Origin of the sequence: Collimonas sp. OK412 (assembly GCF_900112135.1) — a bacterium.
In the GTDB taxonomy this organism is placed as follows: Bacteria; Pseudomonadota; Gammaproteobacteria; order Burkholderiales; family Burkholderiaceae_D; genus Collimonas; species Collimonas rhizosphaerae.
This window is the reverse complement of the sequence record NZ_FOLC01000004.1, coordinates 1-54,073: the sequence shown is the minus strand read 5'-3', so window position 1 is coordinate 54,073 and position 54,073 is coordinate 1. Positions and strand designations below refer to the sequence as shown.

Below are 54,073 nucleotides of genomic sequence, written 5' to 3'. Positions count from 1 at the left end.
GTAGGATATCAATCGGCAGTCTTGCGTCTTCAGGTAGGCAGTCTGGTCAGCGCTGATCTGGCCGCCGAGTTCGATCAGCACATCCAGGTTGTCCTTGGCCTGCTCGAAGCTGACCGTCGGCCAGCGCGCCTGGTCCCACGGCAGCGCCGCGGTGATGGCAACCGCGGTGGTATTCACCAGATGCACCGATGCGACGCTCGGGCACTGCTTTAAGGTTTCAGCCAGGTACACGGCATTCTGCTTGATGCCGTTGTTCCATAGCGATTCGTTTTCCTGGTGCAAACCGATGGTGATGCCGATACGCAAGGTGCCTGTGTTCATGTCTTGGATTCAAATTAAGGGTGTATCGTGTTTGTCATTTGCGCGCCGGCGCCGCCATTTTGGTCTGCTCGGTCCAGTTGTATTGCACATAGCGCCGGATGATCAGGCAGCCCGGCGGCGAATCCACCAGAGAGACCGAACCGCCTGGCTCGGCCGGCGACACATATACCGTGAAAGTCGGCAGCAAAGGTGTGGCGCTGTAGCCTTTCAATTCGGTATCGGCAATGCTCTTGCATGAATACGGGGCGATGGAAATGCGCTCCGCGGCCACCGAACATGCGCCGCCATCCTGCGGCACCGCAGTAATCGATACCGCCGCCGATGCGCCGGCATATTCGATCCCGGTCAGGGAAAAGAACGGCCCGCGATCCGGGTGGGCGCGGTCCCAGTCCACCAGCACATCATGGGCGCTGGTGCCGTTGATAGCCAGCGCCGACAAGCGCGTGACGGCTGGCTGGCATTGCTTGACGCCGACGCTGCGCGCTGCTTCCGCCAGCAAGTTCTTCGGCGCTGCGGCAGCGGCTTTGGCGCCAGGCAGGTCGGATTTCATTTGCCCGTGTGCGGCCGGCATCGTCAATATAAGAGCGGTACAGAACAATGCCGCCCATGGCCGCCGGCATGTCCTTGATGGACTGGTTGAATCACTTGGTTCGCCTGCTTTCAAAATAGGTGGTGCATGCATCATCAGCTAGATCCGTTTGTAAAAAGCGGGACGCCAGGTCCGGCATCCGTGGTAGCGGGCGTTGTTGCCTCAGGCGCCGGCATGACAGCAGGCACCGTATCGGGGGCGACCTGCGGCACAGGCTCGCCGGGCTCGGCGGCGGGAATCGCCGGCGCTGAAATCGGCGGCACGGCGGCCGGCTCCGCGACAGGCGGTCCGGGATCTGGCGCCGTTGCGGCAGGCACCGGCGCCGGCTCGACATCGGGCGCGCCGGGCGCCGGCGTTGCCGGGACAGGTTCCGTGGCGGGGGTAAGCGGCTTCATGGGGGGCAACTCTGGCACCGTTACCGCAGGGGCCATGGCGGGGATGGCCGGCGTCGGCGCCGGCGCTGCGGGAGCGGCGACAGGCCCTGCAGCAGGAGCAACCGTCGGCGCCGACGCAGGCGCCACAGGGGTACCCGCCTTGGCCGCTGCGGCGGCTTGCTCACGCTTCATCAAGGCCACCACGGCCTTTTCACATTCTTCTTCACTATCGCATGGGATCACGAAGGTTTTACCCTCCCACCAGCCGCGCAGCACGTAAATGCCATTCTCCGCTTTCCTGCCTTTACCGTCGTTCAGCATCTCCTGGTACTGCGGGTGGGCAGGGGGAAAAGTCATGACTCCATAGCCCAGCTGACGGCCGCGATGCCATATCCCGCTATAAGTGGTGCCATCGGCAAAGCTGGCCTTGCCCTCGCCTTCCGGCAGCGAATCGATGAACATGCCGTCAAAGCGGTTGCCCGGCTCTTCAACACCGGTGGTATGGCCGCGCATTTTTCCTTGCTCCATGGCGCCTGTCAGCTCTGCCACCTGCTTGTTGTTGCTCATCCAGCGCACCGTTCCCGGTCCCTGCGCCAGGCCGTTCTCGCAGCCCCCGCTCCAGCGCGCTGTAATGCCCTCGGCGAGCGGCTCCGGGCTCCATACTTTACAGCCATTGCTGGTATCGGCAATCCAGTGCCTGGGTGTTTCAGCCACATTACTGCCCACCGGATTGTTCAGGTTGGCTGCGCTGACAGCGGCGGGAACATTGGCGGCCTCGACCGGCTTCGTCATGGATAGCAATGCGCCAAATAAAAAAACGGTGTTCAGGCCAGCCCGCATCCGCCTCGATGGGGATCGATAGCCGCTTGCCTCGCTGCAGGCAAATCCATCACGCCAATCACTTGGTTCTTCCGAATCCCTGATTATCATCGTGTTCATTGGTGGCTATCGATGGTTGAGAAGCGTTGAACAACTCTCCTTGATACAGTTTCCCCCCAGCCCAAAAGCAAACCGGTATCAAAATAATATTGTATTGTTCATATCTTACGACAAATGCAGCCTGGAATATCTCTTGCCCAGCTTCTCCGTCAATAAAAACTTACAGCGTTATCGATACCCCGCCCTGGGAACTGATCATGGCCGACAAGGCAGCAAAGAACTCTGAGCCGTCACGTGTGTTAATCCAGGCATCTCCCTTTTGCCGGTAGTGGAAGCCGCCGGATTTGGCCGCAATCCACAATTCCTGCATCGGCGCCTGGCTGTTGACGATAATCTTGCTGCCGTTGTCGACAAATTCAATCTCCAGCACATTGCCGCTGCGGCTGCACTCCACATCCAGGCCGGTATGGTCGGCGGCCTGCTCCAGCGCCGTCTCGATCTTGCCCAAGGCAGCCTCTGCCGCAGCCAGGAATTCTGATTCTGTCATGCTACACTCCAATCCATTTCGTTAAACTGTGATTCTAATCCGTGAAGCCCATTTTTGATTTGCCGCGTATTCCCATGATCGTCGCCATGGTCGCCGCTACACTCAGCCTGGCTGCGTGCGGCCAGAAAGGCCCGCTGTTCATGCCGGCCAAGCTGCCGCCGCCTATCGTCAGGACAGCGCCGGCCAAGCCAAATGTTGCTCCGGCGACATCTGATGAAACCATGACTCCGGCACGGCCGGAAGCCGTGGACATGCCAACAACACCCGCCACCACCAAATAAGCTGCCCTTATGTCGTATTTTTCATACAAGAATGGCGTCCTGCACGCTGAAAACGTTGCGCTAAACGCTATTTCGCAGCAATTTGGCAGCCCTACCTATGTCTACTCCAAGGCCGCGCTGACAGCCAATTTTTCAGCTTACGCGAACGCCTGCAAACAACACAGCCGTGAAGCGGACGGCGCACTGATCTGCTATTCGGTCAAATCCAATTCCAACCTGGCGGTGCTGCAATTGCTGAACCAGCTCGGCTCTGGTTTCGACATCGTCTCGGGAGGCGAATTATTGCGCGTAATCGCTGCCGGCGGCGATCCGTCCAAGGTGATTTTTTCCGGCGTCGGCAAATCGCGCGAGGAAATGCGCCTGGCCCTGTCGCACGACATCCTCTGCTTCAACGTGGAATCGATTCCGGAGCTGCACCGCCTGAACGAAGTCGCCGGCGCCATGGGTAAACGCGCGGCCATCTCGCTGCGCGTCAACCCCGACGTCGATGCCAAGACCCACCCTTACATCTCGACCGGCCTCAAGGAAAACAAATTCGGCGTAGCGTATGACGACGCCCTGTCCTGCTACCGTACTGCCGCCGCGCTGCCGCATATCGATGTGGCGGGAATCGATTGCCATATCGGTTCGCAGCTGCTGGACGACGCGCCGATGCTGGAAGCGCTGGACAAGCTGATCGAGCTGGTCGACCAGCTGGCCAGCGAAGGCATTCATTTGCACCACCTGGATATCGGCGGCGGCATCGGCATCACCTATGACGATGAACAGCCGGTCGTGATCGGCGACTACCTGGCCCGCCTGTTTGCCCGCATCAATGCCTGGCGCGAAGAAAAATACCAGGGCGCGCCGATCAAAGTGATGTTTGAACCGGGCCGTTCGATCGTCGGCAATGCCGGCATCCTGCTGACCGAAGTCCAGTACCTGAAGCATTCCGAAGCCAAGAATTTTGCGGTGGTGGATGCTGCCATGAACGACTTGATGCGGCCGGCATTGTACGAGGCCTGGCACGGCGTGCAGACCGTCGGCCAGCGCAGCACGGAAGCCCAGGTATACGATGTGGTCGGGCCGGTATGCGAGTCGGGCGACTGGCTGGCGCGATCCCGTTCGCTGGCAATCGAAGCAGGCGACCTGCTGGCGCTGATGTCGGCCGGCGCTTACGGCATGACGATGTCGTCCAACTACAATACCCGCGGCCGGGCGGCTGAAGTGATGGTGGATGGCGCCCAGGTACACCTGATCCGCCAGCGCGAAAATCCGGCCGACCTGTTTGCCCTGGAATCGCTCATATCGCCTTAAGCCAAGAGCACAGGAAGACCATGCGACAGTTCATGCTCAGCGCCATATCTTCCTGTTTCCTGATCCAGGCCGCGCACGCCGCCCATCCGCTGGTGACCGACGATACCAGCACCCAGGACAGCGGCAACCACCAGGTCGAATTGAACACTGATTGGCTGCGCCAGGACGCCATCCATAGCCACGTGGTGAATTTCACCTACACCTACGGCTTGCTGAAGAATCTCGACGTGTATGCCAATCCGCCGGCGACGCTATCGAGTCCATCCGGCATCAACGACGTCGCGCTAGGCGTCAAATGGCGCCTGTTCGAGGATGGCGATTTCAGCCTTGGCCTTAAACCGGAACTGACGCTGCCCAGCGGCGATCCGAACCGAGGACTGGGCCACGGCCGCGGCAGCATGTCGTTGACGCTGATCGGCAGCTACCAGATCGATTCCTGGGCATTCAGCGGCAACCTGGCGGCCTATTACAACCGCTATCGCTTGCTGGCCGACCAGCAAGCCAACCGCAGCGTGGTCTGGCGCGCTTCTGCTTCTGCGCTATATGCGGTGAATCCGAAGTGGAGCCTGGCATTCGACACCGGCATCGTCAGCAATACAGAACGCGCCAGCGACAGCAGCGGCGACCGCCACAGCAGCAGCAATCCCGGTTTCATCCTGACCGGCGTGATCTATTCACCCAATCCCAACCTTGACCTGGACGCCGGCATCAAATTCGGCCTCGGCTGCGGCGCCTGCGCAGCGCAAACCCAGCGTCAGCTCGGCGTCGGCGTGACCTGGCGCTTCTGAAGCGCGGCCCGCTGGCTGCTGCGGTTACGCAAGGCGAAGTACACGCGCACCAGCAGCAACGCGGCAACGATAGTCCCGAACACGATCGGCTTTTCAAAATTGTGCTTGCCGGCGCGCATCCACCAGAAATGCAGGATGCCCAGCATCGAAACCCCATACAGGCTGCGATGCAGCCATTGCCAGCGCTTGCCTCCAAGGCGGCGGATCATGCCGTTGGTGCTGGTCAGCGCAAGCGGTATCAGCAGGACGAAAGCAATGAAGCCGACGGTAATGAACGGGCGTTTGACGACATCCTTGAGCATCTCGCCGACATCGAAGAAATGATCGAACCAGAGGAACGTCGTGAAATGCAGGCAGGCATAAAAGAAGGCGAACAAACCCAGCATGCGCCGCAATTTGACGAGCCAGTTCCAGCTGGTGAATCGCCGCAGCGGCGTCACCGCCAAGGTGATGCAAATAAAATAGAGAGTCCAGTCGCCGCTGCTGCGCGTGATGAATTCGATGGGGTTGGCGCCCAGGCGATCGGTAAAACCGAACAGCAGCAGCCGCGCCGCGGGCAGCAACGCCAGTGCGAACAGGAAAGCTTTCAGGAATTTGAATTGCCCGGGTGCCGGATTGAACATGCTGCGCATTCTCGACCTAGAAGAATTTCTTCAAATCCATGCCGGCATACAGCGGGGCAACCTCGTTGTAGCCGTTGAACATCAGGGTCTTGCGCTTCTTGGTAAAGAAACCGTCTTCGCCGATGCGGCGCTCGGTGGCTTGCGACCAGCGCGGATGATCGACGTCCGGATTGACGTTGGAATAGAAACCGTATTCGCGCGCGGCGGCGATATTCCATGCCGTGCGCGGCTGCTCCTTCAGGAAACGGATCTTGACGATCGACTTCGCCGACTTGAAGCCGTACTTCCAGGGCAGCACCATGCGCACCGGCGCGCCATTCTGGTTCGGCAGCACCTGGCCGTACATGCCGAAACCCAGCAAGGCCAGCGGATGCATGGCTTCATCCATGCGCAAGCCTTCGATATACGGCCATTCCAGCACCGGCGCACGCAAGCCCGGCATCTGGCGGTTGTCGGCCAGCGTCGTGAATTCAACATACTTGGCGTTGCCGGTCGGCTCCACTTTCTTGATCAACGCAGACAGGGAATAGCCGATCCATGGAATCACCATCGACCAGCCCTCGACGCAGCGCAGGCGGTAGATGCGTTCTTCCAGCGGCGCCAGTTTCAGCAGGCTGTCGATATCCAGGGTCAGCGGCTTCTTGACCTCGCCCTCGATGGCAATGGTCCATGGCCGCGTTTTCAATGTCCCGGCATTTTCGGCGGGATCGGTTTTTTCGGTGCCGAACTCGTAGAAATTGTTATAGGTGGTGGCGTCCTTGAATGGCGTCGCCTTGTCCATCACCACATACGCAGGATTGGCCTTTGCCGCCAGTTTCTGGGCGCCGCTGGCCTGGGCCCAGGCGTCGCCCGTCGACAACTCCAGCAAACCGCCCGCGCCTGCCGCGCCTACGGCAAGTTGCCGCATGAAGCCGCGGCGTGATTCAAATACTTCGCGTGGCGTGATTTCTGAAGAAAACGGGAGATCGATTCCGTTGGGGCGACGATAAAGCGGCATGTACATCTCCGGCAAATTTGTTGAGGCTAACGATGTTTAGTCAGGCCAGCCGACGATTCCTTACAAGGGCAAGCCGAAAATCTGCCGGCACGATTTACCCGGCGATATTGATATGCTCGTGCAACTCCGCCAGCCGGGAAATCACTTTGGCCTGTTTCGGCAGTTCCGCTTCGACCTGCTCCGCCTGCAAGGCGAACACCTGCATGCCGGCGGCAACGCCCGCTTGCACGCCCGGCAGGCTATCCTCGACCACCGCGCAGCGGGCAGGCTCGGCGCCCATGGTCCTGGCGGCATGCAGGAACAGGTCCGGCGCAGGCTTCCAGGATCCGACTTCGTAGGCGCTGAAGATGCGCCCTTCGAAATAGGGCCACAGGCCGGTGACGCTAAGCGACACCTTGATCTGGTGCAAAGGGCCGTTGGAGGCCATGCAAAACGGCACTTTCAGCGATTGCACCAGTTCCAGCGCGCCTTCGATCGGCTGCAGGCGCTGCTGCAGCACCGGCGCGATGCGGTCGCGCAAGACCTTGGTGAAATCAGCCGGCAGCGAACGGCCGAACATCTGCTCCAGCTCGGCCACGCAATCCGCCATCCGCCCGCCTTTGAAGCGCGCCAGGGCAACTTCGGCCGACAGCTGCATGCCCAGCTCGTCCAGGTAATCCACCATCACATCGGTGGCCACCGTTTCACTGTCGACCAGCGTACCGTCACAATCAAAAATCACTAAATCTACAGCCATGTTTTCCGACTTCGCCATCTGATCACAATTCCCCGTACGAATGCAGGCCGGACAGGAACATGTTCACGCCGAGGAAAGCAAAAGTCGTCACCAGCAAGCCGATCAGCGCCCACCATGCCGCAACCTGGCCGCGCAATCCCTTCATCAGGCGCATGTGCAGCCAGGCCGCATAGTTGAGCCAGACGATCAGCGCCCAGGTTTCCTTCGGGTCCCACGACCAGTAGCCGCCCCAGGCTTCTGCCGCCCACAGGGCGCCGAGAATGGTGGCGATGGTAAAGAAGGTGAAGCCGACCGCGATCGCCTTGTACATCACATCGTCCAGCACTTCCAGCGCCGGCAGGCGGTCCGCCAGGTAGCCATGCGATTTCAGCAGGTACGCCACCGCCACCATCGCCGACAAGGCAAAAGTGCCGTAGCCGATGAAGTTGGCCGGCACATGGATTTTCATCCACCAGCTCTGCAGCGCCGGCACCAGCGGCTGGATTTCCGCGGCGTCGCGCGACACCATGTACCACAGCAGGAAACCTACCGCGGCCGAGATCACCAGCAGCACGAAGGCGCCCAGCTGGCGGGTGCGGTAGTGCTGTTCGTAATAGAGGTAAAACAGGGCGGTGATCAGGCTGAACAGCACGAACACTTCATACAGGTTGGAAATCGGGATATGGCCGATATCGGCGCCGATCAGGTAGGACTCGTACCAGCGCACCAGCATGCCGGTAAAACCCATCACCACCGCAGCCCAGCACAGCTTGGAACCGATCGATGCGCCAAAGCCGGAGCGCGTGATCAGGCCGCCCCAGAAAAACAGGGTCGACAGGAAAAACAGCGTGCTCATCCACAGGATCGCCGACTGGCTGGAGAGCATGTATTTCAGGAAAAATTTCTGGTTGGCCATGTCCAGCACGCCGCCATACATGGCGATGGCCGACAGCGACAACACCGCCAGCAAAGCCATCAGCCAGCGCACCGATTTCCAGTGCCAGCCGAGCCAGGCGAACGTTGGCGCGGCCAGCAGCAGCACGCCTTTTTCGTAGTAGTCCATATGGCTGCCGTAGCGGTTCAGGGCGAACAGCGAAGCCGCCACCAGCGCGACGGCAAACAGCCAGTCGACCACCGACAGCCGCTTGATAAAACTGCCGGGAGGGGAATACGTTTGCGTCAATTCCATCATTTTCTCCATGTCGTCCCGCCGTGGCGCCGGAGGCGCAACGGGACTTTACTCTATGCCTGCCTATGCTTCCGACTGCTTTAATTGTGTTTTCAACACTTCAAATTCTTTTTCAAAATCCAGTGTCTTGCGCTGCGAACTCATCGCCATCAATGCATGCGACTGCCCTGCCGCATCCTGGTCCGGACGGATCCACACCCACAGCCTGCGTTCACGCACATACAGCATCGAGAACACGCCCAGCACCAGCAGCAGGCAGCCCAGGTATACCACCTTCTTGCCCGGCGAGCGGGTGACCTGGAACACCGATGCCTTGATCTCGTCAAAACCGGTCATTTGCAGATATACAGGCGCATTATAGAAGCTTGCATCCGACAGCGCATTGGTGGCCAGCTGCAGGAAGCGCGCATGCTTTTCATCGGCCGGCAGTTCTTTCAACCCGTCTTTCTCCCGCGCAACTTGCCACAGGTCCCACATGCTGCCGTTGAGGATCTTCATGAAGATGTCAGCGGCCTTTTCCTGTTCCTGCGGCGGCACCTGTTCCAGGAACCTGGATATCGCCAGGTAGCCGGCCTGTCCGCCGGCCTGCTTGTCGCTGCCGGCGAACAAGGATAAGCCGCGCATGGCCGACTGCTCCAGCTGCATGCGCAGGGTGGCGATGCCCTCGCGGCTTTCGGGAATCGCGCGCTGCGCGTAACGATGCGCCGCCGCCTGGCGCAATTCGGGATTCAGCAGCGCCGCCCGCATGCGCATCCACTCTTGCACGGTATCCTCGTCATCGGCGGGAATCCGCAAATAGCGGAACGGCTCGTCCGGCGCGTCGCGCACCCCGGCCAGGAACACGTAGGCATCGTCGACCTTGATCGGCTGCATGTAATTGCTGAACTCGCGCGCCTGGCCGGTCTTGTCGCGCAGCTTGTATTGCACGCTCGGGCCGACATTCCTCAAATCCTTCTTGTTGGCGCTTTTCGCCGCATTGCCGAGGTGGCTGCTCAAATCGTCGCTCAGGCGCTGGTTGAGGCTCTTGGATTTGGTCACGGCGCGCAAATCGTCACCCGACTGCGCCATATTTTCCACGTTAAACGGGCGGAAACCAGACCATTCAATCGTATAGTCGGTATTACCGTTATTGGCTAAGGGCGTGCTGCCGTTGACCTCGCCGCTCACCGGGAAGGTGGCCCGGCTGCTGCCGGCCATCGGGTACGCAGTCAATTTGAGCTTGCTGCCGCCGTCCTCGAAACTCGACTGGTAGACCGCGATGCCCTTGTAGATCAAGGGCTGGTTGACCTTGATGGTGGCTGGGAAAGTATGGCCGTCGGCGTTATCCCGGATCACGACTTCGCTGGCGAACAGCTTGGGCATGCCGGTGCTGTAGAAATCGATGATGAATTTCTTGAGCTGGATCGTGAACGGCAGATCCTGGATCATCACGCCGTCTTTCTGCGGGATGATGGCGGTGCTGCTGGCGGAACCTTCGGGAATCAGCGTATTGCCGCGGAAGGTAGGATTGCCCAGCCCCAGGCGATGTTCTTCCGGGATCTGGGCGATGATGCCGCTGCCGTTGAACGGCGTTTTACCGTATAGCCATTGCTGGGCGCGTATCGGCAGGTCGGAGTCCAGCAAACCGCCGATGCAGATGATCACGATCGCGCTATGGGCAAAGATGTAGCCCCATTTGTTGGCGGCGCCTTGCTTGGCGCTGATCAGGGTGGCGTTGTCTTTGGCCACCAGCTTGGTCTTGTAGCCCTTGGCGGCAATCCGCGCCGCCAGCTGCCCGGCCAGCACGGCCGGCGCCGTGGCCGAAGTCCATTCGGACTTGTGATGGAAATTGCGCAGTGATTGTTCCCGCACGTTTTCACGCCAGCTGCGCACGTCCTTCAACATCTTCGGCGCATTGCGCACGATGCACAGGGAAGTCGAAATCACCAGGAAAGTCATGATCAGCAGGAACCACCAGGACGAATACACCGCGTACAAACCCAGCTTGCCGAACACTTCAAACCAGAACGGGCCGAACTGGTTGACGTAGTTCGGCATCGGCTCGTTCTGCTTGAGCACCGTGCCGATCACCGAGGCGATCGCGATGATCGTCAGCAAGCTGATGGCAAACCGCATCGACGACAACAATTCCACCGCGTCAGCCAGCCAGCGCTGGCTGGTCTTCAGCTGGATTCCCGCAGTAGTTATCTCGTCAACCTTGATTTCGTTACCAGTGCTCATAGCCAATTTGTCTCTTTGAAAAGAAAAAGGGGCGGCCTAGGCCACCCCTGAATTCACAAACCATTGTTATTGTTTTATCTCAATCCAGCGATGTAGTCTGCGACAGCCTTGATTTCATCATCCGACATGCGCTTGGCTATCGTCGCCATCATCGGGCCGTTCTTGCGGGTGCCATTGCGGAAGTTGGTCAGCTCGGTCACAGTGTAGTCCTGGTGCTGGCCGCCGACGCGCGGGAACTGGGCCGGGATGCCGGCGCCGTTCGGGCTGTGGCAGCCGGCGCAGGCCGGAACGCTCTTTTCGGCGATCCCGCCGCGATAAATCTTCTTGCCCAGTTCCAGCGTATCCTTGTCCTTGGCGGCGCCCGGCTTGGCCGGCTGCGCATCCAGGTAGGCTGCGATGTTTTTCATTTCATCGTCGGTCAGCACTTTGGCCAGCGGCGACATGATCGGATTGTTCCGGTCCGCGCCCTGGAAATTCGTCAATTGCTTGTGGATGTATGCCGCATGCTGGCCGCCCAGCTTCGGGTTGGTGCTGATGGTCGAGGCCCCCGCTGCGCCATGGCAAGAGACGCAGGCGGTGATGTTGCGCGCTGCGTCGCCATTGGTATACAGTGCTTCGCCCTTGGCTGGATCCGCTTTGGCAGGCCCTGCTTTTGGCGCATCCGCTGCATGGGCAACGGAGGAAAGCGCGAGCACTGCAACGAAGAAAGATGTCACTACTGGAAAAAACGCACGGTTCATTCAAACACCCTGAGACTTGATTTTAGAATTCGGTGGCGACGAAGCTGGCCGACTAAGCTACATCAACCGATCGCCTGGCTCCCAAAGGCTATCAGCTGCGTATAAGGTAATGCTAAGCGGAACAGCAGTACATAACCCCTTATTGTACAATAGCTTTCCGGCATTTTTGCCTCCCCTTACCGCATTTTCTGCTCAATCCATGTCCCTACTTTGGCAAGCCCGCTTCTTTACTACGGTCAATCATCTTCGAGACTTGCCAACTTTGCAAGTCCCCGAGATCGCTTTCGCCGGCCGTTCCAATGCCGGCAAATCGACCGCCATCAATCTTTTGTGCAATCAGAAGAAGCTGGCCTTTGCATCTAAAACACCTGGCCGTACCCAGCACATCAACTATTTTTCGATAGGCGGCGCCCACGTCGCACAGCATCGCAAGGATGAAACCAGGATCGACGAGATCCGCGCCTTGCTGGTCGACCTGCCCGGTTACGGTTATGCGGAAGTGTCCGGTTCGGCCAAGCTGCACTGGCAGCAATTGCTCGGCGACTATGTGCGCCGCCGCCAGCAGCTGGCGGCGCTGGTGCTGATCGTCGACTCGCGCCGGCCGTTCACTGAACTCGATGTGCAGATGGTGGAATGGTTTGCGCCTACCGGCAAGCCGATTCATTGCATCTTGAGCAAATCCGACAAGCTCAACCGCAACGATGCGACCAACGCGTTGCGCCAAGCCCGCACTTTCCTGGCCAGCTACGTCGATGAAAACAACCAGCAATTGCCGTTTACCGCACAGCTGTTTTCAGCGCTGAACCGCAACGGGCTGGAAGAAGCCAATGATCGTATCCTGGAATTGGCCGGCCTGACTGGCGCCGCCGGCGAAGTGCCTGACGCAGCCGCAGCTGGCGACGGCGAAGAAGAAGTTTAGTCACTGCGCTAAACATAAAAAAGCCCTGGAGAAAGGGGAATATCTCCAGGGCGCAATGCCTTATCACCAAAAGCGATACGGCCCCGCTCAGGGAGGGAAGCGGGAGGCGAATGATGCACCTATTGCTAGGAGAAGGACTGGCCCGAAAAAGTTCACGACTTTTTTATTTTTCGGCGAAAATATTAGCGGAGCAAATCGCAAGGTTGCTTCCCACCCACCCGATATCTCAGAAACCGACATGCCATATTCTCAGAAAACCGCCCAGTTTCCAGCCATCCGCATGCGCCGCATGCGCAAAGATGCTTTTTCGCGCGCGATGATGCGAGAGAACACCATCACTACCGCCGATCTGATTTACCCGGTCTTCATACTGGATGGCAAGAACCAGCGCGAAAAAATCAATTCGATGCCGGGAGTTGAGCGTCTGTCAATTGATCAACTGCTAAATGTGGCGGAAGAATGCGTAGCGTTGGGAATTCCAGTCATCGCCTTATTCCCGGTCATCAATCCATCACTGAAAACCCCGGACGGCATCGAGGCCACCAATCCGCAAGGTTTGATTCCACGTGCGGTGCGTGAGCTGAAACAGCGTTTTCCTGAGCTTGGCATCCTGACCGACGTGGCCCTCGATCCCTACACCAGCCATGGCCAGGACGGCGTGCTGAATGCGGACGGTTACGTGCTCAACGACGAAACCTGCGCCATCCTGGTCAAGCAGGCGCTGACCCAGGCTGAAGCCGGGGTGGACATCGTGGCGCCGTCCGACATGATGGACGGCCGCATCGGCGCCATCCGCCATGCCTTGGAAACCCACCATCACATCCACACCCGCATCATGGCTTATTCGGCCAAGTACGCCTCGGCGTTTTACGGGCCGTTCCGTGATGCGGTCGGTTCTTCCGCCACGCTCGGCAAGAGCAACAAGAATACCTACCAGATGGACCCGGCCAACAGCAACGAGGCTTTGCATGAAGTCGCGCTGGACCTGGCCGAAGGCGCCGACATGGTGATGGTCAAGCCAGGCATGCCTTACCTGGATATCGTGCGCCGTGTGAAAGACGAATTCAAGGTGCCGACCTTTGCCTACCAGGTCAGCGGCGAGTACGCGATGATCAAGGCTGCCGCCCAAAACGGCTGGCTCGACCATGACAAGACCATGATGGAAGCAATGATGGCGTTCAAGCGCGCCGGCGCCGACGGCGTGCTGACGTATTTTGCGCTGGATATCGCCCGTCACTTGAAAAAAGGCTAAGCGCCCGCTGCAGAAAAAGAGCCGTGCCGGATCGGCAAAAACGGCCTCGCCTCCAACGAACACACCGCCGACGTTACCCTTGGCAACGTCGGCGAACATGCCCCAAAAGTCGGCATATCAGCTTGAAACCCCTTCTTTTTGCATCCAGGCCACAGTAATTAAAAGTTCATGCATTTAGGTTTGACTGCATAGACGATAATAATTATCATTCACCTCTCTATTCCCGGTCAGCCATTCTTCTCAAACCCGACTACGTCGCGCTGCGAGCAAGACCAGCCAGCACCAGCACTCCCCCACCCGCAAAGAAATATAATAATGACCTCGCTCAAGAGTCCTCACCATCTTATCGTCCGCCGCTGTTCCGCAGCGGTTGCATTGGCTTTCCTGAGCCTGCCTGGGCTGGCCCAAACCGCTGCCGCTCCGATCACCGCCGACGATGCCAGCACTTCGACGCTGGAATCGATCCAGGTCAGCGCCGATTGGCTCGGCAGCGGCCTGCAAAACAGCGTGAAACGTTTTCCGGGGGCGCGCACCGTGGTCAAGAAAGAAGAAATCGAAAATAGCGGCGCGTCCAACATCGGCGATGTGATGCGCCGCATCCCGGGCGTGCAGTCGACCGACAATTCCGGCACCGCCGGCAGCGCGATCTCGCTCAATATCGGCGTGCGCGGACTGACCGGACGTTATTCGCCACGCTCTACCGTGCTGCTGGACGGCATCCCGATGGCGGTGGCGCCATATGGCCAGCCGCAGCTGTCGTTTGCGCCGGTCAGCCTGAACAACATCGAAGCAATCGACGTCGTGCGCGGCGGCGGCGCGGTGCGCTACGGTCCGCAAAACGTCGGCGGCATCATCAATTTCAAGACACGCTCGATTCCGGCCGAGCCTGGTTTCAACGGCGACGCCAGCGTGCGCTACAACGGCTATAGCGGCGGCGAAACGAACAAGCAATACAGTGCATTCATCGGCAGCCAGCTCGGTACTGACCTCGACCCCGGCCTCGGCCTGGCGCTGCTGTACTCCGGCTCCGACGGCTCCAGCTGGCGCGCCGGCAGCCGGGAAACGGTCAACGACTTTGCGCTGAAATTCCGTTACCAGCTGACTCCGGGCTCGGAACTCTACGGCAAGGTATCGTATTACGACGTCAACTCGCGTACGCCCGGCGGCCTGACCGTGGCGCAATATAATGCCGATCCTTTCCAGAACACGCGCCCTACCGATTTCTGGAGCGGCACGCGCAAAGGCATCGATGCCGGCTACCTCAACACGCTGTCGGCCACCCAGGAATTCGAAGTCCGCACTTACTACAACGAAAGCTTCCGCCAGAGCGTATTGATCTCGGGCGCCAACCTGGTCCACCAGCCGCGCAATTACGAGGTGCTGGGCATCGAACCGCGCTACACGCAGCGTTTCGATCTGGGCCAGACCACCAACGATGTCTCGGTCGGCTACCGTTATATCCGCGAGCGCGGCGACGACAACAGCTTCAATGAGTCCATCGCCAGCGGATTGCTGGCGCCGCAGACCACCTTCAACAACGCCACCGATGCCCATGCCGCCTATATCGACGACAAGATTTCGTTTGGCGCATGGCGCGTCACGCCGGGCGTGCGTTTCGAGCATATCAACTCTACCCGCGACGACCTGAAGGCGCGCAGCACCTACCAGACCACCAACAACAAGGCCTTGCCGTCGCTCAATATCGCCTACCTGCTGACGCCGGACCTGACCTTGTTCACCAACTACACTACCTCGTTCGGGCCGGTGCAGAACCTGCAGCTGAATTCGCAGTCCGCGGCCAATCCGCTGATCCCGGAACTGGCGAAAACGGTGGAAGCCGGCGCCCGCTGGAAAAGCCGCCGGCTGTCGGCCGAGGTGACGCTATTTGACATGCGCTTCGATAACCAGATCCAGCAGGTTGCAGGGACAGTGCCGGCAACCTTCATGAATATCGGCAAAACCAGGCACCAGGGTATTGAAACCGCAGTTGACTATACCTTCGACAAGGACGGCAAATTGGCGGGCTTGAACCTGTTCGCCAACTACAGCTACACCCGCGCGCTGCAGGAATCGGGACCGACCCGCGGCCTGGACGTGCCGTTCTATTCGCGCAATACCGATACCGTCGGCTTGCGCTACCAGCATGGTCCGTGGGGCCTCAACCTGTCGAGCACGCATCAAGGCAAGCAGTTCGCCGACAATGCCAATACCATCGCCGAAAGCGCGGACGGCAGCAACGGCGAGATTCCCGGTTTCCGCACCTGGAATACCCAGGTCGACTGGAAGGTGCCGGGCGCCAAAGGCTTCGACATCCTGGCCGGCGTCAACAACCTGGCCGACAAACGTTATTACACCCGCAACGTCGACGGCAATGCCGGACGCATGGTCGGCGCGCCGCGCATGGTTTACGTGCAAGGACGCTATACGTTCTAAACAGTTGCCATACAGCGGCTTTTGCCGCACGCAGCGAAAAAATGGAAGCCCGGTCCCGGCTTCCATTTTTGTTCGAGGAAACCCTCCTCCTGTATTGCCCGGGCTTTCGGTTACCATGCAAAGCAACAACATCGATCGCGGCAAGCGACAGGAGACAAAGATGCAAGAGAAAGTGATTACCCTGGCCACGCCGGTATTCTTTTTATTGATATTCATCGAGCTGGCCGTCGGCCTGCTGCGTCGGCGCAATACCTACCGCCTCAACGATGCGATCAACAGCATCAGCCTGGGTGTCCTGAGCCAGGTTTCCGGCGTGTTCATGCAAGTGCTGCGCATCGGCATCTATGCCTGGCTGGCCAGCCACATCGGTCTGTTCAAGCTGCCGGCCGACAGCCTGTGGGTATGGCTGTCCGGCTTGCTGCTCTACGACCTGTGCTACTACTGGCTGCATCGCTGCGGCCATGAAGTCAACATCTTGTGGGCAGCCCACGTGGTGCACCATCAAAGCGAAGACTACAATCTGTCGACCGCGCTGCGCCAGACCAGCAGCGGCCCGTTCCTGAGCTGGATCTTTTATGTGCCGATGGCGCTGCTGGGCTATCCGGTCGAAGTGTTTGCCGCCGTGGCGCTGATCGACCTGCTTTACCAGTTCTGGGTGCATACGCAGCAGATAGGCAAACTAGGATGGCTGGACCGGGTGCTGGTGACGCCTTCCAACCACCGCGTGCACCATGGCGTCAATGATATCTACCTGGACAAGAATTACGGCGGCATCCTGATCCTGTGGGATCGCCTGTTCGGCACCTTCATCGAAGAGCGCGACCAGGATCCCGTGGTGTATGGCACCCGCAGTCCCCTGCGCAGCTGGAACCCGATCTGGGCCAATTTCGAAGTCTACAAAGTCTTGTGGCTGGATGCCTGGCGCGCGCAACGGCTGGGCGACAAGCTGCGGGTCTGGCTGAAGGCGCCGGGCTGGCGTCCGGAAGATGTTGCGGCAAAATGGCCGGCCACGCCTTTCGATATCGCCCGGCCGCCGTATCATCCGCAGCTTAGTCTTGCCGCACAAGTCTACTGCCTGGTGCAATTCACCATCGTGCTGCTGGTCACCACGCATTTCCTGGCGGCGCAGGCCATCATGTCGTGGCCGCCGGGGCTGGCTTACGCTGCCTGGCTGGTGGCAGGGTTATGGATAGTCGGCGGCCTGATGGAGATGCGGCCGCACTACATCGCGCTGGAAGCATTGCGCCTGGTTGCAACCGGCGCCGGGGTAGTGATCGGCAAGGCCTGGTTTGGTGCGGTATCCTTGTCACCGCTGGTCCAAGGCGGCATCATCGCCGTATCGCTGCTCTCGACGATCGCCCTCTGGCTTATATTTAAACGCTTCTCGACAATGCATGGACATCTTTCTCATCAGTGACAACCAGGTCAGCCAAAGCAAGGAAATACCAGATGCCGTACCGGTCAAAGGTTTCCTGTGGATCGACGCCACCCACGAAGAAGTAGGCGCCGATCCTGAAGCCTGGCGCAACGCCATCGCGCTTGCCACCGGCGTGCAGATCTACGATCCGCACATGACGGATACGCTCAATCCGAACCACCCTTCGTATTTCGATTCGACCCAGGATTACGGCATGGTGGTGTTTCGCAAGCTCATGCTGAATGGCAACGGCAATCTTCGCACGACTGAAAACGGCGTCCCGATCGCCGTCGACAAGATTGCTGCGCCGCCAGCCGCGGCTGCCGACAGCGAAGCCGGCAAGCGCCGGATTCCCGCAGCCTTGAGCAAGCTGGCGACGCAGCCGGTGACCTTCCTGATCATGGACCATGCGCTGGTTACCGTTCACGAACGCGCCAGCCGCACCATCGATGCGGCGCGTGCGCGTTTGCTCGACCTTTGCAACAAGACTGAAAAGACGCCGCACTCGACGCGTCCGCCAACCTCTCCGGAAGATCTGCTGCTGCGCCTGATCAACGCCATGGTCGACCAATACCTGGACCTGCGCCAGCCGCTGACCACGCAACTGGATCGCTGGCAGCGCGCGCTGCTCGATCCGCGCCGGCCGTTCAAGGACTGGATGGCGCTGCTGGATGCGCGGATCGAATTGCGCAAGCTGGAAAACCTGTGTGAAGAGCAGCACGACGCCATGCAGGAATTGCGCGATTATTTCGTCGACATCGATGACGGCGTCGAAATCAGCCGCGCCAAGGACTTGCTGCTGGTGCGCATCAACGATGTGATGGAACACATTACGCGAGTGCTGAACCACGCGCGGCGGCTGGAGTCGTCGATCGAATCGGCGGTGCAGATCCATTTTTCCGCGGTCGCCCACCGTACCAATGAAATCATGCGCACGCTGACCGTCATCACCGCATTGTTCATGCCGCTGACCCTGATCACAGGGATCTTTGGCATGAATTTCGAAGTCATGCCTCTGCTCAAAAATGCATTCGGCTTCTGGCTGACAATGGGCAGCATGGCGCTGATTATCGTCGTCATGCTGGTATTCTTCCAGCGCCGCCGCTACCTGGAGAGCCAGGCGCTGGACCGGCGCTGAGAAGCCGCCTCCCGCAATAAAAAGCCCCGTTCTCGACGGGGCTTTTTTTCGGCATCTGGACCGGCGGCAGGATCAGTCGCGGTTCGGCTGCGGAGTCAAGCGCAGATAAGGGCGGATCGCCTTGTAACCCTTAGGGAATTTCTGCTTCAGTACCTCGGGGTCCTGCAGCGATGGCACGATCACGACATCCTCCCCATCTTTCCAGTTTCCTGGCGTGGCGACCGAATAATTATCGGTCAGCTGCAGGGAGTCGATGACGCGCAGGATCTCGTCGAAATTGCGGCCGGTGCTGGCTGGATAGGTAATGGTCAGGCGCACTTTCTTGGCCGGATCGATCACGAACAGCGAACGCACAGTCGCCGTTGCGCTGGCATTCGGATGGATCAGGTCATACAGTTCCGACACCTTGCGGTCGGCATCGGCGATGATCGGGAAACCAACCACGGTGTTCTGCGTTTCGTTGATGTCCTTGATCCATTCCTGATGCTTGTCGGCAGGATCCACAGACAGCGCGATCACTTTCACGCCGCGCTGTTCAAACTGCGATTTCAATTTGGAAGTCAGGCCGAGTTCAGTGGTGCAGACCGGCGTAAAGTCAGCCGGATGGGAAAACAGCACCACCCACGAATCGCCGGCCCAGTCATAGAAATTGATCTTGCCGAGCGATGAGTCCTGCTCAAAATCGGGGGCGACGTCGCCAAGGCGTAAAGTCATTTCAGTCTCCTTTGGATTGCATGGGGAATTGCGAAAACATCGAACTAAAACTATACCCTGTCGCAGCCACAGCTTAAAGAATTTTATCTACTATCTACATAACCGCAGGTTGGATACAAATGAGTAGGCATAGCGATCAGCTATCCAGCACCGATAATGATTGCAGGAACTTATCGGCGTTCTGGTAACCGATGACGCGTCCGCGAGGGACTTCCTGTCCCTGTCCGTCAAACAATATGATGCCTGGCGGTCCAAACAGATTAAAGCGCTTGAGCATGGCCTTGTCGTCCGCGTTGTTGGCCGTGACGTCGATTTGCAGCAAAATCATTTCGCCGAAGCGCGCTTGCACGCGCGGGTCGGTGAACGTGAGTTTTTCCATTTCCTTGCACGACACGCACCAGTCCGCATAAAAATCCAGCAATGCCGGCTTGCCGTTGGTCTGTGCCAGGGCAGCATCCAGTTCGGCCACTGATTTGACTCGGACAAATTGCGTATGCGCGCTTTGCTGCGCTCCACCCAGGTGCGCCAACGGCGCCAGCACATCGCGCCCGCCGCTGATGCCGCCGACCAGCTGCACCACGCCGCACACCATGAACACCACGCCGAATGCCTTGGCGAACCAGGCCGACGATTTACCCCACAGCAGGTATGCGCCGTAGCCTATGCCCAGCGCGGCCCAGCCCAGAATCTGCGCCAGCGCCGGCATCACCGGCGCCACCATCCATAACGCCACTGCCAGCATCAGCACGCCAAAGAAACGCTTTACCGATTCCATCCAGGCGCCGGCGCGCGGTAGCAGGGAACCGGCGGAAATGCCGACCAGCACCAGCGGCACGCTCATGCCGACCGCCATCGCAAACAGCGCGCTGCCGCCAACCACTACGTCACGGGTCTGGCTGATGTACACCAAGGCGCCGGCCAGCGGGGCTGCCACGCACGGTCCGACAATCAATGCCGAAATCGCGCCCATCACAAACACGCCAATCAGCTTGCCGGCCGATTGCTGGCCGGAGGCTTGCGTCAGCCTGGTCTGGAAAGCCGCCGGCAGTTGCAGCTCATAGAAACCGAACATGGATAGCGACATCAGCACCATCAGCAAAGCGAACGCCGACAATACCCACGGATTCTGCAAAGTGGCGGCCAGGCCTTCGCCAGCCAGGCCGGCTGCAACGCCCAGCGCGGTGTAGACCAGCGCCATCCCTAGCGCATAGGTCACTGAAAGCAGGAAACCGCGGCCGCGGCTGACCTTGGTGCCTTCGCCGACAATGATCGACGACAGGATAGGCACCATGGGCAGGACGCAGGGCGTGAAGGCGAGCCCCAGGCCCAGCAGCAGGAACAGCGGCATGATCACCAGCAGTTTGCCGCCCTTCAGCGATGATTCGATGCGGCCGCTCTCGGTATCGGCGGGAGCGGATGGAATCACGCTCCCAGGCGCCTGTACGGCGGCCGCAGAGGCATTACCGCCTGCGACCGGCGTATCGATGGCGCTGCTGCCTTTCGCGATACCCATCGCGCTCAACAGGCCGCCTGTGGAGCTGCCGCCGGTGGTAGACAGGCTGATGTTCGAATCCATGGGCGGATAGCACAGCCCCTTGTCGGCGCAGCCCTGGCCGGTGGAAATCAGCGTGAAGCTGCCGTTTGCCTCGACCGGCAGGCGGATGGTCACGCTGTGATGATAGGTCTCGACATTCTTGTTGAAGGTCTGGTCGAACTTGACCGTGCCGGCGGGGATCTGCGGTTCGCCCAGCGTGGCGCCTTCAGCCTTGAAATGGAAACGCTCGCGATACATGTAATAGCCGTCGGCAATCGCGTAGGTCACTTCGGCTGTCTTGGCATCGGCCATGCGCGCTGAAAACTTGAACGCCACTTCCGGCGCCAGGTAGTCGTCTTCCTCGGCATGCGCCAGGCACAGCGCGAACATCATGGCAAACAACAGGGACAATTGCCTAATGTGCTTAACAAGGTACTTAAACATTCACGTCCTTTTGGGTTTCTGCAGTAATCCAGTCCAGGTAGGCCGGCAAACCGGCCACGATCGGCAAGGCAATTATTTCCGGCAACGCGTACGGGTGGGCCGCCTTGATTGCAGCCTCCAGCTCCGCGTAGCGAGCGGCGGCGGTCTTGATCAGCAAAGTCGCTTCGCTGGCCTGCTCCACCACGCCTTGCCAGCGATACACCGCTTGCACGGCTGGCAGGATATTGACACAAGCTGCCAGTTTTCGTTCTACCAGCTGCCGTGCCAGCGCTTGTGCGCTGGCCGCATCCGGCAAGTTGGTGAGTATAAGCAAGGCATCTGACATAGTCGATTCCCCAAGGTGATCCTTACAACCGGCGCCGCGATTCAATATCATGGCGCAGGGCCAGGGAATGGCGCGCAAAACGCAAAAAAGCCAGGCTAGGCCTGGCTTTTGATTTTAACGCAGCTGAGCTGGTTAAGTTAGCTAACTGAGTTGACTAGCTTAGTCAGCTGTCGGTACATCAGCAGCATCGCTGATTTCAGGACGGTCCAGCAGCTCGATGTAAGCCATTGGAGCGTTATCGCCAACGCGGAAACCCATTTTCAGGATGCGCAGGTAGCCGCCGTTACGATTTGCGTAACGTGGGCCCAGTTCAGCAAACAGCTTCAGGACCATTTCGCGGTCACGCAGACGGGCGAATGCCAGGCGCTTGTTCGCCAGTGTGTCGGTCTTGCCCAGTGTCAGGATCGGTTCGATCACGCGACGCAGTTCTTTTGCCTTCGGCAATGTGGTCTTGATTGCTTCGTGGCGCAGCAGCGAAACAGTCATGTTGCGCAACATGGCGAGGCGGTGGGAAGAAGTACGATTTAATTTACGGAGGCCGTGACGGTGACGCATGGTAATTCCTTTCAGTTTTTGAGTTTACATCCAGCTCTTCGATCGACTTCGGCATGTTGCCTGGGTCGCGGGCCGGTTGAAATTAAGTACAACAATGAATACAACAAGGGTGGAACCGGTAAAACTCGCTCAGGAGCGCGGCCCAAGGGCGAGATTCTATCCCACCCCGGGCTGAACAACAAATATTACTTTTCCAGGCCTGCAGGCGGCCAGTTTTCCAGCTTCATGCCCAGTGTCAGGCCACGGGACGCCAGGACTTCCTTGATTTCGTTCAAGGACTTGCGGCCCAGGTTTGGCGTCTTCAGCAGTTCATTTTCGCTACGCTGGATCAGATCGCCAATGTAGTAAATGTTTTCTGCTTTCAGGCAGTTCGCCGAACGTACTGTCAGTTCCAGGTCGTCTACCGGGCGCAACAGGATCGGATCGACTTGCGGTGCGCGCGATGGAGCTTCGGCAGCAGCTTCGGTGCCTTCCAGCGCAGCGAACACGTTCAGCTGGTCAACCAGCACACGCGCCGATTGGCGAATCGCTTCTTCCGGAGTGATCACGCCATTGGTTTCAATGTTGATGACCAGCTTGTCCAGGTCGGTACGCTGCTCCACACGCGCCGATTCAACAGCGTAGGAAACACGGCGGACCGGCGAGAACGATGCGTCCAGGATGATGCGACCGATGGTCTTGTTGGCATCTTCCGTCAAGCGACGGACGTTGCCGGGCACGTAACCACGGCCTTTTTCAACCTTGATCTGCATGTCGAGTGCGCCACCGGCTGTCAGGTGGGCAATCACGTGTTCCGGATTGACCAGTTCGACGTCATGCGGCAGGTCGATGTCGGAAGCCAGGACTGCGCCTTCGCCATCTTTTTTCAAGGTCAGCGTGACTTCGTCACGGTTATGCAGCTTGAATACGACACCCTTCAGGTTCAGCAGGATATCGACTACGTCTTCCTGCACGCCGTCGAGCGACGAGTATTCGTGAACCACGCCGGCGATCGTCACTTCAGTCGGCGCGTAGCCAACCATCGACGACAGCAGCACGCGGCGCAGCGCATTGCCCAGGGTGTGGCCGTAACCACGTTCAAACGGTTCCATCACGACTTTAGCGTGGCCGGCACCCAGTGCTTCTACTTCGATAATACGTGGCTTCAACAAGCTGTTTTGCATGAAATGTCCTTTTCAATACCCTCGGCTCGTTACACCGATAAGGCTGATGGCATTAAGGGCGCCGCCGATAATCCTGAAGATTGCCGGCGCCACCCTGATGAAAAAGCCCCGCCTGCGGAAAATATGACTGCGGGCAGGGCCGGAAAAACTGAAATTAACGCGAGTACAGTTCGACGATCAGCGATTCGTTGACATCGTTGGCGATTTCGTTGCGGTCTGGCAGGGACTTGAAAGTACCTTCCATTTTCTTCGCATCGACCGAAACCCACGATGGCATGCCGCCTTGTTCTGCCAGCGACAGAGCTTCAACGATACGCACTTGCTTCTTGGCTTTTTCGCGGACGGCAACAACGTCGCCTGGCTTCACTTGGTAAGACGCGATGTTGACCACGTTGCCGTTGACGGTGAACGCCTTGTGCGAGACCAATTGACGGCCTTCAGCACGGGTCGAACCGAAACCCATACGGTAAACAACGTTGTCCAGACGCGCTTCCAGCAAACGCAGCAATGTTTCGCCGGTGTTGCCCTTGCGACGGTCCGCTTCAGCGAAATAACGGCGGAACTGGCGTTCCAGGATGCCGTACATACGCTTGACCTTTTGCTTTTCGCGCAATTGGTTGCCGTAGTCGGAGGTACGTGCGCCCGATGTGCGGCCATGCTGACCTGGCTTGGAATCCAGTTTGCACTTGGAATCCAGCGAGCGGCGTGCGCTCTTCAGGAACAGATCCGTACCTTCACGGCGGGAGAGTTTTGCTTTAGGTCCGATATAACGTGCCACGATGTTTCCTTTTAAAAATATGACGCCGAGACATTACTGCCTTTTGCGGTCGACAACCGACCTGGCGCTAGTCCGGTTTGCTTTCAACCAGACAGTGGGCTTAAGAACAAAACCCGCCAAGGTCATTGGCGGGCAACTTGCAATCGCTACTGCAGGCAGCAGCGACAATCAGAATCGATTTAGATACGACGACGCTTAGGTGGGCGGCAGCCGTTATGCGGTACTGGAGTGACATCTTGAATCTGGGTGATCTTGATGCCCAGGTTGTTCAATGCACGAACCGCGGATTCGCGACCTGGGCCTGGGCCCTTGATGCGAACTTCCAGGTTCTTCACGCCACATTCCACAGCCACTTTACCAGCGGCTTCGGCTGCAACCTGCGCTGCAAATGGAGTCGACTTGCGGGAGCCTTTAAAGCCAGCGCCACCAGATGTCGCCCACGACAACGCGTTACCTTGACGATCGGTAATCGTGATGATGGTGTTGTTGAAAGACGCGTGGATGTGCGCGATGCCTTCAGCAACGTTCTTTTTAACTTTTTTACGCACACGTGCTGCTGCGGCGTTATTTGGGGACTTTGCCATAATAATTTCCTTGAATCCGACTACCTAAGAACAATCAGTTGCCACGGAAGCGTGGCAGCTTAATTATTTCTTCAGCGATTGAGCGGCTTTGCGCGGGCCCTTGCGGGTACGAGCATTGGTACGAGTACGTTGGCCACGGCAAGGCAAGCCTTTACGGTGACGCATACCACGATAGCAACCCAGATCCATCAAACGCTTGATGTTCATCGACAGTTCACGACGCAGGTCACCTTCGACGACGAATTTTGCAATTTCGTCGCGCAGCTTTTCCAGCTCGTTATCGTCGAGATCTTTGATCTTCTTCGTAGTCAAAATACCCGTGCTCTCGCAAATTTCTTGTGCGCGTGGGCGGCCAACACCGTAGATGGCTGTCAAGCCGATGACGGTGTGCTGATGATTGGGGATGTTGACCCCTGCAATACGTGCCATTCGTTATTCCTCGATCAATAACGTTAATTAACCTTGGCGCTGTTTATGGCGCGGTTCCGTACAAATGACGCGAACTACGCCTTTGCGCTTAATGATCTTACAGTTGCGGCAGATCCGCTTGACTGATGCGAGCACTTTCATTTTCGTCTTCTTTCTATACTAAAAGTTACTTGGTACGGAACACAATCCGTGCCCGGCTTAAATCATAAGGTGTCAATTCCACTGTCACCTTATCTCCTGGCAGGATACGAATATAGTTCATGCGCATCTTGCCAGAAATATGACCGAGGACGATATGTCCGTTTTCCAACTTGACTCTAAATGTTGCATTGGGGAGATTCTCAAGAATCTCGCCTTGCATCTGGATAACGTCGTCTTTTGCCATTCGGTCTACTGGTTCCTCTGGTCGTTCATCTCAACTTACCGCGTCGAAACGCCGCCCTTGAAATTTGCCTTACGCAGCAGCGAATCATATTGCTGCGACATCACGTAATTCTGTACCTGCGCCATGAAGTCCATGGTGACCACTACGATAATCAACAGCGATGTACCACCAAAATAGAACGGTACCTTCCAGCGAGCGATCAAGAATTCCGGAACCAGACACACTACCGTGATATAGACCGCGCCAACCAGAGTCAAACGCATCAAGATCTTGTCGATATAACGTGCTGTCTGTTCACCTGGACGAATCCCCGGCACAAACGCGCCGCTTTTCTTCAGGTTGTCTGCTGTTTCCTTGCTGTTGAATACCAGCGCAGTGTAGAAAAAGCAGAAGAATACAATCGCAATCGCATACAGCAAAGCATGAATCGGCTCGCCTGGCGCCAGTGAAGCCGCCATATCCTTCAGGAAGTTGACCACCGGATTGGTTGAATCACCGGAAGTAAACCAACTCGTGATTGTCGCAGGAAACAAGATGATCGAGGAAGCAAAGATTGGAGGAATTACACCAGCCATATTCAGCTTCAGCGGCAAATGACTGCTTTGACCGCCATAAATCTTGTTGCCTACTTGACGCTTGGCATAATTCACCAGGATCTTGCGCTGGCCGCGTTCGATAAACACCACCAGGTATGTCACGCCGGCTGCGATCAGACAAATCAGGATCGCCGACAAGGCACTCATGGAACCGGTACTTACCTGTCCGAACAAACCACCAACCGCATTTGGCAAACCAGCTGCGATACCTGCAAAAATGATGATCGAGATACCATTACCAAGACCACGCTCGGTAATCTGTTCACCCAACCACATCAAAAACATCGTTCCTGTCACCAGCGTCACAACTGTCGTGAAGCGGAAAGCCAAGCCTGCATCCAGCACCAGGCCAGGTTGCGATTCCAGCGCTACTGCAATCCCCAGGGCCTGGAACGTCGCCAGCAACAGCGTACCGTAACGGGTGTATTGGGTAATCTTGCGGCGACCGGATTCGCCTTCTTTCTTCAACGCTTCCAGCTGAGGCGACACAATCGACATCAATTGCATCACGATCGAAGCCGAGATATACGGCATGATCCCCAGCGCAAACACGGTGAATCGCGACAACGCACCACCAGAGAACATGTTGAACATGCCCAAAATGCCGCCCTGGTGCTGCTTAAACAATTGCGCTAACTGCGATGGGTCAATTCCCGGTACAGGAATATGCGCACCAATACGATATACAACCAATGCAGCAAGCAAGAACCACAGACGGCCCCAAGGGAAGCCGCTCGCAGCACTCTTTGCAAGTTGGGGAGAAGTCGCCACTTATTGCTCCATTGCTACGAGTTAGAACGACAAATTAAGCAACCGATCCGCCCGCCGCTTCAATCGCAGCTTTTGCACCCTTAGTAGCGATCAAGCCTTTGAGCGTTACCTTCTTGGTGACTTCGCCCGACAGGATGACGCGTACCACGCGTGCCAGCTCACCGATCACGCCAGCTTGCTTCAACACCAGGATATCGATTTCAGTTACCGGCAGGTTTTCCAGGTCCGACAAACGAACTTCAGCCTTGTACGGCGTTGCCATCGACTTGAAGCCGCGTTTTGGCAAACGACGTTGCAGAGGCATCTGACCGCCTTCAAAGCCGACCTTGTGGAAACCGCCCGAACGCGATTTTTGACCCTTGTGACCGCGGCCGGCTGTCTTACCCAGGCCCGAGCCGATACCACGACCAACGCGACGCTTGTAATGCTTGGCGCCATCTGCAGGTTGAATAGTATTCAATTCCATAATTTGCTCCGTTCGCAAGCCTAAGCTTACGACACCACTTTCACAAGATAGGACACTTTATTGATCATGCCGCGCACAGCTGGGGTGTCTTGCAATTCGGAAACCGAATTGACACGACGCAGGCCCAGGCCGCGAACTGTCGCGCGATGAGTTTCGCGCGTGCCGATCAAACCCTTGATCAATTGTACTTTTACAGTCTTTGTCATTTTGATCACCTTAGCCCAGAATTTCTTCAACGGACTTGCCGCGCTTGGCAGCAATTTCCGATGGCGTGTTCATCTTTGACAAGCCGTTCAAAGTAGCACGAACCATGTTGTAAGGATTGGTCGAACCAGTGGACTTGGCCACAACGTTCGTCACACCCAGTACTTCGAAGATTGCGCGCATTGGACCGCCGGCGATGACGCCAGTACCGTCTTTTGCTGGCAGCATCAGCACCGATGAGGCGCCGTGCTTGCCGGAGATTGCGTGTTGCAATGTACCGTTCTTCAGCGTTACCTTGATCATCTTGCGACGGGCTTCTTCCATAGCCTTCTGCACTGCAACCGGCACTTCCTTGGATTTGCCCTTGCCCATGCCGATACGGCCATCGCCATCACCAACAACAGCCAATGCTGCGAAACCCATGATACGACCACCCTTGACCACTTTGGTCACACGGTTGACCGCGATCATTTTTTCGCGCATGCCATCATCCGGCTTATCGCTTTGCATTTTCGATTGCATTTTTGCCATGACGATTCTTCCTTAGAACTTCAGACCGGCTTCACGGGCGGCATCTGCCAGCACCTTGACGCGGCCGTGGTAACGGAAACCGGAGCGATCAAACGCAACTTCGGTAACTCCTGCTTTCAGTGCCTTCTCGGCAACGCGCTTGCCAACCAGAGATGCAGCTGCCGTATTGCCGCCTGCACCGGACTTGCCGGCCAGTTCTGCACGTACTTCAGCTTCCAGTGTGGAGGCCGAAGCCAGCACTTTAGCGTCAGGGCCGATGATGCTGGCGTAAATGTGCAAGTTGGTGCGATGCACTGCCAGGCGGTTCACCTTTAACTCTGCGATCTTGGCACGCGTTTGGCGTGAGCGGCGCAGACGTGATTGTTTCTTATCCATCGTCAACCCCTATTACTTCTTCTTGGTTTCTTTAAGGATTACCACTTCGTCCGAGTAACGAACGCCCTTGCCCTTATACGGCTCAGGTTCGCGGTAAGCACGAACTTCTGCAGCAACCTGACCAACACGTTGCTTGTCGATACCCTTGATCAGGATCTCGGTTTGCGTCGGAGTTGCCACGGTCACGCCTTGCGGCATTTGGTGAACCACCGGATGCGAAAAACCGAGCGACAGATTCAACTTGTCACCTTGTGCTTGCGCACGAAAACCCACGCCAACCAGGTTCAGCTTCTTTTCGAAACCCTTGGTTACGCCATTGACCATGTTGTTGACCAGAGCACGCAGGGTGCCTGACATCGCATTGGCTTCGCGGCTATCGTCAGCGGCAGCGAAATTCAGCGTGCCGTTGTTGTTTTCGATTTTTACCAGGCCATTCAAAGCCTGGGAAAGTGAGCCCAATGGGCCCTTAACTGTGATCTGCGCTGCTGTAATGGTCGCTTCCGCGCCAGTTGGCAGTGCAATCGGCATTTTACCTACACGAGACATGTTGCACTCCTTAGGCGACGTAGCAAATAACTTCGCCACCGACACCGGTTGCGCGCGCTTTGCGGTCCGTCATGACACCAGCAGGTGTCGAAATAATTGCCACACCTAAGCCGTTCATCACGTTAGGGATGTCATCTTTGCCCTTGTAGATCCGCAGCCCTGGACGGGACACACGATCAAGACGTTCGATAACAGGACGGCCGGCGTAATACTTCAAACCGATTTTGAGTTCCGCTTTGCCGCCTTCTTCTGCGACAGCGAAATCTTCAATGTAACCCTCGTCCTTGAGGACGTTGGCAATCGCAATCTTGACCTTCGACGATGGCATTGCCACGGTTGTCTTGTGAACTACTTGCGCATTGCGGATACGGGTCAGCATATCGGCGATAGGATCGCTCATACTCATTGCATATTCTCCTATTACCAGCTTGCTTTAGTCATACCCGGAATTTCGCCACGCATGGCGATTTCACGGAGCTTAATACGGCCCAGACCGAACTTGCGGAAAGTGCCACGTGGACGACCAGTCAGGGAGCAACGATTACGTTGACGTGTCGGAGCCGAGTTACGTGGCAGCGCTTGCAATTTCAAGCGAGCTTCGTAGCGCTCTTCTTCCGATTTCGATTGGTCATCAATGATTGCCTTCAACTCGGCACGCTTGCCGGCGTATTTCTTTACCAGGTCAGCGCGCTTTTGTTCACGGTTAATCAGTGCCAGTTTTGCCATGGCAACCTCAGTTTCTGAACGGAAATTTAAATGCGGCGAGAAGCGATTTTGCTTCGTCGTCGGTCTTTGCAGTCGTCGTGATACTGATATTCATACCACGCAACACATCAATCTTGTCGTACTCAATTTCGGGGAAAATGATCTGCTCTTTCACACCGATATTGTAGTTACCACGACCGTCAAATGCGCGACCGGAAACGCCACGGAAGTCACGAACGCGCGGCAGCGCGACAGTGATCAGGCGATCCAGGAACTCGTACATCTGAGCGCCACGCAATGTAACCATGCAACCGATTGGATAGCCTTCACGGATCTTGAAACCCGCGATAGCTTTCCGTGCCTTGGTCACGACTGGCTTCTGACCTGCAATCTTGGTCAAATCGCCAACAGCGTGTTCAATGATCTTCTTGTCCGCAATCGCTTCCGACAGACCCATGTTCAGGGTGATCTTCAGGATGCGCGGCACTTCCATTACGGACTTGTAAGCGTATTTCGCTGTCAGGTCGGTAACGACTTTTTCTTTATAGAATTCTTGGAGACGGGCCATGATCTCTTAAACCTTAACAACTTCGCCACTGGACTTGAAAACGCGGACTTTCTTGCCATCCACATCTTTAAAACCAACGCGATCTGCCTTGCCAGTTGCAGCGTTGAACAACGCCACATTTGACACGTGAATTGGCATCAACTTGTCAATGATGCCACCAGTTACACCAGTCATCGGGTTCGGCTTGGTTGCTTTTTTAGCAACGTTGATGCCTTCTACGACAACATGGTTAGCATCAACGCGTTGCTTAACAACACCGCGCTTGCCCTTGTCTTTACCAGTCAGGACGATTACTTCGTCGCTTTTCCGAATCTTATCCATCTCGACTCCTTACAGCACTTCAGGCGCGAGCGACACAATCTTCATGAAGCGCTCAGTGCGCAGTTCACGAGTGACTGGTCCAAAAATACGCGTACCAATTGGCTCAAGCTTCGCGTTCAGCAGCACTGCTGCATTGCCATCGAACTTGACCAACGAACCATCTTGACGGCGAACACCTTTAGCGGTCCGCACGACAACGGCGTTATAGATCTCGCCTTTTTTGACGCGACCACGTGGCGCTGCCACTTTGACGGTAACCTTGATCACATCACCAATGCTGGCATAGCGACGCTTGGAACCACCCAGAACTTTGATACACATAACTTCGCGTGCACCAGTGTTGTCGGCTACTTCGAGCCGGCTTTCCGTTTGAATCATAATATTTTCTTTCCCAACTTAACTCGCTGCCGCACGATGCGGATTTACGGTCAGTCTTGGTCCTGTCAGGGCAACTCTGCTGAGCGCACTGCTTAGGTGGACGACTTCCAAAACTTCTTGCTAGATACTGCAGGGTGTTTATTTCGCTCTTATTGGAAGCCAACAGGAGCGAAGCCAAGCATTATTACATCAAAATGCTTGGCTCGCAACAAATACTTACAGGACTTGTGCCACTTGTACCACACGTGTCACGCTCCAAGCTTTAGTCTTGGAGATTGGACGTCCTTCTTGGATCTCGACTACGTCGCCTTCCTTGGCCTGGTTGGTTTCGTCATGTGCATGGTACTTGTTAGTACGCACGATGATTTTGCCATACAGAGGATGCTTGACGTGGCGTTCGATCAGGACGGTAACAGTCTTGTCCATTTTATCGGACACAACTTTACCAACCAGCGTGCGCTTGAGCGCTTGTTTCACTTGATCGTTCATTACAGGGCGCCCTTCGAATTGATGACGGTCTTGACCCGTGCTATATCGCGACGAACTTTCTTCAATTGCGACGTATTGCTCAATTGCTGAGTAGCGATTTGCATGCGAAGGCTAAACTGCGCCTTCAGCAACTCGTTCAGCTCTTTCGTCAAGGCCGCTTGATCTTTGTCGCGGAGTTCAGATGCTTTCATGATTCACTCCAATTATTGGCCAACTTGACGCACGACGAACGTGGTCAAAAGCGGCAATTTAGCTGCAGCCAAACGGAATGCCTCACGCGCCAGAGCTTCGTCGACGCCATCCATCTCGTACAGCACTTTACCTGGCTGGATTTCAGCCACGTAGTACTCGGGATTACCCTTACCGTTACCCATCCGGACTTCAGCAGGCTTTTGCGAAATTGGCTTATCCGGGAAAATGCGGATCCAGATACGACCACCCCGTTTGATATGACGGGTCATTGCGCGACGAGCTGCCTCAATCTGGCGCGCGGTGATACGACCGCGGCCGATCGCCTTCAAGCCAAATTCGCCGAACGACACGGCAGTGCCGCGCGAATGCGAAATGCCTTTGTTGCGGCCCTTTTGCTCTTTACGATATTTTCTGCGTGCTGGTTGCAGCATGATTATTCTCCTGCTTTCTCAGCCGGCGCAGCAACAGCAACAACACCTTCAGCAGCGCCATCCGGCTTCTTGGCACGGGCTGGACGCGCAGCTGGCGCTCCTGGACCTGCCGTTGTAGTTTTAGCACGTGGACGACCAGCTGGTTTGCCATCATCACGACGTGGACCACGGCGTTTCTTGTCGTCGTCGTTAGGTACGTCGATTACCGGCGCTTCGCCGTTAGCCAGACGATCGCCCTTGTAAACCCAGACTTTGATGCCGATAATGCCGTACGTGGTTTCAGCTTCGCCGAAACCGTAGTCGATGTCAGCGCGCAGCGTGTGAAGTGGTACACGACCTTCGCGGTACCATTCAGTACGTGCGATTTCGATACCGTTCAGACGGCCGGACGACATGATCTTGATCCCTTGCGCGCCCAGACGCATTGCGTTCTGCATCGCACGTTTCATCGCGCGGCGGAACATGATGCGTTTTTCGAGCTGTTGCGCGATCGAATCAGCGATCAGCTGTGCGTCGATTTCAGGTTTACGAATTTCTTCGATATTAACGTGAACCGGCACACCCATCAGCTTGGTCAGCGCCGACTTCAGTACTTCGATGTCTTCGCCTTTTTTACCAATAACAACACCAGGACGCGAGCTGTAAATCGTGATGCGTGCGTTCTTTGCAGGACGCTCGATAACAACGCGGCCGACCGATGCGTTCTTCAGTTTTTTCTTGAGGAAAGCGCGTACTTTCAGATCTTCGCCGAGCATTTGGGCAAAATTGCTGTTGCCTGCATACCAGCGGGATCCCCAGTTACGTGTAACCGCAAGGCGAAAACCGGTTGGATGAATCTTCTGTCCCATCGTGACTCCTTAGTTTCCGACAGTCACGTAAATGTGACAGGATTGCTTCGAGATACGATCGCCACGGCCTTTTGCACGCGCTGTGAAGCGCTTGAGGACCGAACCTTTTTCCACATATATCGTCGTGACTTTCAGCTCGTCGATATCAGCACCGTCATTGTGTTCGGCATTCGCAATTGCGGATTCCAGAACACGCTTGATGATAGCTGCACCTTTTTTCGGGCTGAAGGCCAGGATGTTAAGTGCTTGATCAATTTTTTTGCCGCGAATCAGGTCGGCGACCAAACGGCCCTTTTGAGCCGAAAGGCGCACACCGCGGAGGGTAGCTTTAGTTTCCATCATCGGACCTTATTTCTTAGCCTTCTTATCAGCAGCATGACCCTTGAACGTACGGGTCAGCGCGAATTCGCCGAGCTTGTGACCAACCATGTTCTCGGACACATATACCGGGACGTGTTGCTTGCCGTTATGCACAGCAATCGTCAGACCGATAAAATCCGGCATGATGGTCGAGCGACGGGACCAAGTCTTGATTGGCTTTTTGTCTTTGACTGCTTGCGCAGTTTCAACTTTTTTCACCAGATGGGCGTCGCAGAACGGCCCTTTTTTCAATGAACGTGTCATGTGTTACCCCTTATTTCTTGCCACGGCGCGAGACGATCATGGAAGTAGTACGCTTGTTGCTGCGTGTCTTCTTGCCCTTAGTCTGTTGACCCCATGGCGAAACTGGATGACGACCAGCTGCGGTCTTGCCTTCACCACCACCGTGAGGATGGTCAACCGGGTTCATGACCACACCGCGAACGGTAGGACGAACACCACGCCAACGCATCGCACCCGCTTTACCGATCTTGCGCAGGCTGTGTTCGGCATTGCCGACTTCGCCTACGGTTGCGCGGCATTCGATGTGAACACGGCGAACTTCACCGGAACGCAAACGAATCTGAGCGTAAGTACCTTCACGAGCCATCAGCACAACGCCGGCGCCGGCGGTACGGGCCATCTGGGCGCCCTTACCTGGCAGCATTTCGACGCAATGCAGAATCGTACCAACCGGAATGTTACGGATTGGCAGGCAGTTGCCGGATTTGATCGGCGCTTCCGAGCCGCTCATTACCTGGTCGCCTACAGCCATGCCCTTGGTGGCGATGATGTAGTGACGCTCGCCGTCGGCGTAGCACAACAGGGCGATATTCGCAGTGCGGTTTGGATCGTATTCGATACGTTCCACTTTCGCTGGAATGCCATCCTTGGTGCGCTTGAAGTCGATCAGACGGTAATGTTGCTTATGACCACCGCCGATGTGGCGAGTAGTGATATGACCGTTGTTGTTACGACCAGCTGTTTTCGACTTCTTCTCGATCAGGGCAGCAAATGGACGGCCTTTGTACAGGTCGGGATTAACGACCTTGACCATGCCACGGCGGCCCGGCGAGGTTGGTTTAACTTTAACGAGTGCCATTATTTAGCCTCCTCGGTGAAGTTGATCTCTTGACCCGGCTTCAAGCATACGAATGCGCGACGGGTGTGGTTGCGGCGACCCATGGTCTTGCCGCTACGCTTTTGCTTACCCTGGCGATTGGCAACCTGCACCGACTCAACCTGAACTTTGAAGAGCAGTTCGACAGCAGCCTTGACTTCCAGCTTGGTAGCGTCTGGTGCGATACGGAAAACGACTTGCTCGTTTTTCTCCGCAACCATCGTTGCCTTTTCGGAAATGACCGGCGCCAGCAGCACTTTCATCAAGCGCTCTTCGCTATGTTTAACTAATGCGTTCATGCCAGCATCTCCTCAATCTTAGCCAAAGCTTGCTTGGTGATCAGGATCTTCTTGTAGAACACAAGCGATACTGGGTCAGCGTGACGTGGCTCACATACCAGGAAGCCTGGCAGGTTACGCGACGCCAACAACAGGTTTTCTTCCAGGTTGTCGGTAATCACCAACACGGAATCCAGACCCATGGTCTTCAGCTTTTGCGACAGCAATTTGGTCTTTGGCGCTTCAACCGAGAAGTTCTCGACGACCGACAGACGACCTTCGCGTGCCAACTGCGACAGAATCGAGCAGAGACCTGCGCGATACATCTTCTTGTTTACTTTGTGCGTGAAGTTTTCGTCAGGCGAGTTCGGGAAAATCCGACCACCGCCGCGCCACAGTGGCGAAGACGACATACCGGCACGCGCGCGGCCAGTGCCCTTTTGGCGCCATGGCTTTTTAGTCGTGTGATGAACTTCTTCACGGTCTTTTTGCTTACGGTTACCGCTGCGAGCGTTAGCCTGGTAAGCAACTACGACCTGGTGAATCAGAGCTTCGTTGTAGTCGCGGCCGAAAATGGTATCCGGAGCAGCAACGTTCGAAGCAGCTTGACCTTGGTCATTCAGGAGCTTGAGTTCCATGAATTAGGCTCCCTTCTTAGCTTTGATTTTGATCGCAGGGCTAACCACAACTTGGCCGTTCTTAGCACCTGGAACCGCGCCCTTGACCAGCAGCAGTTGGCGCTCAGCGTCAACACGTGCGATTTCGAGGTTTTGCGTGGTTACAGTAACGTCACCCATGTGACCGGTCATGCGCTTACCAGGGAAAACGCGACCTGGATCCTGCGCCATACCGATGGAACCTGGGACATTATGCGAACGGGAGTTACCGTGGCTGGCACGACCGGATGCAAAGTTGTGACGCTTGATGGTACCAGCGTAACCCTTACCGATCGAGACACCTTGAACGTCAACCTTTTGACCGACTTCGAACAGGCTGGCAGCGATAACTTCGCCGGCCTTCAGCTCGGAAGCCTTGGTTGAATCAATGCGGAATTCTCTGAGGATGGTACCAGCCTCGACGCCAGCTTTGGCGTAGTGACCAGCAGCAGCTTTAGTCACGCGTGAAGCGCGACGCTGACCGAATGCAACTTGAACAGCGGTATAACCGTCTGTTTCAGGCGTTTTGATTTGGGTCACGCGGTTGTTCGACACGTCCAGCACGGTTACAGGGATCGAATCCCCATCTTCCGTGAAGATGCGCATCATACCAACCTTGCGACCAACAAGGCCTAGGCTCATTGTTTTTCTCCATTCCCGCCTACGATTGGGCGGGGCTGATGTTTGTACTACTAAAATGAGTGCAATTGCTAGACGAAAGCCGCCGCAATTGCACCGAAGCCGATCAGTATAACCGGGTAAATTTTTATTTGCAAGACCATCTTTGTCGTGGTATGTCAAACTTTAACCGGCCACACCTTATTTACAACACCTACTGAACAGTTGGGGACAGAGTAATTCGCCACGCTGCGGTGGCCCCTAAACTCTGTCCCGCAATTGTTGTGGCTTACTGCAGTTTGATTTCTACGTCCACGCCGGCTGGCAGGTCCAGCTTCATCAACGCATCGACAGTCTTGTCGGTTGGGTCAACGATGTCCATCAGGCGTTGGTGGGTGCGGATTTCGAACTGGTCGCGCGATGTCTTGTTGACGTGCGGCGAACGCAGGACGTCAAAACGCTGGATACGTGTCGGCAGAGGCACCGGGCCTTTGACAACTGCACCGGTACGCTTGGCTGTATCAACGATTTCCTGTGCGGACTGGTCGATCAGCTTGTAGTCGAACGCCTTCAGGCGGATACGGATTTTTTGGTTAGCAGCGGACATGATTTTCCTTTAAAGAACGAACCGTGGATGAACGCCACCCACGGCATATTGTTACGTTGACAGCAAACCGCCAAGGCGGCTTGCTTGTTGCACTACAACTACTATTAGTCAGCCAGGATCTTGGCGACAACACCTGCACCAACGGTACGGCCACCTTCGCGGATCGCGAAACGCAGGCCTTCTTCCATCGCGATCGGGTTGATCAGCATCACTGTGATCGACACGTTATCGCCAGGCATGACCATTTCCTTGTCCTTTGGCAACTCGATCGAACCAGTCACGTCCGTTGTACGGAAGTAGAACTGTGGACGATAGTTGTTGAAGAACGGTGTATGACGGCCGCCTTCGTCTTTCGACAGAACATAGATCTCGCCTGTGAAATGCTTGTGCGGCTTGATCGAACCTGGCTTGGCCAGCACTTGGCCCCGCTCTACGTCTTCACGTTTGGTACCGCGCAGCAACACACCAACGTTGTCGCCCGCTTGACCTTGGTCCAGCAGCTTGCGGAACATTTCAACGCCAGTACATGTTGTATCTTGTGTATCACGGATACCGATGATTTGCAGCGCTTCGCCAACCTTGACGATACCGCGCTCGATACGACCAGTGACAACAGTACCGCGGCCCGAGATCGAGAATACGTCTTCCACTGGCAGCAGGAAAGCGCCGTCAACAGCACGTTCCGGTGTCGGGATGTAAGTATCCAGCGCTTCAGCCAGAGCCATGATCGCTTGCTCGCCCAGAGGACCAGTGTCGCCTTCCAGCGCCAGTTTCGCCGAACCCTTGATGATTGGCAGGTCGTCGCCTGGGAAATCATACTTGGTCAACAGCTCACGCACTTCCATTTCAACCAGCTCGAGCAACTCTTCGTCGTCGACCATGTCGGCTTTGTTCAGGAACACGATAATGTATGGCACGCCAACTTGGCGCGACAACAGGATGTGCTCACGGGTCTGTGGCATCGGGCCGTCAGCTGCCGAGCAAACCAGGATCGCACCGTCCATCTGTGCCGCGCCGGTGATCATGTTCTTCACATAGTCAGCATGGCCTGGGCAGTCAACGTGGGCGTAGTGGCGGTTGGCAGTTTCGTATTCAACGTGCGCTGTGTTGATCGTGATGCCGCGCGCTTTTTCTTCTGGCGCTGCGTCAATCTGATCGTATGCTTTGGCTTCGCCGCCAAACTTCTTCGACAATACTGTCGCGATCGCTGCTGTCAGCGTGGTCTTGCCGTGGTCGACGTGGCCGATAGTGCCAACGTTGACGTGCGGCTTGGTCCGCTCAAACTTGCCTTTTGCCATCTTAGACTCCTAAAGATTTGATGAGAATGTCCAGGCCCGCGCCCGACCGTCTTACAGATTGAATTCGACAGACATCGAATCAGAAACTTGCGAATCAAAAATTTGATATCCAGCTTTTACTGCGCTTGCCGTGCCCTATGCGGACACCAGCAACAAACCAATTCTGGTGCCCTTGACGTGGATCGAACACGTGGCCTCTCCCTTACCAAGGGAGTGCTCTACCACTGAGCTACAAGGGCTATGCTGTACGCGTGCTTCTTAACTACAACACGCCCAACTTAATGTTCCTGCAAAAAACTACTGGAGCGGGTGAAGGGAATCGAACCCTCGTCATAAGCTTGGAAGGCTTCAGCTCTACCATTGAGCTACACCCGCAAATTACCGAATTTTCACTTCACCGCTACAATTTTGTACCTGTTGCTACTTCCCTAAATGGTGGAGAGGGCTGGATTCGAACCAGCGTACTCGTAAGAGGGCAGATTTACAGTCTGCTGCCATTAACCACTCGGCCACCTCTCCGCAGGGAACCCCAGATTATAGTAAAGCACCCCTAGAGTGTCAACCATGGAAACCGATTTCTTCTAAATATTTCTTAGTTTTTTCAGTTTCACCGTCGGACTGCTGCCGGGCCTGGCCGGAATCGGGAAAAAGCGCAAAAAACGCTTCACCGGCCAAGGGGCGAGATAATATCAGAAACGCGTCTCGCGTGCAGCTCTTAGAAAGCCATCGAGTATCGGCGTGCAATCGAGCAATTGCGGACCGCCGGCGCGGTGGAATTCCGGATGCCATTGCAAACCCATGACAAAGGCTGCCTTGCGGTAACGTATCGCCTCGACAATATTGTCGCTGCCCGAGATCGCCTCCACCGTCAGGTCGCGCCCCAGGTCGCGTACCGCCTGGTGATGGATGGAGTTGACCACCCATTCGTTCTGCTCGCTGCCTTGGCTGTTGAACAACGTTGCCAGCGAGGAACCATGAGGAAACTGGATCGCATGGTGCAGGCGGTCGTATTCGTCGTTCACGTGCTTGATCGAGGTCGGGACATCGGTAGCGATGTCCTGGTACAAGGTGCCGCCAAAGGCCACATTGATCAGCTGGCAGCCGCGGCATATCCCCAGCACCGGTTTGCCGGCTTCGATAAACTCGTGCAGCAGTTCCAGTTCGTACATGTCGCGCACGCGGTCGCCGCCCCATTCCGGCCGGGTAGCGGCTTGCGCGTAACTCTGCGGCGAGACGTCGGCGCCGCCCTGCAGCACCAGGCCGTCCAGGTGCTTGGCATAGTCGCGCAGCCGGATTGAGCTTGGATGGACCAAGCCATTGGTGTTGACGGTAGGAATCATGAACACCAGCACATTGCGCGACATGACCCATTGCGCAATCGACTCCTCCAAGTATTGCAAGGTGCGTCCGCGCAAGCCTTTGGCACCCTCTTCCGGATGAAATATCCGCGCTGAAATGCCGATCTTCAGGGTCCGCTGCATCATACGGCGGCCGGCCTTGTCGGACAGCGCGCGGAAGCGCGCGGCGATCAGCTTCCAGGTTTGCGGCCATGGCGCGCTGTAGTCATTGACCGGATCGGCTGCCTTGGGCGGGGCATTGGCCGCGGCAGGCTTGGCTTCAGCGTGCGGTTCGGCTTTGGCCGGCTCGGCGGCAACGGGTTCTGGAGCTGCAGCAGGCTTGGCCTCGGCGGCCGTTGCAGGAGCCGCGGCTGGAACCGCATCGGGAACCGGGGGGACGGAATCTTTAGATTGAGAGTCGGACATATATGTCAGAAATTATCAGAAATAAAAAAATTGGGGGAAGTGCTGCTAGCATGTCCGCTGTAAGCAAAAAGAATGCCCTGACCGCGGACGAGGACCATTTATGTAGTGCCAAAGTATAGACTTGATATCTTGTGTGAACATTGTTTTCCATATCAGTTCATCCCCAGTTACCCATTTTTACCATTTCGTCCGAAACGCACCCTGCCCGCCATGACCAAGCCACCGCAAATCCTGATCCTGTATGCGCATCCGACGCCGCACCACTCGCGCGTCAACCGCCGCCTGGCGCAGGTTGCCGCCAAAGTGCCCAACGTACAGGTACACGACCTGTACGAGCTGTATCCCGATTTCCATATCCCGGTGCGGCGCGAGCAAGCGCTGCTGAAACAAGCCGACCTCATCGTGTTCCAGCATCCGGTCCAGTGGTACAGCATGCCGGCGCTGCTGAAACAGTGGGTCGATTCTGTCCTCACCCCCGGCTGGGCCTATGGCCCGGGCGGCGACGCCTTGCACGGCAAGGATTTCTGGCTGGTTGCCACCACCGGCGGCTCGGTGCGCTCTTACCAGGCGGAAGGCCATAACCTGTTCCCGTTCTCGGCATTCCTGCCTCCGTACCAGCAGACCGCGCAGCTGTGCGGCATGCGCTGGCTGCCGCCGCACCTGCTGTTCGGCGCGCACCAGATCAACCAGCAAACCCTGGCCGCGCACATCGAGACCTACCGGAAACGGCTTGCGAACTACCCGAACTGGCCGGAATTGCTGGCAACCGATCCATCGATACCGCTTACAGGCAGCTAAACACCATGGAACAGAATCTCTTATTCAACGGCTTGATCTACCTGGCGGCGGCAGTCGCCGCCGTGCCGATCGCCAAGCGCCTGGGCCTGGGCGCGGTGCTGGGCTACCTGCTGGCCGGCATGGCGATCGGTCCCTGGGGCCTGCGCCTGATCGACAATGTCGAAGACATCCTGCATTTCTCTGAATTCGGCGTGGTGCTGCTGCTGTTCATGATCGGCCTGGAACTCGAACCCAAGCGGCTATGGTCGCTGCGGCGTTCGATTTTCGGCTGGGGCGCGGCCCAGGTGGTGACGGTTTCGCTGGCGCTGTTCGGCGCCGCCGTAGCCGCCGGGGTCGACTGGAAAACCGCGCTGATCGCCGCGCTCGGCATGTCGCTGTCGTCCACCGCGATCGCTCTGGCTACCATCAACGAACGCAAGATCAACAGCACACCTGCCGGCCGCGCCGGCTTTGCCATCCTGCTGTTCCAGGACATCGCCGCCATTCCCATGATTGCCATCGTGCCGCTGCTCGGCGTCGCCGCCGCTCACGGCAGCGGCGAAGGATGGATTGGCGGCCTCAAGGTGGTGGCGGTGATCGCTACGCTGATCGTCGGCGGCCGTTACCTGGTGCGGCCCTTGATGCGCATGATTGCCCGCACCGGACTGCGTGAAATATTCACGGCCTTTGCGCTGCTGCTGGTGATAGCGATTGGCCTGCTGATGGAATCGGTCGGCATGTCGATGGCGCTGGGCAGCTTCCTGGCCGGCGTGCTGCTGGCCGATTCCGAATACCGCCATGCGCTGGAAACCGACCTGGAGCCGTTCAAGGGCTTGCTGCTGGGACTGTTCTTCATCGCTGTCGGCATGTCGGTCGATTTCGGCCTGCTGCTCAGCCAGCCCTGGCTGATCCTGGGCCTGGTGGCCGGTTTCCTGGCGATCAAGCTGGCGGTCCTGTACCTGCTCAGCAAGGCGTTCCAGATCGCCCGCGCCCAGCAGTTCCTGTTTGCGGCGCTGCTGTCGCAAGGCGGCGAATTCGCTTTCGTGGTGTTCGGCGCCGCCGCCACCGCCCGCGTGTTTTCCCAGGAAACTTCGTCGATCCTGGTGGTGGTGGTGGCGCTGTCGATGGTGACCACGCCGCTGCTGCTGGTGGCCTATGACAAACTCATCGCACCGTATTTCCTGAACGCGATGAAGCGTCCCGACGACGAAATCGACGACAATGAAAACCCGGTGATCATCGCCGGCTTCGGCCGCTTCGGCCAGATCATCGGCCGTCTGCTGCATGCCAACAAGATCGGCCTGACCGTGCTCGACCACGATCCTGACCAGATTGACCTGCTGCGCAAATTCGGCTTCAAGGTATTCTATGGCGACGCCACCCGCATGGACCTGATGCACGCCGCCGGCATCGCCAAGGCGCGGCTGCTGGTGGTGGCGCTGGACGACATCGAAGGCAGCCTGAAGCTGGTGGCGGCGGTGCGCCATGTATTTCCCGACCTGCCGATCATCGCGCGGGCGCGCAACGTTTCGCACTATTTCGACTTGATGGACCTGGGCGTGACCGTCATCGAGCGCGAGACTTTCGAATCGGCCCTGCAGCTCGGACGGCAGGCGCTGCGCACGATGGGTTTCGGCGCCTACCGGGCGCGCCAGGCGGCGATGAAATTCCGCGCCCACAACCTGCAAACCCTGCACGATATGTACCCGCACCAGAAAAACCAGCAGGAAATCGTCTCGATCGCCAAGAAAGCGCGCGAGGAACTGGAAGAAATGTTTGCGCACGACCGCATCTTGCGCGAAGACATGCCCGCCAGCGGCTGGGACGATGAAGTACTGCCGCTGGATGAAACCACACAGGAGCCGACATGATCAAGATCTATCACAACCCGCGCTGCTCGAAATCGCGCGAAGCCTTGGCCCTCGCCGAGCAATACAGCAATGAGCACCAGCTCAAGCTGGAAGTCGTCGATTACCAGAAAACGCCACTGACCCTGGCGCAGCTGAAAACCCTGCACAAGCAGCTGGGCGGCCCGGTCAGCGCCATGGTGCGCGACAACGAAGCCGAATATGCGGCGCTCAACCTGGCCCAGGCCGACGACGCCACACTGCTGCAAGCGCTCGCCGCCCATCCGAAACTGTTGCAGCGGCCAGTCGTGACTTACCGGGACCGCGCAGTGATCGCGCGGCCGCCCGGCGTATTCAACGAATTGATGGACACCTGACTAGAGCAGCCGCACCAGCAGGAACAACACCGTCGACAGCAGGATGGTCGAGGCAAACGGTAAGGAAAATTTTTTGCCGAACAGGGTAAACCGCAAGTCGCCGGGCAAGCGGCCGAGCCCGAGCTTTTCCAGCCAGGGCAAGGCGCTGGAGAACACGATGACGGCGATGAAGATCACCAGCATCCAGCGGATCATGCGGCGCTTTCAGGTCGCATGGTCATAGCCGGTGGCTGCGGTCATGGGTAGCAAAACGTTCCGGCAATCCGGCGTGGATGCCGACCGCCAGGACCTTGAACAATTCGCCCATCTCGGCCGGCGACACCAGCTTTTGCAAGGCGTTGGCTTGCGGCAGATAAGCCAACGCATCCTCAGGCGATGTGCGCAGCAGCAACTTGCCGATGCCGGCTTCCAGCAAGAAAGCCGCCTGGCTGCTGTAGCCCAGCAAATCCAGCCCGCTATCAAGAGCCGCCACCGCCATCGCCGTGAAATCGACGTGGGCCGTGACATCCTGCAAACCCGGCATGTAAAACGGATCGGGATGGGCGTGGTGCCGGTAATGGCACATCAATGTACCCTGGTCGCGCTGCTGCAGATAATATTCCGCGGCCGGGAAACCATAGTCGAAAAATAGCGCGACCCCGCCCTGCCCCGCCTTCAGCATGCTGCCCAGCGAATGCATGAATCCGATCGCCACCGGATGCACTTCGGTCAGGTGGCCGACCGTCAGCGACTCGGCATCGGGAATCTGCGCGACCAGGGCCGGCCCGGCCGGACGGTCAATGTAGACAAATTGGCCATCCTCGCCGTCGACGCCGGTTTCAGCCAGGCCAACCCCGCGCTGCAGCCAGCCTTGCTCACCGCGCAACACCAGTTCGACCGGCATCGCATCCAGCACTTCGTTGCCGATCACCACTCCGGAAAACGCCTCGGGCAAACGATCCAGCCATTGCACTTGCGGAAACGCCTGCAGTTTCAGCTGCTGGCGCGCCCGCAATTCGGCCGATAATTCGACGATGTAATACGCTTGCAACGGATCGGCGCCATCGCTGCCGGCGGCCAGCTCGGTCAGGATGTCGTGGGCCAGCTGGCCGCTGCCGGCGCCGAATTCCAGGATCCGGGGCTGCAGCGCTGGCGAAGAAAGCAGCAATTCTGTTGTCAAATGGGCCAAAGTCGCGCCAAAAAGCGGCGTAATCTCGGGCGCGGTTGTAAAATCACCGTCTTTGCCCAATTTTGCCGCGCCGCCGCTGTAATAACCAAGGTCGGGCGCGTACAGCAGCAGTTCCATATAACGCGCGAATGAAATCCAGCCATGCTGCCGGCGGATTTCAGTGGCGATCAGATTGTGTAACAGGCGCGATGCGCGCTGTGCTTCGACCGAAGCTTCGGGTAATTGCAGTTGCATGGCGCTATTGTAGAAGATATCGTCCAGGCGAAAGCAAGCAACGCCGATGAAACCGTGCAAAACAGGGTAAATAAGACCCGGCCATGCCGCCCCAAGGAACCCTGTCCAGCAATAATGACTAGTTAACCATGCTTACCACGCCGATCCGATCCGTAGCCCTTGTCACCGACGCCGCCAGTCCGGTCGGCCGCGCCGTTGCGCTGGCGCTGGCGCAGCAGGGCTGGGACCTGGCGCTGCATTACCAGGATGACGCCGTGCCGGCGGCGCTGGCGGCGCTGCTGCTGGATTGCCAGGCGCTGGGAGCACAGGCGATGACGATCCGCTGCAAATTGAGCAAGGAAACCGAGATCAGTGCACTGCTGCCAGGCGTGGCGGCCGAACTCGGCAGCGTCCGCTGCATCGTCAACAACGCCAGCCACGTGGAACAGGACAGTCCTGCCAGTTTTTCCGCGGCGGTCCTGGAGCGCCACATGCAAGGCAACCTGGCCGCACCGCTGCTGCTGGCGCAAGCGCTGCATGCGGCGACGCTCAAGAACGGCGGCGCGCAGGCGGTAGTCATCAACCTGCTGGACCAGAAGCTGTTCAACCCGCGGCCCGATTTCCTGTCGTATACGCTGTCCAAGGCGGCGCTGCATAGCGCCACTGCCTTGCTGGCGCAGGCTTTTGCGCCGCAGCTGCGGGTGGTCGCGATTGCGCCTTCGCTGGCGGCGACCGGAGGCTCGTCGAAGCCGCCGGCGACTTTAGAAGACATTGCGGCGACCGTCTGTTTCGTCGCCGCGTCCTCCGCCATTACCGGCAGCACGCTGCTGGTCGATGGCGGCCAACATTTGTATCCTCACCCACGGGACCACGCTGCGGCTCACAACCAGCAGTCCCATCCTCACTGAAAACACCATGCTCTCCGCACTCATCCATCCCGACCTTAGCGATTGCCGCCGCCTGTTCCTGCGCGACTACGAAGTGCAGATCAATATCGGCGTCTACGAATTTGAAAAAAAAGGCGAGCAGCGCGCGCTGATCAACGTCGACCTGTTTGTTCCGCTGGCCCTGTCGACGCCCAGCAAAGACCATATGGATGAGGTGCTGGATTACAATTTCATGCGCAACACCGTGGCCAAGCGCATGGCGCAAGGCCATATCCATTTGCAGGAAACCTTGTGCGACGACCTCGCCAACGCCTTGCTGCAGCATCCGAAAGTGCGCGCAGTGCGGGTCTCCTCGGAAAAACCCGATGCCTATTCCGACTGCCACTCGGTCGGCGTCGAGGTATTCCGGATCAAACCGAAAGCCTGAGCGCGGAATCATCATGAATGACCTATTGAAGCAGGAAGTCCTTATGCAAGACCCAATCACAGCCGTGGCGCCGGCCGACGCCGCAGCCAACGCTCCCGGCAGCCGCAGCGTGGAGAAAATCGCGCACGAAAACAATAAGCTGCACAAGCGCCTGTGCCGCCAGGTCGGCCAGGCGATCGGCGATTTCAACATGATCGAAGACGGCGACAAGGTAATGGTTTGCCTGTCCGGCGGCAAGGACAGCTACGCCCTGCTGGATATCCTGATGACCTTGCGCGAACGGGCGCCGATCAATTTCGAGATCGTCGCGGTCAACCTGGACCAGAAGCAGCCGAATTTCCCGGACCACATCCTGCCGGCCTACCTGGACAAGCTGGGAGTCGCCTACCATATCGAAAACCAGGATACCTACAGCATCGTCAAGCGCCTGATCCCGGAAGGCAAGACCACCTGCTCGCTGTGCTCGCGCCTGCGGCGCGGCATCCTGTACCGGGTCGCCACCGAGCTGGGCGCGACCAAGGTCGCCCTCGGCCACCACCGCGACGACATCATGGAAACCTTCTTCCTGAACATGTTCTTCGGCGGCAAGCTGAAGAGCATGCCGGCCAAGCTGCAATCGGACGACGGCAAGCAGATCGTGATCCGGCCGCTGGCCTACGTCAAGGAAGCTGACCTCAGCCGCTATGCCGAGGTCAAGCAGTTCCCCATCATCCCTTGCGACCTGTGCGGCAGCCAGGAAAACCTGCAGCGCAAGCAGATCAAGGGCATGCTGCGCGAATGGGAAAAGAAATTCCCGGGCCGGGTGGAAAACATCTTCTCCTCGCTGTCGACGGTGGCGCCATCGCACCTGATGGACCGCAACCTGTTCGGCTTTGCCGACCTGAAAGCCAGCGGCATCGCCGATCCCAACGGCGATATCGCGTTTGACGACGATCCTTGCTCGACGCCGGCAACCATTGCCAGCATCATTCCGTTGCGGCCGGCAGACTAATCCATCGATTTCCCCGCCCGGCTATATAATCAAAGCGGACCAGCGGCGACCAGTACAACCAGCTGAGCAGATTCAGCGAAACTGCGCCGCCTGGCCGGCAACTTATCAGGAGACGCGCAATGGCAGGGTCCTATGTACTCAAGAAGTCGGTGGATGGACAGTTCTATTTCCTGCTCTACTCCAGCAACGGCGAAGTCGTGCTGAACAGTGAAATGTACGTCGCCAAGGCATCCGCCGAGAACGGCATCGCCTCGGTCCAGAGCAACAGCACCCAGGACGACCGCTACAGCCGCAACCAGGCTTCCAACGGCAAGTTCTATTTCAACCTGAAAGCCGCCAATCACCAGGTCATCGGCAGCAGCCAGATGTACAGCACCACCAGCGCCCGCGACGCCGGCATCGACGCGGTCAAGAAAAACGGTCCCAGCACCGACGTCAAGGACGAAGCCTGAACGAGCGGCCCGGATAGCCGGCAAATTGCAAGTATTTGTAAGCCCTGTATTCGTTCCGTACGGCAAATCGTTTAATACCCAGGATCTTTTTCTGGGAGATATAAATGAACCGTCGTCGTTTTCAACGTTATCTTGTATTGTCAGCCGTGGCAGCCGCCACCGTATCCCTGGCAGGCTGCGTGGTCGAACCGCCGCGCACCCGCGTCGAGTACCGCGAAGTCAAAGTAGTGCAAGCGCCGCCGGCGCCGCTGGAGGAAGTGGCGCCGCCAGCACCCTACCCGGATTCTTACTGGATCGCCGGCCACTGGAAGTGGGAAAACAACCGCTACGCCTGGAATAACGGCCACTGGGAACAGTCGCGCCAGAACATGGTTTACCAGCATGCCTATTGGGCCAACGAAGGCGGCCAGTGGGTATTCCATGGCGGCCGCTGGGTAGCGATCAACAATACCTATAGCGCGCCGCCGGTCGTGATCAACGTCGCCCCGCCGCCGCCGCGGATTGAAGTCATGACACCGGCACCTAGCCCCAACCATGTCTGGATCGGCGGCTACTGGCGCTGGAACAACGGCCGCCACGACTGGGTCAACGGCCATTGGGAAGCGCGCCGCGACGGTTATTTCTGGGCCCCGGGACATTGGGTCCGCAACGGCAACAGCTGGGCTTTCTCGGGCGGATTCTGGCAACGCTATTAATCCTGGCCTTTGAGCGACACTGTCAACAGGACATCGCCTCAACGCTGCAGACGCGGCGTTGAGGCGATTTTTCTTGTCGCCGCAACAACCTGGCCACTCCCATCACATTGTCATGCAGGCAGCGCCGGCGCTGAATTTCCGGTTGCCGCGCGTGATAAAATTTGCCACCTATTCTTTCTCTATCCACTATGAACGTTGTCATTCTCGCTGCCGGCATGGGCAAGCGCATGCAGTCCGCGCTACCGAAAGTATTGCACCCGCTGGCGGGCAAACCGCTGCTGTCGCACGTGATCGAGGCGGCGCGCACCCTGTCGCCAACCACCTTGTGCATCATCTACGGCCATGGTGGCGACGCCGTGCCGAGTTCGCTGGCAGCCGCCGACCTGGTGTTCGCCCGGCAGGAGCCGCAGCTGGGCACCGGCCATGCGGTGGCGCAAGCCGCCGCGCAGCTGGATGACGCCGTGCCTACGCTGGTGCTGTACGGCGACGTGCCGCTGATCGCCAGCAGCACGCTGCAACGGCTGGTCGACAGCGCCGGCAACGACAAGCTGGCGGTGCTGACGGTAGACCTGCCGGATCCGACCGGCTACGGCCGCATCGTGCGCGAGCACGGCAAGATCGTCAGCATCGTCGAGCAAAAAGACGCGACGCCGGAGCAGCGGGCAATCCGCGAATGCAATACCGGCATCATGGTCGCGCCTACCGTGCAGCTCAAGAAATGGCTGGCCGGTCTGTCCAACAATAATGCGCAAGGCGAGTACTACCTGACCGATATCGTCGCCAGCGCCGTCGCCGACGGCACGCCGGTGGTATCGGCCCAGCCGGCGGCCGTAGCCGAAACGCTGGGCGTCAACAGCAAGCTGCAGCTGGCCGAACTGGAACGCATCCACCAGCGCGCCATCGCCGAGCGCTTGCTGGAACAAGGCGTCACCCTGCTCGATCCGGCCCGCCTGGACGTGCGCGGCACGCTGGATTGCGGCCGCGACGTCAGCATCGATGTCGGCTGCATCTTCGAAGGCGAAGTCAGCATAGAAGACGGCGCAACCGTCGGCGCCTATTGCATCGTCAAGAATGCCCGCATCGGCCGCGGCGCCAGCATCAAACCCTTCAGCCACATCGAAGACGCGGTGATCGGCGCCGCTTCCCAGATCGGCCCCTATGCGCGCCTGCGTCCTGGCACCGAGCTGGGCGAAGACGTCCATATCGGCAATTTCGTCGAAGTGAAAAACAGCCAGGTCGCCGCCCACAGCAAAGCCAACCACCTGGCCTACATCGGCGATGCCACGGTAGGATCGCGCGTCAATATCGGCGCCGGCACCATCACCTGCAACTACGACGGCGCCAACAAATCGCGCACCATCATCGAAGACGACGCTTTCATAGGCAGCGACACCCAGCTGGTGGCGCCGGTGCGCGTCGGCAAAGGCGCCACCCTGGGCGCCGGCACCACGCTGACCAAGGACGCGCCGGAGGGCAAGCTGACCATCGCGCGCGCGCGCCAGGTCACCATCGACGGCTGGCAACGGCCGGTCAAGCTGAAGAAATAAACGAGATGGATAAACGCCGGTTTCGACCGGCGTTTTTTTATACCGCGAGCCGCGTATCGAACTTGCTGCGGTGAATCGAGAAATACGTACGCACGTTGCGCACATTCTTTTGCGCGGCAAACAGCTGGTGCGCCAGCGCATGGTAGGCCGCCATGTCAGCCACCTGCATCACCAGCACAAAATCCGGCCCCGGCGACACCCGGTAGCATTGCAGCAGCGCCGGTTCGCTTGCCGCCAGTGCTTCAAATTCCTGCAAGCGTTCAGCAGCCTGGTTATCGAGCGTGACTTCGACAATCGCGGTCAGGCCGGCGCCGACCTTGTCCGGCGCCACGATCGCCACCTGGCGCAGGATGATGCCGGCATCGGTCAGGCGCTTGACGCGCCGCAGGCAGGTCGGCGCCGACGCATGCACCAGCTGCGCCAGCTGATGGTTGGTTTGGGCGGCGTCAGCCTGCAAGGCATTCAAAATCCGCTTGTCCAGTTCGTCCAGAACGATATCCATAACAATATGCAGTTTATTAAAAAAATTTAAGTATAAATGAAATAATATTTCACACCGTTTATATGATGAAGTATTTATCCATATATAGCTAAATTTTGGAATCTAATTTCATAAATGTTAGCTTAAGATTCATTCATTCACCCAAACACCGAGGAAAGCCATGTGCGGTATCGTCGCAGCAGTTGCCCAAATTAATGTCACGCCCATCCTGCTGGAAGGATTGAAGCGGCTCGAATACCGCGGTTACGACTCTTGCGGCGTCGCCTTGCACATGGATGGAAAATTGCAGCGTTCGCGCAGCACATCACGCGTGGCCGACCTGGAATTCCAGGTCGAGAAAGCCAGCCTGTCGGGTTTCACCGGCATCGCGCACACGCGCTGGGCAACCCACGGCGCGCCGGCCACCCACAATGCCCACCCGCATTTCTCGCGCGACCGCATCGCCCTTGTCCACAACGGCATCATTGAAAACCACGACGAACTGCGCGCCGAACTGCAAACCGCCGGTTATCAGTTCGAAAGCCAGACCGACACCGAGGTCATCGCCCACTTGGTCGACCACATGTATAACGGTGACCTGTTCGCCACCGTGCAGCAGGCCGTGAAACGCCTGGCCGGCGCTTACGCGATCGCCGTGTTCTGCGTCGACGAACCGCATCGCGTAGTCGCCGCCCGCCAGGGTTCGCCATTGATCGTCGGCATCGGCAAAGGCCAGAACTTCGTCGCCTCCGACGCCATGGCGCTGGCCGGCACCACCGACCAGATCATTTACCTGGAAGAAGGCGACGTGGTCGACCTGCAGCTGCAGCGCGTCTGGATCGTCGACGCCGCCGGCAAAGCGGTGGAACGCGAAGTCAAGACCGTGCATGCCTACAGCAGCGCGGTTGAGCTGGGCCCGTACCAGCACTATATGCAAAAGGAAATTTTCGAACAGCCGCGCGCGATTGCCAGCACCCTCGAAGGCGTCACCGCCATCATGCCGGAATTGTTCGGTGACGGTGCATTCAAAGTGTTCAAGCAGATCGATTCGGTCCTGATCCTGGCCTGCGGCACCAGCTATTACGCCGGCCTGACTGCAAAATACTGGATCGAATCGATCGCCAAGATCCCGGTCAACGTCGAAATCGCCAGCGAATACCGCTACCGAGACAGCGTGCCAAATCCAAATTCGCTGGTGGTCACCATCACCCAAAGCGGCGAAACCGCCGACACCCTGGCCGCGCTCAAGCACGCCCGCGCCCTGGGCATGCAACATACCCTGACCATCTGCAACGTCGCCACCAGCGCCATGGTGCGCGAATGCGCGCTGGCTTACATCACCCGCGCCGGCGTCGAAGTCGGCGTCGCCTCGACCAAGGCCTTCACCACCCAGCTGGTCGCACTATTTCTGCTGACCCTGGCGCTGGCGCAAAGCAAAGGCCGACTCAGCGACGAAGCAGAAGCCGCCCACCTGAAAGCGGTGCGCCACCTGCCTGCAGCGCTGCAAAGCGTGCTGGCGCTGGAGCCGCACATCGTGGCCTGGGCCGAAGCCTTCGCCCGCAAGGAAAACGCCCTGTTCCTGGGCCGCGGCATCCACTATCCGATCGCGCTGGAAGGCGCGCTGAAGCTCAAGGAAATCACCTACATCCACGCCGAAGCCTACGCCGCCGGCGAACTCAAGCACGGCCCGCTGGCGCTGGTGACAGAGGAAATGCCGGTGGTGACTGTGGCGCCGAACGACACGCTGATCGAGAAACTCAAATCGAACATGCAGGAAGTGCGCGCCCGCGGCGGCCAGCTCTACGTTTTTGCCGATGCCGATTCGCATATCAGGTCGAGCGATGGCGTGCACGTGATCCGGCTGCCGGAAAACTATGGCCTGCTGTCGCCTATCCTGCATGTGGTGCCGCTGCAGCTGCTGGCGTATCACACGGCGCTGGCGCGCGGGACGGATGTGGATAAGCCGCGTAATTTGGCTAAGTCGGTTACTGTCGAATAAGGTGCCGTTACGCCCCTAATGGTGATGGTCCTTCAGAACAAAGATGCTAACTGGCTAATAAAGTTGCTAACTGTGCGACGACTCGTAGAACAAGGATGCTAACTACTATTTCTTGCAATTAAAGTCGAAAACTGTAGATTTGCGTACCGGATTGACCCATTTTGTGGCTGGCGATGATCGTAAGCGTCGTTTCATGCTTCCGATTACCCATATCTTTCCGATGCTAGATTGAAACCAAGCTGCATGTCGGCCAGCCGACGCATGCCACGCCACATCACGGCGTTGCCTAGGGCTGGGTCGTTGGAGCGCGCAAGATAGCCCCCGAGTTGAGCGATTTTCTCAAGATAGCGCGATAGCGGCAGCGCTAATCGCGATCTCTTGGAGTCCTTGATCATACGGTCAAGCATAGATATTTCGGTATCCGTCAATGCCAACTCTGGCTTGGCATCCGGGCAGGATCGGTTGAGCATGGTCAGCCAAAAGATACGCCAGCCCTTGAGTGACTATTAACTGGGATATTCTTAGCCAGTATTTTTTCTAAAAATTACAAAAAATAGCTAATTTGGATAATAGTTACTAATCTTGCGTTGCACATATGGGTTTGAAGCGGCCTGTTGGTCCAGCCCGAGGGGTTCATATATGGACGCCCTCAATTTGCAAGCAGTAATTCGGTTTCACGGTGAAAGGTTAGATTGCATCCATATATTCGGTCTCATTGGCAAAGCCTGGACCCTAATGGAATTTGCCGGTTGATGCCTCAATCACTCCAACGGACTTGTTTGTCCCTGAACCCCTCAGGCTTGATCAACCGCGGTCTTACCAATTTCGCCATTACGTCGAGATACCTCTGCAATCAAAGGTGGATTACCTGCACAACGTTTTATGCTTCTACCAGCACCGGATCTGGACAGAACACCCGTCCTTTCGCCAGCAGTGCCCAGGCTATCCGAGCATTTTTGTTGGCCAGCGCCACAGCGACGACGTTCTTGTGTCGTCTGGCAAGTAAGTTGGCAAGCCAGCCGTTGTATTGACTCGGATGCCTATCGGCATAGCGAACGACCGCTCGACCGCCGTGGATGAGCAGCTTGCGCAAATAGGTGTCGCCGCGCTTGCTGATACCGAGTAATCGCTCCCTACCGCCAGAGGAGTGCTGTCGCGGAACAAGACCAAGCCAGGCTGCGAACTGTCGCCCGTTGTGAAATGTTTTTGCTTCACCGATGGTGGCGACTAATGCCGTAGCAGTCAGTGGCCCGACTCCAGGAATCTGCTCGAGTCGCCGACTTTCTTCGTTTGCCAGATGCCAGCGTCGAATCGCATTCTCAATCTCTTGCGCAAGTTGATCAAGATGGCGGAAATTATCCAGCAAAATTTGGAACAGCTGAATCAGAAATCCTGGCAATGCATTGTGCATGTCAGCCAGCATTGACGGCAACATCTTCTCAATATGAACGATCCCTTGCGGCAAAACCATGCCGTATTCGGTGAGCAGGCCGCGGATCTGGTTGGCTTGCGCCGTACGGGCCTTCACCGCACCTTCCCGTGCCCGATGCAACGAAAGGATAGCTTGTTGTTCAATAGATTTCACCGCAACGAATCGCATCGTCGGTCGCGCGACCGCTTCGCAGATGGCTTCCGCATCGCGCATATCGCTCTTGTTGCTCTTGACGTAGGGTTTTACAAATTCAGCCGGCATCAAGCGAACCTGATGGCCGAAAGCTGCCAGCTTACGCGCCCAATGATGGGCCCCGCCGCAAGCTTCCATGCCAATCAGCGCTGGGGGCAACTTCGCAAAAAATGCTGCCATCTCGGAACGACGCAGTTTTTTGCATAGCGCTAGCTGACCATGCCGATCTACGCCGTGGACTTGAAAGAGGTTCTTCGCCAGATCAATCCCTATCGTATGCGCTTCCATGGTGGACTCCTTGGAGGGTTGAGGAATCTCAACTTTAAACCTACCTCCCCCTGAGAGAGGGCGTCCATACCATTACTCCAGTTTGAGACACAATCCTACCTAAGCAATCAGGTAGGAGTTTGGAGTGATCGACGTGGCTTTAATTGGAATTATTCGACGCTGGCACATTCGTGACCAGATTTCATTGAGAGAGATCTCTCGGCGCTTAGGCATTTCAAGAGTAAGCGTCGTGCCAGCGACGTCTTGAACCGGGTGTTGACTTGCCCGATGATGGCATCACACCGCTGGGAAGCGGCGTGTTTTTCAGGCAGGAGCGATCTGCGCGGCGCAGTTCCAGGGTAGGAAATCGTCAACGCGGTTGACCGGATGGTCGGCGATATGGGTCAGCACATGACGCAACCAAGCCCCAGGATCGACACCATTGAGCTTGGCCGTACCGATCAAGGAGTAGATGGCGGCAGCGCGTTCGCCGCCGCTGTCGGCACCGGCAAACAGATAGTTGCGGCGGCCGATCGCGACGCCGCGCAAAGCGCGTTCTGCCGCCGAGTTG

Annotated in this window: 66 protein-coding genes, 3 tRNA genes and 2 pseudogenes (1 of these 71 cut by a window edge); 19 read left to right on the top strand and 52 right to left on the bottom strand. The window is 57.5% G+C overall.

All coding sequences use genetic code 11. The features are described 5' to 3' along the window. From BM062_RS05780 to cyaY, 4 genes are all read right to left on the bottom strand, one after another. Nucleotides 1-321, bottom strand: partial view of a DUF2827 domain-containing protein gene (locus BM062_RS05780; RefSeq protein ID WP_092394485.1) — the beginning only. The gene continues 813 nt to the left of window position 1, outside the view; the window shows 321 of its 1,134 coding nt (coding positions 1-321); it begins with the start codon at nt 319-321; its stop codon lies beyond the left edge, outside the window. Between the two features lie 34 nt (nt 322-355). Then, entirely contained in the window at nt 356-871 is a 516-nt protein-coding gene (locus BM062_RS05775) for a hypothetical protein (RefSeq protein ID WP_254784947.1), read from the bottom strand. 134 nt (nt 872-1,005) lie between these two features. After that, nucleotides 1,006-2,076, bottom strand: coding sequence for an MORN repeat-containing protein (locus BM062_RS05770; protein ID WP_175500902.1), 1,071 nt, complete (start codon nt 2,074-2,076; stop codon nt 1,006-1,008). Between the two features lie 307 nt (nt 2,077-2,383). After that, nucleotides 2,384-2,710 carry an iron donor protein CyaY gene (gene cyaY / locus BM062_RS05765; RefSeq protein ID WP_092394479.1) on the bottom strand — a complete coding sequence of 109 codons (327 nt, stop codon included), beginning with the start codon at nt 2,708-2,710 and terminating at the stop codon, nt 2,384-2,386. A 41-nt stretch (nt 2,711-2,751) separates the two neighbouring features. Between cyaY and BM062_RS05760 the strand changes: the two genes are divergently transcribed. From BM062_RS05760 to BM062_RS05750, 3 genes are read left to right on the top strand one after another with little or no spacing between them, the layout of a single operon-like run. Then, on the top strand, nt 2,752-2,991 hold the full coding sequence (locus BM062_RS05760; RefSeq protein WP_254784945.1) for an LPS translocon maturation chaperone LptM: 240 nt from the start codon (nt 2,752-2,754) through the stop codon (nt 2,989-2,991). 9 nt (nt 2,992-3,000) lie between these two features. Continuing rightward, a complete protein-coding gene (gene lysA / locus BM062_RS05755; protein ID WP_092394473.1) occupies nt 3,001-4,287 on the top strand; it encodes a diaminopimelate decarboxylase in 1,287 nt (428 codons plus the stop codon). A gap of 20 nt (nt 4,288-4,307) precedes the next feature. Then, nucleotides 4,308-5,075 carry a transporter gene (locus BM062_RS05750; protein ID WP_092394470.1) on the top strand — a complete coding sequence of 256 codons (768 nt, stop codon included), beginning with the start codon at nt 4,308-4,310 and terminating at the stop codon, nt 5,073-5,075. Here BM062_RS05750 and BM062_RS05745 read toward each other — a convergent pair. From BM062_RS05745 to BM062_RS05720, 6 genes are all read right to left on the bottom strand, one after another. Then, on the bottom strand, nt 5,042-5,698 hold the full coding sequence (locus BM062_RS05745) for a protein-methionine-sulfoxide reductase heme-binding subunit MsrQ (protein ID WP_092395059.1): 657 nt from the start codon (nt 5,696-5,698) through the stop codon (nt 5,042-5,044). The genes BM062_RS05750 and BM062_RS05745 overlap by 34 nt on opposite strands. Nucleotides 5,699-5,714: 16 nt before the next feature. Next, on the bottom strand, nt 5,715-6,695 hold the full coding sequence (msrP, locus tag BM062_RS05740) for a protein-methionine-sulfoxide reductase catalytic subunit MsrP (RefSeq protein WP_092394467.1): 981 nt from the start codon (nt 6,693-6,695) through the stop codon (nt 5,715-5,717). Nucleotides 6,696-6,789: 94 nt separating this feature from the next. Then, entirely contained in the window at nt 6,790-7,431 is a 642-nt protein-coding gene (locus tag BM062_RS05735; RefSeq protein ID WP_254784943.1) for an HAD family hydrolase, read from the bottom strand. A gap of 22 nt (nt 7,432-7,453) precedes the next feature. Next, nucleotides 7,454-8,599: a c-type cytochrome biogenesis protein CcsB gene (gene ccsB / locus BM062_RS05730; RefSeq protein WP_092394462.1), complete on the bottom strand. Its 1,146-nt coding sequence runs from the start codon at nt 8,597-8,599 to the stop codon at nt 7,454-7,456. A gap of 63 nt (nt 8,600-8,662) precedes the next feature. After that, nucleotides 8,663-10,819 (bottom strand): cytochrome c biogenesis protein ResB, encoded by a 2,157-nt coding sequence (locus BM062_RS05725; RefSeq protein WP_092394459.1) that lies wholly within the window; start codon nt 10,817-10,819, stop codon nt 8,663-8,665. Nucleotides 10,820-10,893: 74 nt separating this feature from the next. After that, complete coding sequence (locus BM062_RS05720; RefSeq protein ID WP_092394456.1) at nt 10,894-11,559, bottom strand: c-type cytochrome; 666 nt, start codon at nt 11,557-11,559, stop codon at nt 10,894-10,896. 199 nt (nt 11,560-11,758) lie between these two features. Between BM062_RS05720 and yihA the strand changes: the two genes are divergently transcribed. The 5 genes and pseudogenes from yihA to BM062_RS05695 all read left to right on the top strand — a co-directional run bounded on the left by yihA (nt 11,759) and on the right by BM062_RS05695 (nt 18,718). Continuing rightward, nucleotides 11,759-12,478 carry a ribosome biogenesis GTP-binding protein YihA/YsxC gene (gene yihA, locus BM062_RS05715; protein ID WP_092394453.1) on the top strand — a complete coding sequence of 240 codons (720 nt, stop codon included), beginning with the start codon at nt 11,759-11,761 and terminating at the stop codon, nt 12,476-12,478. A 238-nt stretch (nt 12,479-12,716) separates the two neighbouring features. Next, nucleotides 12,717-13,730 (top strand): porphobilinogen synthase, encoded by a 1,014-nt coding sequence (gene hemB, locus BM062_RS05710; protein ID WP_092394450.1) that lies wholly within the window; start codon nt 12,717-12,719, stop codon nt 13,728-13,730. A gap of 315 nt (nt 13,731-14,045) precedes the next feature. Further along, a complete protein-coding gene (locus tag BM062_RS05705) occupies nt 14,046-16,163 on the top strand; it encodes a TonB-dependent receptor family protein (protein WP_092394447.1) in 2,118 nt (705 codons plus the stop codon). 160 nt (nt 16,164-16,323) lie between these two features. Then, nucleotides 16,324-17,164 (top strand): annotated as a pseudogene (locus BM062_RS05700) (sterol desaturase family protein); the annotation flags it as partial. A gap of 393 nt (nt 17,165-17,557) precedes the next feature. Further along, nucleotides 17,558-18,718: a magnesium transporter CorA family protein gene (locus BM062_RS05695; protein WP_092394444.1), complete on the top strand. Its 1,161-nt coding sequence runs from the start codon at nt 17,558-17,560 to the stop codon at nt 18,716-18,718. 72 nt (nt 18,719-18,790) lie between these two features. Here the strand turns inward: BM062_RS05695 and BM062_RS05690 are convergent, their stop codons facing one another. The 37 genes from BM062_RS05690 to BM062_RS05510 form a co-directional block, all read right to left on the bottom strand. Then, on the bottom strand, nt 18,791-19,432 hold the full coding sequence (locus BM062_RS05690) for a peroxiredoxin (RefSeq protein WP_092394441.1): 642 nt from the start codon (nt 19,430-19,432) through the stop codon (nt 18,791-18,793). A gap of 136 nt (nt 19,433-19,568) precedes the next feature. Next, a complete protein-coding gene (gene dsbD / locus BM062_RS05685) occupies nt 19,569-21,356 on the bottom strand; it encodes a protein-disulfide reductase DsbD (RefSeq protein ID WP_371326553.1) in 1,788 nt (595 codons plus the stop codon). A 46-nt stretch (nt 21,357-21,402) separates the two neighbouring features. Continuing rightward, nucleotides 21,403-21,735, bottom strand: a complete 333-nt coding sequence (gene cutA / locus BM062_RS05680) for a divalent-cation tolerance protein CutA (RefSeq protein WP_092394436.1) — start codon at nt 21,733-21,735, stop codon at nt 21,403-21,405. 159 nt (nt 21,736-21,894) lie between these two features. Further along, the gene (gene rplQ, locus BM062_RS05675; RefSeq protein WP_092394434.1) at nt 21,895-22,290 is read right to left on the bottom strand and encodes a 50S ribosomal protein L17; all 396 of its coding nucleotides are present in this window, start codon (nt 22,288-22,290) and stop codon (nt 21,895-21,897) included. Nucleotides 22,291-22,475: 185 nt separating this feature from the next. Then, entirely contained in the window at nt 22,476-23,453 is a 978-nt protein-coding gene (rpoA, locus tag BM062_RS05670) for a DNA-directed RNA polymerase subunit alpha (protein WP_061532025.1), read from the bottom strand. A 154-nt stretch (nt 23,454-23,607) separates the two neighbouring features. Beyond that, entirely contained in the window at nt 23,608-24,231 is a 624-nt protein-coding gene (gene rpsD / locus BM062_RS05665) for a 30S ribosomal protein S4 (RefSeq protein WP_092356384.1), read from the bottom strand. Between the two features lie 179 nt (nt 24,232-24,410). Then, nucleotides 24,411-24,815 (bottom strand): 30S ribosomal protein S11, encoded by a 405-nt coding sequence (rpsK, locus tag BM062_RS05660; RefSeq protein ID WP_014004417.1) that lies wholly within the window; start codon nt 24,813-24,815, stop codon nt 24,411-24,413. Between the two features lie 63 nt (nt 24,816-24,878). Further along, nucleotides 24,879-25,244, bottom strand: coding sequence for a 30S ribosomal protein S13 (gene rpsM / locus BM062_RS05655; RefSeq protein ID WP_092394431.1), 366 nt, complete (start codon nt 25,242-25,244; stop codon nt 24,879-24,881). 27 nt (nt 25,245-25,271) lie between these two features. Next, entirely contained in the window at nt 25,272-25,385 is a 114-nt protein-coding gene (gene rpmJ / locus BM062_RS05650) for a 50S ribosomal protein L36 (RefSeq protein ID WP_014004415.1), read from the bottom strand. Nucleotides 25,386-25,410: 25 nt separating this feature from the next. Continuing rightward, nucleotides 25,411-25,629 (bottom strand): translation initiation factor IF-1, encoded by a 219-nt coding sequence (gene infA / locus BM062_RS05645; RefSeq protein WP_014004414.1) that lies wholly within the window; start codon nt 25,627-25,629, stop codon nt 25,411-25,413. A gap of 35 nt (nt 25,630-25,664) precedes the next feature. After that, entirely contained in the window at nt 25,665-26,996 is a 1,332-nt protein-coding gene (gene secY, locus BM062_RS05640) for a preprotein translocase subunit SecY (RefSeq protein ID WP_092394428.1), read from the bottom strand. Nucleotides 26,997-27,030: 34 nt separating this feature from the next. Then, complete coding sequence (gene rplO / locus BM062_RS05635; RefSeq protein WP_092394424.1) at nt 27,031-27,462, bottom strand: 50S ribosomal protein L15; 432 nt, start codon at nt 27,460-27,462, stop codon at nt 27,031-27,033. Nucleotides 27,463-27,488: 26 nt separating this feature from the next. After that, nucleotides 27,489-27,668: a 50S ribosomal protein L30 gene (gene rpmD / locus BM062_RS05630; protein WP_038494775.1), complete on the bottom strand. Its 180-nt coding sequence runs from the start codon at nt 27,666-27,668 to the stop codon at nt 27,489-27,491. Between the two features lie 10 nt (nt 27,669-27,678). Further along, on the bottom strand, nt 27,679-28,197 hold the full coding sequence (gene rpsE, locus BM062_RS05625) for a 30S ribosomal protein S5 (RefSeq protein WP_014004410.1): 519 nt from the start codon (nt 28,195-28,197) through the stop codon (nt 27,679-27,681). Nucleotides 28,198-28,209: 12 nt separating this feature from the next. Next, the gene (gene rplR, locus BM062_RS05620) at nt 28,210-28,572 is read right to left on the bottom strand and encodes a 50S ribosomal protein L18 (RefSeq protein ID WP_041741098.1); all 363 of its coding nucleotides are present in this window, start codon (nt 28,570-28,572) and stop codon (nt 28,210-28,212) included. A gap of 12 nt (nt 28,573-28,584) precedes the next feature. Continuing rightward, nucleotides 28,585-29,118 (bottom strand): 50S ribosomal protein L6, encoded by a 534-nt coding sequence (rplF, locus tag BM062_RS05615; protein WP_041741097.1) that lies wholly within the window; start codon nt 29,116-29,118, stop codon nt 28,585-28,587. A gap of 10 nt (nt 29,119-29,128) precedes the next feature. Then, the gene (gene rpsH, locus BM062_RS05610; protein ID WP_014004407.1) at nt 29,129-29,524 is read right to left on the bottom strand and encodes a 30S ribosomal protein S8; all 396 of its coding nucleotides are present in this window, start codon (nt 29,522-29,524) and stop codon (nt 29,129-29,131) included. Nucleotides 29,525-29,538: 14 nt separating this feature from the next. After that, nucleotides 29,539-29,844 carry a 30S ribosomal protein S14 gene (rpsN, locus tag BM062_RS05605; RefSeq protein ID WP_014004406.1) on the bottom strand — a complete coding sequence of 102 codons (306 nt, stop codon included), beginning with the start codon at nt 29,842-29,844 and terminating at the stop codon, nt 29,539-29,541. A gap of 7 nt (nt 29,845-29,851) precedes the next feature. After that, the gene (gene rplE / locus BM062_RS05600) at nt 29,852-30,391 is read right to left on the bottom strand and encodes a 50S ribosomal protein L5 (RefSeq protein WP_061538670.1); all 540 of its coding nucleotides are present in this window, start codon (nt 30,389-30,391) and stop codon (nt 29,852-29,854) included. Between the two features lie 6 nt (nt 30,392-30,397). Next, entirely contained in the window at nt 30,398-30,712 is a 315-nt protein-coding gene (gene rplX, locus BM062_RS05595; protein ID WP_061538669.1) for a 50S ribosomal protein L24, read from the bottom strand. 9 nt (nt 30,713-30,721) lie between these two features. Beyond that, nucleotides 30,722-31,090, bottom strand: coding sequence for a 50S ribosomal protein L14 (rplN, locus tag BM062_RS05590; protein WP_014004403.1), 369 nt, complete (start codon nt 31,088-31,090; stop codon nt 30,722-30,724). 216 nt (nt 31,091-31,306) lie between these two features. Next, on the bottom strand, nt 31,307-31,579 hold the full coding sequence (rpsQ, locus tag BM062_RS05585) for a 30S ribosomal protein S17 (RefSeq protein ID WP_014004402.1): 273 nt from the start codon (nt 31,577-31,579) through the stop codon (nt 31,307-31,309). Next, nucleotides 31,579-31,770, bottom strand: coding sequence for a 50S ribosomal protein L29 (rpmC, locus tag BM062_RS05580; protein WP_014004401.1), 192 nt, complete (start codon nt 31,768-31,770; stop codon nt 31,579-31,581). The genes rpsQ and rpmC overlap by 1 nt, the downstream gene beginning before the upstream one ends. 12 nt (nt 31,771-31,782) lie before the next feature. Beyond that, nucleotides 31,783-32,202, bottom strand: a complete 420-nt coding sequence (gene rplP, locus BM062_RS05575) for a 50S ribosomal protein L16 (protein ID WP_092356322.1) — start codon at nt 32,200-32,202, stop codon at nt 31,783-31,785. A gap of 2 nt (nt 32,203-32,204) precedes the next feature. Beyond that, nucleotides 32,205-33,050, bottom strand: a complete 846-nt coding sequence (gene rpsC, locus BM062_RS05570) for a 30S ribosomal protein S3 (protein WP_092394421.1) — start codon at nt 33,048-33,050, stop codon at nt 32,205-32,207. 9 nt (nt 33,051-33,059) lie between these two features. After that, complete coding sequence (gene rplV / locus BM062_RS05565; RefSeq protein WP_014004398.1) at nt 33,060-33,392, bottom strand: 50S ribosomal protein L22; 333 nt, start codon at nt 33,390-33,392, stop codon at nt 33,060-33,062. A gap of 6 nt (nt 33,393-33,398) precedes the next feature. Continuing rightward, nucleotides 33,399-33,674: a 30S ribosomal protein S19 gene (gene rpsS / locus BM062_RS05560; protein WP_014004397.1), complete on the bottom strand. Its 276-nt coding sequence runs from the start codon at nt 33,672-33,674 to the stop codon at nt 33,399-33,401. A 10-nt stretch (nt 33,675-33,684) separates the two neighbouring features. After that, nucleotides 33,685-34,512, bottom strand: coding sequence for a 50S ribosomal protein L2 (rplB, locus tag BM062_RS05555; protein WP_014004396.1), 828 nt, complete (start codon nt 34,510-34,512; stop codon nt 33,685-33,687). Continuing rightward, complete coding sequence (gene rplW / locus BM062_RS05550) at nt 34,512-34,829, bottom strand: 50S ribosomal protein L23 (protein WP_092394418.1); 318 nt, start codon at nt 34,827-34,829, stop codon at nt 34,512-34,514. Before rplW ends, rplB begins: the two co-directional genes overlap by 1 nt. After that, complete coding sequence (gene rplD / locus BM062_RS05545) at nt 34,826-35,446, bottom strand: 50S ribosomal protein L4 (RefSeq protein WP_092394415.1); 621 nt, start codon at nt 35,444-35,446, stop codon at nt 34,826-34,828. The genes rplW and rplD overlap by 4 nt, the downstream gene beginning before the upstream one ends. A gap of 3 nt (nt 35,447-35,449) precedes the next feature. Continuing rightward, nucleotides 35,450-36,106, bottom strand: coding sequence for a 50S ribosomal protein L3 (gene rplC / locus BM062_RS05540; protein WP_092394412.1), 657 nt, complete (start codon nt 36,104-36,106; stop codon nt 35,450-35,452). Between the two features lie 265 nt (nt 36,107-36,371). Continuing rightward, nucleotides 36,372-36,689 carry a 30S ribosomal protein S10 gene (rpsJ, locus tag BM062_RS05535; protein WP_014004392.1) on the bottom strand — a complete coding sequence of 106 codons (318 nt, stop codon included), beginning with the start codon at nt 36,687-36,689 and terminating at the stop codon, nt 36,372-36,374. Nucleotides 36,690-36,793: 104 nt separating this feature from the next. Continuing rightward, nucleotides 36,794-37,987 carry an elongation factor Tu gene (tuf, locus tag BM062_RS05530; RefSeq protein ID WP_092394409.1) on the bottom strand — a complete coding sequence of 398 codons (1,194 nt, stop codon included), beginning with the start codon at nt 37,985-37,987 and terminating at the stop codon, nt 36,794-36,796. A gap of 164 nt (nt 37,988-38,151) precedes the next feature. Next, nucleotides 38,152-38,226 (bottom strand) — tRNA-Thr (locus BM062_RS05525). Nucleotides 38,227-38,288: 62 nt separating this feature from the next. Next, nucleotides 38,289-38,362: transfer RNA gene (locus BM062_RS05520), tRNA-Gly, on the bottom strand. A 58-nt stretch (nt 38,363-38,420) separates the two neighbouring features. Next, nucleotides 38,421-38,506: transfer RNA gene (locus tag BM062_RS05515), tRNA-Tyr, on the bottom strand. A 170-nt stretch (nt 38,507-38,676) separates the two neighbouring features. Continuing rightward, the gene (locus BM062_RS05510; protein ID WP_092394406.1) at nt 38,677-39,750 is read right to left on the bottom strand and encodes a gamma-glutamyl-gamma-aminobutyrate hydrolase family protein; all 1,074 of its coding nucleotides are present in this window, start codon (nt 39,748-39,750) and stop codon (nt 38,677-38,679) included. Nucleotides 39,751-39,960: 210 nt separating this feature from the next. Between BM062_RS05510 and BM062_RS05505 the strand changes: the two genes are divergently transcribed. From BM062_RS05505 to BM062_RS05495, 3 genes are read left to right on the top strand one after another with little or no spacing between them, the layout of a single operon-like run. After that, nucleotides 39,961-40,548 (top strand): glutathione-regulated potassium-efflux system oxidoreductase KefF, encoded by a 588-nt coding sequence (locus BM062_RS05505; RefSeq protein WP_092394403.1) that lies wholly within the window; start codon nt 39,961-39,963, stop codon nt 40,546-40,548. Nucleotides 40,549-40,553: 5 nt separating this feature from the next. Next, the gene (kefC, locus tag BM062_RS05500) at nt 40,554-42,398 is read left to right on the top strand and encodes a glutathione-regulated potassium-efflux system protein KefC (RefSeq protein WP_092394400.1); all 1,845 of its coding nucleotides are present in this window, start codon (nt 40,554-40,556) and stop codon (nt 42,396-42,398) included. Beyond that, complete coding sequence (locus tag BM062_RS05495) at nt 42,395-42,751, top strand: arsenate reductase family protein (protein ID WP_092394397.1); 357 nt, start codon at nt 42,395-42,397, stop codon at nt 42,749-42,751. The genes kefC and BM062_RS05495 overlap by 4 nt, the downstream gene beginning before the upstream one ends. Here BM062_RS05495 and BM062_RS05490 read toward each other — a convergent pair whose 3' ends face one another. Further along, nucleotides 42,752-42,946 (bottom strand): DUF2905 domain-containing protein, encoded by a 195-nt coding sequence (locus tag BM062_RS05490; RefSeq protein ID WP_092394394.1) that lies wholly within the window; start codon nt 42,944-42,946, stop codon nt 42,752-42,754. Between the two features lie 22 nt (nt 42,947-42,968). Then, the gene (locus BM062_RS05485) at nt 42,969-44,153 is read right to left on the bottom strand and encodes a class I SAM-dependent methyltransferase (RefSeq protein WP_092395053.1); all 1,185 of its coding nucleotides are present in this window, start codon (nt 44,151-44,153) and stop codon (nt 42,969-42,971) included. Nucleotides 44,154-44,281: 128 nt separating this feature from the next. Here BM062_RS05485 and BM062_RS05480 point away from each other — a divergent pair, with 128 nt between their 5' ends. From BM062_RS05480 to glmU, 6 genes are all read left to right on the top strand, one after another. Then, nucleotides 44,282-45,040: an SDR family oxidoreductase gene (locus tag BM062_RS05480; protein ID WP_092394392.1), complete on the top strand. Its 759-nt coding sequence runs from the start codon at nt 44,282-44,284 to the stop codon at nt 45,038-45,040. 7 nt (nt 45,041-45,047) lie between these two features. Continuing rightward, nucleotides 45,048-45,446 carry a dihydroneopterin aldolase gene (locus BM062_RS05475; protein ID WP_092394388.1) on the top strand — a complete coding sequence of 133 codons (399 nt, stop codon included), beginning with the start codon at nt 45,048-45,050 and terminating at the stop codon, nt 45,444-45,446. A 13-nt stretch (nt 45,447-45,459) separates the two neighbouring features. Then, entirely contained in the window at nt 45,460-46,437 is a 978-nt protein-coding gene (ttcA, locus tag BM062_RS05470) for a tRNA 2-thiocytidine(32) synthetase TtcA (protein WP_092394385.1), read from the top strand. A gap of 119 nt (nt 46,438-46,556) precedes the next feature. Next, a complete protein-coding gene (locus BM062_RS05465) occupies nt 46,557-46,889 on the top strand; it encodes a YegP family protein (protein WP_092394382.1) in 333 nt (110 codons plus the stop codon). A 104-nt stretch (nt 46,890-46,993) separates the two neighbouring features. Next, complete coding sequence (locus tag BM062_RS05460; RefSeq protein WP_092394379.1) at nt 46,994-47,584, top strand: YXWGXW repeat-containing protein; 591 nt, start codon at nt 46,994-46,996, stop codon at nt 47,582-47,584. 188 nt (nt 47,585-47,772) lie between these two features. Next, a complete protein-coding gene (glmU, locus tag BM062_RS05455) occupies nt 47,773-49,131 on the top strand; it encodes a bifunctional UDP-N-acetylglucosamine diphosphorylase/glucosamine-1-phosphate N-acetyltransferase GlmU (protein WP_092394376.1) in 1,359 nt (452 codons plus the stop codon). Between the two features lie 37 nt (nt 49,132-49,168). On the opposite strand, the gene BM062_RS05450 is transcribed toward glmU, so the two are convergent. Beyond that, nucleotides 49,169-49,633, bottom strand: a complete 465-nt coding sequence (locus BM062_RS05450; RefSeq protein WP_092394373.1) for an Lrp/AsnC family transcriptional regulator — start codon at nt 49,631-49,633, stop codon at nt 49,169-49,171. A 160-nt stretch (nt 49,634-49,793) separates the two neighbouring features. Between BM062_RS05450 and glmS the strand changes: the two genes are divergently transcribed. Further along, complete coding sequence (gene glmS, locus BM062_RS05445; protein WP_092394370.1) at nt 49,794-51,611, top strand: glutamine--fructose-6-phosphate transaminase (isomerizing); 1,818 nt, start codon at nt 49,794-49,796, stop codon at nt 51,609-51,611. Between the two features lie 880 nt (nt 51,612-52,491). Here the strand turns inward: glmS and BM062_RS05435 are convergent. Beyond that, the gene (locus BM062_RS05435) at nt 52,492-53,523 is read right to left on the bottom strand and encodes an IS110 family RNA-guided transposase (RefSeq protein WP_092394364.1); all 1,032 of its coding nucleotides are present in this window, start codon (nt 53,521-53,523) and stop codon (nt 52,492-52,494) included. A gap of 124 nt (nt 53,524-53,647) precedes the next feature. Here BM062_RS05435 and BM062_RS25875 point away from each other — a divergent pair. Next, nucleotides 53,648-53,752: pseudogene (locus tag BM062_RS25875) on the top strand (XRE family transcriptional regulator); the annotation flags it as partial. Between the two features lie 74 nt (nt 53,753-53,826). Here BM062_RS25875 and BM062_RS05430 read toward each other — a convergent pair. After that, nucleotides 53,827-54,073 (bottom strand): transposase domain-containing protein (locus BM062_RS05430; RefSeq protein WP_139219999.1); only part of this gene is annotated, 247 nt, incomplete at its 5' end.

What these genes read in the sequence shown, in the direction of transcription:
- BM062_RS05750 (WP_092394470.1), top strand. Translation starts at nt 4,308, where the DNA reads ATGCGACAGTTCATGCTCAGCGCCATATCTTCCTGTTTCCTGATCCAG.
- BM062_RS05745 (WP_092395059.1), bottom strand. Translation starts at nt 5,698, where the DNA reads ATGTTCAATCCGGCACCCGGGCAATTCAAATTCCTGAAAGCTTTCCTG.
- rpsS (WP_014004397.1), bottom strand. Translation starts at nt 33,674, where the DNA reads ATGACACGTTCATTGAAAAAAGGGCCGTTCTGCGACGCCCATCTGGTG.
- rpmJ (WP_014004415.1), bottom strand. Translation starts at nt 25,385, where the DNA reads ATGAAAGTGCTCGCATCAGTCAAGCGGATCTGCCGCAACTGTAAGATC.
- BM062_RS05450 (WP_092394373.1), bottom strand. Translation starts at nt 49,633, where the DNA reads ATGGATATCGTTCTGGACGAACTGGACAAGCGGATTTTGAATGCCTTG.
- rpsQ (WP_014004402.1), bottom strand. Translation starts at nt 31,579, where the DNA reads ATGAACGATCAAGTGAAACAAGCGCTCAAGCGCACGCTGGTTGGTAAA.
- BM062_RS05435 (WP_092394364.1), bottom strand. Translation starts at nt 53,523, where the DNA reads ATGGAAGCGCATACGATAGGGATTGATCTGGCGAAGAACCTCTTTCAA.
- BM062_RS05490 (WP_092394394.1), bottom strand. Translation starts at nt 42,946, where the DNA reads ATGATCCGCTGGATGCTGGTGATCTTCATCGCCGTCATCGTGTTCTCC.
- rplD (WP_092394415.1), bottom strand. Translation starts at nt 35,446, where the DNA reads ATGGAACTCAAGCTCCTGAATGACCAAGGTCAAGCTGCTTCGAACGTT.
- lysA (WP_092394473.1), top strand. Translation starts at nt 3,001, where the DNA reads ATGTCGTATTTTTCATACAAGAATGGCGTCCTGCACGCTGAAAACGTT.
- rpmC (WP_014004401.1), bottom strand. Translation starts at nt 31,770, where the DNA reads ATGAAAGCATCTGAACTCCGCGACAAAGATCAAGCGGCCTTGACGAAA.
- hemB (WP_092394450.1), top strand. Translation starts at nt 12,717, where the DNA reads ATGCCATATTCTCAGAAAACCGCCCAGTTTCCAGCCATCCGCATGCGC.
- rplN (WP_014004403.1), bottom strand. Translation starts at nt 31,090, where the DNA reads ATGATTCAAACGGAAAGCCGGCTCGAAGTAGCCGACAACACTGGTGCA.
- ttcA (WP_092394385.1), top strand. Translation starts at nt 45,460, where the DNA reads ATGAATGACCTATTGAAGCAGGAAGTCCTTATGCAAGACCCAATCACA.
- rpsC (WP_092394421.1), bottom strand. Translation starts at nt 33,050, where the DNA reads ATGGGACAGAAGATTCATCCAACCGGTTTTCGCCTTGCGGTTACACGT.
- glmS (WP_092394370.1), top strand. Translation starts at nt 49,794, where the DNA reads ATGTGCGGTATCGTCGCAGCAGTTGCCCAAATTAATGTCACGCCCATC.
- ccsB (WP_092394462.1), bottom strand. Translation starts at nt 8,599, where the DNA reads ATGGAATTGACGCAAACGTATTCCCCTCCCGGCAGTTTTATCAAGCGG.
- rplB (WP_014004396.1), bottom strand. Translation starts at nt 34,512, where the DNA reads ATGGCACTCGTTAAAGTTAAACCAACCTCGCCGGGCCGCCGTGGCATG.
- glmU (WP_092394376.1), top strand. Translation starts at nt 47,773, where the DNA reads ATGAACGTTGTCATTCTCGCTGCCGGCATGGGCAAGCGCATGCAGTCC.
- rpsH (WP_014004407.1), bottom strand. Translation starts at nt 29,524, where the DNA reads ATGAGTATGAGCGATCCTATCGCCGATATGCTGACCCGTATCCGCAAT.
- tuf (WP_092394409.1), bottom strand. Translation starts at nt 37,987, where the DNA reads ATGGCAAAAGGCAAGTTTGAGCGGACCAAGCCGCACGTCAACGTTGGC.
- rplV (WP_014004398.1), bottom strand. Translation starts at nt 33,392, where the DNA reads ATGATGGAAACTAAAGCTACCCTCCGCGGTGTGCGCCTTTCGGCTCAA.
- kefC (WP_092394400.1), top strand. Translation starts at nt 40,554, where the DNA reads ATGGAACAGAATCTCTTATTCAACGGCTTGATCTACCTGGCGGCGGCA.
- BM062_RS05690 (WP_092394441.1), bottom strand. Translation starts at nt 19,432, where the DNA reads ATGACTTTACGCCTTGGCGACGTCGCCCCCGATTTTGAGCAGGACTCA.
- BM062_RS05510 (WP_092394406.1), bottom strand. Translation starts at nt 39,750, where the DNA reads ATGTCCGACTCTCAATCTAAAGATTCCGTCCCCCCGGTTCCCGATGCG.
- BM062_RS05735 (WP_254784943.1), bottom strand. Translation starts at nt 7,431, where the DNA reads ATGGCTGTAGATTTAGTGATTTTTGATTGTGACGGTACGCTGGTCGAC.
- rpsM (WP_092394431.1), bottom strand. Translation starts at nt 25,244, where the DNA reads ATGGCACGTATTGCAGGGGTCAACATCCCCAATCATCAGCACACCGTC.
- rpsK (WP_014004417.1), bottom strand. Translation starts at nt 24,815, where the DNA reads ATGGCAAAGTCCCCAAATAACGCCGCAGCAGCACGTGTGCGTAAAAAA.
- rplW (WP_092394418.1), bottom strand. Translation starts at nt 34,829, where the DNA reads ATGAACGCATTAGTTAAACATAGCGAAGAGCGCTTGATGAAAGTGCTG.
- BM062_RS05495 (WP_092394397.1), top strand. Translation starts at nt 42,395, where the DNA reads ATGATCAAGATCTATCACAACCCGCGCTGCTCGAAATCGCGCGAAGCC.
- rpsJ (WP_014004392.1), bottom strand. Translation starts at nt 36,689, where the DNA reads ATGTCCGCTGCTAACCAAAAAATCCGTATCCGCCTGAAGGCGTTCGAC.
- rpsE (WP_014004410.1), bottom strand. Translation starts at nt 28,197, where the DNA reads ATGGCAAAAATGCAATCGAAAATGCAAAGCGATAAGCCGGATGATGGC.
- rplF (WP_041741097.1), bottom strand. Translation starts at nt 29,118, where the DNA reads ATGTCTCGTGTAGGTAAAATGCCGATTGCACTGCCAACTGGCGCGGAA.
- rplX (WP_061538669.1), bottom strand. Translation starts at nt 30,712, where the DNA reads ATGGATAAGATTCGGAAAAGCGACGAAGTAATCGTCCTGACTGGTAAA.
- BM062_RS05705 (WP_092394447.1), top strand. Translation starts at nt 14,046, where the DNA reads ATGACCTCGCTCAAGAGTCCTCACCATCTTATCGTCCGCCGCTGTTCC.
- msrP (WP_092394467.1), bottom strand. Translation starts at nt 6,695, where the DNA reads ATGCCGCTTTATCGTCGCCCCAACGGAATCGATCTCCCGTTTTCTTCA.
- rplO (WP_092394424.1), bottom strand. Translation starts at nt 27,462, where the DNA reads ATGGAATTGAATACTATTCAACCTGCAGATGGCGCCAAGCATTACAAG.
- BM062_RS05475 (WP_092394388.1), top strand. Translation starts at nt 45,048, where the DNA reads ATGCTCTCCGCACTCATCCATCCCGACCTTAGCGATTGCCGCCGCCTG.
- cutA (WP_092394436.1), bottom strand. Translation starts at nt 21,735, where the DNA reads ATGTCAGATGCCTTGCTTATACTCACCAACTTGCCGGATGCGGCCAGC.
- rplR (WP_041741098.1), bottom strand. Translation starts at nt 28,572, where the DNA reads ATGGATAAGAAACAATCACGTCTGCGCCGCTCACGCCAAACGCGTGCC.
- BM062_RS05695 (WP_092394444.1), top strand. Translation starts at nt 17,558, where the DNA reads ATGGACATCTTTCTCATCAGTGACAACCAGGTCAGCCAAAGCAAGGAA.
- rplC (WP_092394412.1), bottom strand. Translation starts at nt 36,106, where the DNA reads ATGAGCCTAGGCCTTGTTGGTCGCAAGGTTGGTATGATGCGCATCTTC.
- cyaY (WP_092394479.1), bottom strand. Translation starts at nt 2,710, where the DNA reads ATGACAGAATCAGAATTCCTGGCTGCGGCAGAGGCTGCCTTGGGCAAG.
- BM062_RS05465 (WP_092394382.1), top strand. Translation starts at nt 46,557, where the DNA reads ATGGCAGGGTCCTATGTACTCAAGAAGTCGGTGGATGGACAGTTCTAT.
- rpoA (WP_061532025.1), bottom strand. Translation starts at nt 23,453, where the DNA reads ATGCAAAACAGCTTGTTGAAGCCACGTATTATCGAAGTAGAAGCACTG.
- BM062_RS05725 (WP_092394459.1), bottom strand. Translation starts at nt 10,819, where the DNA reads ATGAGCACTGGTAACGAAATCAAGGTTGACGAGATAACTACTGCGGGA.
- BM062_RS05480 (WP_092394392.1), top strand. Translation starts at nt 44,282, where the DNA reads ATGCTTACCACGCCGATCCGATCCGTAGCCCTTGTCACCGACGCCGCC.
- rpmD (WP_038494775.1), bottom strand. Translation starts at nt 27,668, where the DNA reads ATGACAAAGACTGTAAAAGTACAATTGATCAAGGGTTTGATCGGCACG.
- rplQ (WP_092394434.1), bottom strand. Translation starts at nt 22,290, where the DNA reads ATGCGTCACCGTCACGGCCTCCGTAAATTAAATCGTACTTCTTCCCAC.
- BM062_RS05505 (WP_092394403.1), top strand. Translation starts at nt 39,961, where the DNA reads ATGACCAAGCCACCGCAAATCCTGATCCTGTATGCGCATCCGACGCCG.
- rplE (WP_061538670.1), bottom strand. Translation starts at nt 30,391, where the DNA reads ATGGCCCGTCTCCAAGAATTCTATAAAGAAAAAGTCGTTACCGACCTG.
- BM062_RS05770 (WP_175500902.1), bottom strand. Translation starts at nt 2,076, where the DNA reads ATGACGAAGCCGGTCGAGGCCGCCAATGTTCCCGCCGCTGTCAGCGCA.
- dsbD (WP_371326553.1), bottom strand. Translation starts at nt 21,356, where the DNA reads ATGTTCGCGCTGTGCCTGGCGCATGCCGAGGAAGACGACTACCTGGCG.
- BM062_RS05720 (WP_092394456.1), bottom strand. Translation starts at nt 11,559, where the DNA reads ATGAACCGTGCGTTTTTTCCAGTAGTGACATCTTTCTTCGTTGCAGTG.
- rplP (WP_092356322.1), bottom strand. Translation starts at nt 32,202, where the DNA reads ATGCTGCAACCAGCACGCAGAAAATATCGTAAAGAGCAAAAGGGCCGC.
- yihA (WP_092394453.1), top strand. Translation starts at nt 11,759, where the DNA reads ATGTCCCTACTTTGGCAAGCCCGCTTCTTTACTACGGTCAATCATCTT.
- rpsN (WP_014004406.1), bottom strand. Translation starts at nt 29,844, where the DNA reads ATGGCAAAACTGGCACTGATTAACCGTGAACAAAAGCGCGCTGACCTG.
- BM062_RS05485 (WP_092395053.1), bottom strand. Translation starts at nt 44,153, where the DNA reads ATGCAACTGCAATTACCCGAAGCTTCGGTCGAAGCACAGCGCGCATCG.
- BM062_RS05775 (WP_254784947.1), bottom strand. Translation starts at nt 871, where the DNA reads ATGAAATCCGACCTGCCTGGCGCCAAAGCCGCTGCCGCAGCGCCGAAG.
- infA (WP_014004414.1), bottom strand. Translation starts at nt 25,629, where the DNA reads ATGGCAAAAGACGACGTTATCCAGATGCAAGGCGAGATTCTTGAGAAT.
- BM062_RS05460 (WP_092394379.1), top strand. Translation starts at nt 46,994, where the DNA reads ATGAACCGTCGTCGTTTTCAACGTTATCTTGTATTGTCAGCCGTGGCA.